Here is a 57,671-nt window from a genome sequence, read left to right as displayed (position 1 = left end):
GGCGCCGAGGGTGCGAGAGTCGCGGACAGCGCCGCTGCGGCGGTCGCGGCGAACACCCTGGTCGTCGTTTGTCTGCTGGACGACGCCTCGGTCGACGAAGTGCTGGCTGGCACCGACCTGGCCGACCGGGACCTGGTCAACCTGACCACCAGCACCCCTGCCCAGGCGCGCGCCCGAGCCGAGTGGGCCCGCGAGCGCGGCGCCCGCTACCTGGACGGCGGAATCATGGCGGTCCCTCCGATGATCGGCATCCCGGAAGCCGGCGGCTACGTCTTCTACAGCGGCTCGCAGGAGCTGTTCGAGCGCCACCAGGAGACCCTGGGCGTCCCGGCCGGCACCACCTACGTCGGGAAGGATCCAGGCTTCGCGGCCCTGCACGACGTGGCCCTGCTCAGCGCCATGTACGGGATGTTCGCCGGGGTCGCGCACGCCTTCGCCCTGATCCGCAAGGAGGACATCGACCCGGCGTCGCTCGCCCCGCTGCTCGCGGACTGGCTCATCGCCATGGCCCCGGCAGTGCACCAGACCGCCGAACAGCTGCGCAGCGGCGACTACACCAAGGGCGTGGTCTCCAACCTCGCCATGCAGGTGGCCGGCACGCCGACCTTCCTGAGCACTGCCGAGCAGCAGGGCGTCAGCCCGGAACTGCTCAGCCCCTACTTCGAGCTGATGCGTCGCCGCCTGGCCGAGGGCAGCGGCGAGGAGGACCTGACGGGCGTGATCGACCTGCTGCTGCATTGACCGACCGCTTGCCGCCCCAGCGGCGACCGTGCTGGGGCGTCAGGCAGTGCTGGGTGGCTGGATGGTGCCGCCAGCCCTGGCGTCGGCCTTGTTGATCGTTGCCATCGCTACGGTTGGCTCGTCCACCGGGGCCACCCGGACGCGGACCGGGCCGGATACGCCAGCGTGGCCGGTCCCGGGCGGAGCAGCCGGCCCAGGCCCGCCCGCGGTCCTCTCAGCTTTTGTCGGCTCGGCGGCGAGACGCTCGAGCGCGCGGGCAAGCTGTTGCCGGCCGTCGTCAAGCTGCCGGGCCACCGCCCGGATCTGCGCGATCATCGTCTCGCCGCCGGTCGGCATCACCTTCCGTGCCGCGTCGTCTCGCTCGACCCCAGCGCCGCGGCGGTCGTTGTGCATCGCCCGCCGCTCCTCCTGCGCAGCGTCACCGCCCGCCGCTCGTACGGAGTTGTCGTACTGCGCACGGGCGTACTCGGCGACCCGATGCGCGTACTCGTGGGCCTGAGCCATGATCTGCTCGGCCTCCCGTTGGGCCTCGGACAGCAGGTTGACCTCGTTGGCTCTGGGCAAGTCCGCGGCCGCGCCGGCGCTCGGGATCACCCCGTGGCGGTGCAGCTCAAGCTGGCCAGCGAGCCGCTCGTTCTCAGTCCGCAACCGTGCGATCTCGGTAGCAAGCAGGTCAAGCTCGTCGGCGGCCTGGATGCGGAAACGGTCGACCTCATCCGAGTCGTAGCCCCGACGGGCGAGCGACGGGGTGTTGAACTGCCAGCGCCTTACCCGGTCGGCGGTTGTCCGCACCGCCGGCGGAGCGGGGACCTGAGTTCCGTCGCCTGTTCTGATCGGGGTCTCGCTCATCGGTCACCTCCGGGACCCTCAACTTCTGCATGCCACTGCTGTCCGGGTGGCATGCCCGGGCGGCTACGGAACCTGGCCGCCCGGGCATGGCCGGGAGCGGGGCTACTTGCCGGTCAGGGCGACCAGCGCGCTGGCGGTGCGGAAGTACGGGTTGCGGCCGAGGTCGCCGATCGTGACAATGCCGAGCGACTCCTTGAGCAGCTTGGCACCACCGTCGCTGACCCCGGCAAGGGCGGACACCGGGGCGTCGACCAGCTCAGTGACGCTCTTGTCCTGGTAGGCCTTGTCGACCAGCTTGGTGAGGTCGGCGGTGACGGGCATGAGAACTCCTTCTCTACGCAGCCTGGCATTTCCGGCTACTCGGTCGAACCTGAATGAATTAGATCATCATTCGCACCGTGCGGTCCACAAGCGACTGTGCAGTCGTCGCTGCCGCCTTCCTCGTTTCCGAACGGATGGTCGATCTCGTCGGCGAGGTCGTCAGCGTCCGCATCGGATGGCATTGGCCGGAGAACATAGCAAAACGGCCTGAGAAGCGGCCCATCCGGCGACAACCGTCCCAGCCCACCCAGGTCCGACCAGTACTCGCAGGTCCAGGCACGGCACGCGGGGGACATCCATCGATCAACACAGGGACGCGCGACAGCCCTCAGGTCCGATTGCGTCCCGGTGACCCAGCCCAGTTCCCCGCCTCATCGTCCAGGCCGGGGCGGTCGTTGGCATTGCGACTGCATTGCCAACGAGGTACCGTGGTTTGCGATGCAGTCGTATTGCGAAGAAGGTGGGCCCCATGCGTGTGATCCCGCTGTCCGAGGCGTCCGCCGACATGATCGATCTGGTGGGCGGCAAGGCGGCCGGCCTGGGCGAGTTGATCCGCGGGGGCGAACGCGTGCCGCCGGGGTTCTGCGTCACCACCGAGGCGTACCAGTCGGGCGTCATCCCGCAGGCGGAGATCGTCGACGCGTACGCGCGGCTCGGTGCCGGCCCGGTGGCGGTGCGGTCCAGCGCGACGGCCGAGGACCTGCCGGACGCGAGCTTCGCCGGACAGCAGGACAGCGTCCTCAACGTCACCGGCACCGCTGAACTGATCGCTGCGATCGAGAAGTGCTGGGGCTCGCTGCACAACGCCCGCGCGGTCGCCTACCGCGACGCCCACCACATCGATCACGACGCGGTCCGGATGGCCGTCGTCGTACAACGGATGGTCGCCGCCGAGGTGTCGGGGGTGCTGTTCACGGCGAACCCACTGACCGGCTGCCGCACGGAGATGATGGCCGACGCCGCGCCGGGTCCCGGCACGGCGGTGGTGGACGGCCGAGCTGTCGTCGACCACTACCTCCTCAACGGGTCGGACCAGGATGGCACCGGTTGCCTGGCAAGGGCCCAACTGGCCGAGCTGCGGGCCGTCGGCGAGCGCCTCCAGCGGCACTTCGGCTGCCCGCAGGACGTGGAGTGGGCGATCGACGAGGACGCGAAGATGTGGCTGCTGCAGTCGCGGCCAATCACCACACTCTTCCCCCTCCCTCCGGACACCGACAAACCCCTTCCGCGCGTCTACCTGGAGTTCGGCCACGTCCAGGGCATGCTCCAGCCCGTCACGCCGATGGGCATGTCCACGCTGAAGTCGCTGGTCGCGGCGATGCTCGCCGCGCTCGGCATCAGGGCCGAGATCGTCGACATCGGTGGGCGGCTCTACGGCGACCTGACCGACCTGGCGCGCAGCAGATCCGCCCGCAAACGGCTGGTCAAGCTCATGGCGGTCGACTTCGGACCGCGCGCCCAGGCGGTCATGCAGCAGGTCCTGGCGGACCCGCGGTTCGCTCCGGGCAAGGACCGCCCGGAGCGCCGACACGAGTCGAACCGGGCGTCCCGGTGGACGGCCGTGCGGCTGGCGGTCGGGGTCGTGCGGGCGCTGGCCCGACCCGACGCGGCGCGGACGCGGATGTTCGACGCCATCGAGCAGCTGAAACTCCGGTCCGCTGCGCCCGACGGCCTGCGTGCCGCCGCAGAACGGCTGCGCTTCGTGCAGGCCCAGGAGGCGGCGAGCAGCCCAGCTGACATCGTCTCCCCCATCGTCGCCGGCATGCTCGCGGCCGCGCTGCCGGCTCACCTGCTCAAGGGCGTCGTTCGCGAGGACGAGATCCACGCCGTACTGGCTGGGATGCCCTACAACGTCACCATCGAAATGGATCTCGCGCTGTGGCGGCTCACCCAGCGCGCCGGCGACCACCGACAGTTGCTGCTGCACACGCCGCCCGACGAGTTGGCCGCGCGGTACCGGCAGGGGACGCTCCCGGACATCGGACTGGCGGCGTTCCTGGACACCTACGGCCACCGCGGCGTCGCCGAGGTCGACCTCGGAGTGCCGCGCTGGAGCGAAGACCCGGCGCCGATCTTCACCATGATCGCCAACTACCTACGGGTCACCGATCCGGAGCAGGCACCCGACCGGCGCTTCGCACGTGCGGCCGCCACGGCGGAAGCCACCCTCCACGAGCTCGGCGCCCGGGCCCGCCGCCGCAGGCCGGTGCGGGGGCGTCTCGCCGGGTTCCTGCTGCGCCGTGCCCGCGCGTTGGCCGGACTGCGGGAGGCGGGCAAGTTCGCCGGCCTGTACCGGCTGCAGGAGATGCGGCGGCAACTGCTCTCCGTGGGCGTTGACCTGACCGGCAGCGGCCTGCTCGATCAGCCCGGCGACATCATGTTCCTGACCCTCGACGAGGTGCACGACGCCGTGCACCAGAACGTCGACCACCGGCAGACGGTCGCCTCCCGCAGAGCGGTCCACCGGCGGGAGTCGCGCCGCCGGGCCGTACCGGTGGCGCTGCTGTCGGACGGCACCGACCTGGAGGCGATTCTGCCGGCGCCGGCCACCGCGGATGGCGCGCTGACGGGCGTAGGGGCGGCAGCGGGCCGGGCGACCGGCCCCGCCCGGGTCGTCCACGACCCGGGCACCGCCCACATCGAACCCGGTGATGTCCTGGTCACCGCGACCACGGACCCGGGATGGACCCCACTGTTCCTCACCGCCGGAGCGCTGGTCACCGAAACCGGTGCGGTCATGGCCCACGGCCCCACCGTGGCCCGGGAGTACGGCATCCCCGCCGTCATCTGCGTCCCGGACGCGACCCGGAAAATCTCCACGGGTCAGATCATCACCGTGGACGCCGCAGCCGGAACGGTGACGATCCACTGACCGATGCCGGTGAAGAATCCCCCGACCAGGCCGAATTCCGAGTCGTTGGCGAGTCCGAGCGCGTTGCCCCGAAGCACGACCAGGGCAACGGGCCCCGCGGCCAGCCCAGCCCGCGGGGCCCGTTGTCACGTGGTCAGTTCCACAGCTGGAAAAGGTCGCTGCCGGAGCAGGCCCACTGGAAGATGTTCCCGTTCTGGCCGACGGTCGATGCGTCGGCGTCCAGGCAGGTCCCGGTGCCGACGTTGTGCAGTCCGGCGTTGGCGTCGCCGTTCGTGTTGAGCTGCCCGCTGCCCGAGAACCACCACCGCTGGTAGGGATCGCCGGTGGTGTTGCAGGCCCACTGGGTGATCGCCCCGCCGTTGCGGATGTCGGACGAGATGGCGTCCAGACAGGTGCCGGTACCGACGTTCTGGAGCACCGGGTTGTAGTTGTTCGCGCCGACCACCACCCGCCACTGCTGGTAGCTGTCGCTGCTGTTGCAGGGCCACTGGGCGATCCGCCCGCCGTTGCGGACGTCGGACGAGATGGCGTCCAGGCAGGTACCAGCGCCCCGGCTCTTCAGCTGGAACGAAAACCCGGTGATGGCGTCGCGCGCAGTGTTCAGGTAGTTCCGCCATGCCCCGTTGTTGTAGGTCGACCACGGGGTCCAGTTGCTGCCGTGGTTGGAGATGTTCCACGCCGCGTTGGCGTTGCACTGGACCTGGTAGGCGCAGGCGTCACTGACCTCGGGGTGCCAATAGTTGTTGATCTGCCACAGGCCCCGGTCGATCGAGCCGGGGTTCTGGCCCGTCGCCGACGGGTTGCAGCTCGACTCGGCCATGGCGACCGCCACAGCGACCACGATCTGCCGGACGTTGCCCGCAGACGTGCTGACGTTCGCGGTGTACGAGAAGCCGGCCTTGGCGGCCACCTTGGCACAGACCGTGGCGGCGGCAGACGCCGCCGCGGCCATCGTGCCCGTGGGCACACCGACCCCCGCGTTCAGCGATGCCGGCACCCGTCCGGCGGTGCCGTCGGCCGAGGCCGAGGCCGGGGCCGCACCTGGCGGAACCATCAACACAGCGGCCAGCGCCACGGCCAACAGTCGCACCGGTCGAATCCGGCCGGCGCCCCGCCGCCACGGGAATCTTCTGCTTACGGGATCGGATCGCACGCATGCCTCCCAAGGGCGACGGCTTATCCACCAGGGACCTGCACTGCCCGCTTCGCACTCCTGAACCGAGCAACCACCCCGACCATGATAAATCTGAATGTCTCGATGAAGCTAGGGGATGACGGGGTAAGTCCAGGGGTTACGCGACGTGGCGTAGCGGATAGCTAACCGACGAGTAGCCGGGTGACCACCGGCGACGCACGCGGCGAGCGGCGCCACGGACGGATCGCTGGAGACGTCCGAGAGGGTGGCGACGCGGAACCCGACCGCCGGCACTTCCGACGCGGGCTCCGACTCGTGCAGCATCCGCAGCGCGGCGGCAGCCCGCTCCGGCCGCACCATGCGCAGGAGCAGCGTACTGGGCGTGGGGACCCGTACCGTGCCGTGTCGGCACCGTGGCATCCGCGACTTGGACGCGGCTAGGAGGACAACCGACCGCGCCCGTGCGGCGGTGCCCCACCGGACGGCGAACGGGCGGAACAGCCGACGCCCTGCCGGGCCCGAGGTGAGACGCAGCTGACACGCCGACGCGACATCTGGTGTTGCCCACGCACCCGCACGGCCATATATGGTGTCTGGCGCAGCTGGTTCGGCCGTCTCTTGCGGGACGGTCGAGGCAAGAGGGAACCCGGTGGGAATCCGGGACTGCCCCGCAGCGGTGAGTGGGAACGACCGCCGTCATCAGCACTGGGCCACCGATGGCCTGGGAAGCGACGGCCAGTAGGCGACCGGTTCCGCCGGTTGTGCCCACGAGTCCGAAGACCTGCCAGCGCGTCGCACGCCCCGACCCGGTGTGTGACGGTCCGAGGCCGCGCGGGACGGCCGACGCCCACGGGACACCGCCGATGCCGGCGCCTGTCCGTCGGTGTCTGCACCCCGCGCGCCGAGGCCCATCCGGTCTCAAGCTCGCGAGGAGTGAGTAGTGACAGCCACCAAGGTCCACCCGACCACCGACGGGCTACCAGGCGATATCGCCCTGCCCGGGCAGCGGCGCGTGCAGATGCACGTCCGCAAGCGCAACGGTGACCTCGAACCCGTCGATGTCAACCGGATCGTCCGGGCAGTCGAACGGTGGAGCGCCGACCTCACCGACATCGACCCGCTGCGGGTGGCGACCCGCACCATCAGCGGCTTGTACGACGGGGCGAGCACGGACGAGTTGGACCGGCTGTCGATCCAGACCGCGGCCGAGCTGATCGGCGAGGAGCCGCAGTACTCACGGCTCGCCGCCCGTCTGCTGGCCGGATACGTCGACAAGGAGGTACGCGGGCAGGACATCGGCTCGTTCAGCCAGGCGATCCGGCGCGGCCACGCCGAAGGGCTGATCGGTGACCACACCGCCGCCTTCGTCGCCGCCCACGCCCGCATGCTCGACGAGGCGGTCGACCCGGCGGGTGACCTGCGGTTCGAGTATTTCGGGCTGCGCACCGTCTACGACCGGTACCTGCTGCGGCACCCGACCAGCCGGCTGGTGCTGGAGACGCCGCAGTCCTGGCTGCTGCGGGTGGCGTGCGGCCTGTCGCACACGCCGGACGAGGCGATCGCCTTCTACCGGCTGATGTCCAGCCTGGCGTACCTGCCCAGTTCGCCGACGCTGTTCAACTCCGGCACCCGGCACACCCAGATGTCGTCCTGCTACCTGGTGGACTCGCCCCGCGACGAGCTGGACTCCATCTACCAGCGGTACGCGCAGGTGGCCAACCTGTCCAAGTTCGCCGGCGGCATCGGCATCGCGTTCTCCCGGGTCCGCTCCCGCGGGGCGCTGATCCGGGGCACGAACGGACGGTCCAACGGCATCGTGCCGTGGCTGCGGACCCTGGACGCCAGCGTCGCCGCGGTGAACCAGGGCGGCCGGCGCAAGGGCGCCGCCTGCGTCTATCTGGAGCCGTGGCACCCGGACATCGAGGAGTTTCTGCAGCTGCGGGACAACACCGGCGAGGACGCCCGGCGTACGCACAACCTGAACCTGGCGAACTGGATCCCGGACGAGTTCATGCGCCGCGTAGAGGCGGACGGGATGTGGTCGCTGTTCGACCCGGACGAGGTGCCGGAGCTGCCGGATCTGTGGGGTGCGGAGTTCGACGCCGCGTACCGGGCGGCGGAGGCGCAGGGCCGCTGGGTGCGGCAGGTGCCGGCCCGGGAACTGTACGGGCGGATGATGCGCACCCTCGCGCAGACCGGCAACGGGTGGATGACGTTCAAGGACGCCGCCAACCGGCTCTGCAACCAGACCGCGGAGCCCGGCAACGTGGTGCACCTGTCGAACCTGTGCACCGAGATCATCGAGGTCTCCAGCGACGCCGAGACCGCGGTGTGCAACCTGGGCTCGGTGAATCTCGCCGCCCACCTCACCGGCGACAGCATCGACTGGGAACGGTTGCGCGCCACCGTCCGTACCGCAGTGACCTTCCTCGACCGGGTGATCGACATCAACTACTACCCCACCCCGCAGGCGGCGGCGAGCAACCCCCGCTGGCGGCCGGTCGGCCTCGGCATGATGGGCCTGCAGGACGTGTTCTTCGCGCTGCGGCTGCCGTTCGACTCCCCCGCCGCCCGGGAGCTGTCCACCCGGATCAGCGAAGAGCTCTACCTGACCGCCCTGGAGACCTCCGCCGCCCTCGCGGAACGGCACGGCCCGCACCCCGCCTTCGCGCAGACCCGGGCGGCACGCGGGCAGCTACAACCGGACCTGTGGGGCGTCACCGGCAGCCAGACCGCGCGCTGGGACACCCTGCGGGACCGGGTGGCCGCGCACGGGTTGCGCAACTCACTGCTGGTCGCGATCGCCCCGACCGCCACCATCGCCTCGATCGCCGGCTGCTACGAGTGCGTCGAGCCGCAGGTGTCCAACCTGTTCAAACGCGAGACCCTGTCCGGGGAGTTCCTTCAGGTCAACACCGCCCTGGTCGCCGAGCTCAAGGCTCGCGGGCTGTGGACCGAGCAGATCCGGACGGCGATCAAACGCGCCGACGGGTCCGTCCAGGATGTCGCGGAACTGCCGGCGGAGATGCGGGACCTGTTCCGCACCGCATGGGAGCTGCCGCAACGAGCGCTGATCGACCTGGCCGCCGCCCGCGCACCCTTCATCGACCAGTCCCAGTCGCTGAACCTGTTCCTGGCCACGCCGACCATCGGCAAACTCTCCTCGATGTACCTGTACGCCTGGAAGAGCGGGTTGAAGACGACCTACTACCTGCGGTCCCGACCGGCCACCCGCATCCAGCAGGCCACCGTGTCCGCCGTCGTTCCACCGGTGAGCCTCGATGCGGAGGTGCTGGCCTGCTCGCTGGAGAACCCCGAGGCGTGCGAGGCCTGCCAGTGACCACCCCGACCGACACCACCACGGAGACCACACCGATGCTGCTCGACCCCGGGATGGATCTGAACCTCCGCCCGATGCGCTACCCGCACTTCTTCGACCGCTTTCGCGACGCCATCCGCAACACCTGGACGGTCGAGGAGGTCGACCTGCACGCCGACCTGACCGACCTCGACCGGCTCTCCCCCGCCGAGCGGCACCTGGTCAGCCGGCTCGTCGCGTTCTTCGCCACCGGCGACACGATCGTCGCCAACAACCTCGTGCTGAACCTCTACCAGCACGTCAACAGCCCGGAAGGCCGCCTCTACCTGTCCCGGCAACTGTTCGAGGAGGCGGTGCACGTCCAGTTCTACCTCAACCTCCTCGACACCTACGTACCCGACGAGACCGAACGGGCCGCCGCGTTCGCCGCCATCGAGAACATCCCGTCGATCCGGCGCAAGGCCGAGTTCTGCTTCCGGTGGATCGATTCCCTGCAGGACCTGCGCGAGCTACGGAGCAAGCAGGACCGGAGGGCGTTCCTGCTCAACCTGATCTGCTTCGCCGCCTGCATCGAGGGCCTGTTCTTCTACGGCGCGTTCGCCTACGTCTACTTCCTGCGTTCCCGCGGCCTGCTGCACGGCCTCGCCTCCGGCACCAACTGGGTGTTCCGCGACGAGTCGATGCACATGGCGTTCGCCCTCGACGTGGTCGACACGGTCCGCCGAGAGGAGCCGGACCTGTTCGATGACGACCTCGCCGACCAGGTCCGGCAGATGCTCGCCGAGGCCGTCGACTGCGAAGCGCAGTTCGCCGAGGACCTGCTCGGCCAGGGCGTGCCCGGCCTGAACCTGGCAGACATGCGCCAGTACCTCCAGCACGTCGCTGACCGGCGGCTCACCCAGCTCGGCATCGCACCGGTGTACGGGTCGACCAACCCGTTCGCCTTCATGGAGCTGCAGGACGTTCAGGAGCTGTCCAACTTCTTCGAACGCCGGGTGTCGGCCTATCAGGTCGGAGTGAGCGGGGCGGTCACCTTCGACGACGACTTCTGAGCCGACACCCCGCCCCGGGGCGGCGGCACAGCCGCCCCGGGGGTGATGGTCAGAGACATCCGCTGACTCCCGCGCTTCGCGCGATGCCGGCCGAACTCCGGGCCCGATCAGTCCCGGCACAGCGGCACGTCGGGCTCCACGACGGTCCGGTTGACGATGTCCTTCTTGATGAAGTCGGCCTCCTGGGGAATGCCGACCCCCAACACCTGCTCGATCGCCTTGACCAGCGGCTCCGACAGGCTGATGCCCTCACCGGCCCGTACGGTCAGGACGAGTGTGGATCCTCGGCATTTCACCCCCGGCCCGACCGGCAGCGGCAAGCCGATCCGGCCGGCCGCCGATCCGTTGGTCACCCCGACCGACGCCACGATGCCGACGAACGGCCCGGCACCCGCAACCGGCAGGCCGAGCATGAACCCGAAACGGAACTCCGCGGCCACGACGATGCCCTCGACACCGATCGAAACGCCACGGATGGACTTCACGATGCTCTCCTGCACGGAGAAGGCCGGCGTCAGGACACTCGATTGGACGTAACCGATGGGTCCGTCGAGGCCCCACTTGCCGGTGGCCTTGATGTTGCCGTTCTTCGCCGAGAACCCGGTGCTGACGAGAAACTTGAACGTCTGCTTGAGGGTCGCCGGGAATCCGCCGATGATGATGGGCTGCTTCACCTCGATGGGCAGCTCGATCTTGACCTTCTTGTTGTCCGCCAACCCGCCTTCGGCGCCGGCGGCGATGGTGATGGCGAGCCCCTCGACTCCGTCGATCCGGAACTGCGGGTGGGGGATCACGCCGTTGGTCACCCGGATGTCCCCCCACGCCCGGAGGTTCCGAAGCAGCAGTTGGATGTCGAAGTCGACCTTGAGACGCTGCACGGCCGTCGAGTGCGAGGCGGTCAACCCCATCTTCGACTTGTCCTTGTACGCCTCGATGTCCCAGTCGCCGACCTTCTGGTTGATGCTCTTGGCCCCGCGCGCACCCGGCTCAGGCGCCGGGGCGAAGACGATCGGCGGCACGGCGAGCCGGACGTCGCCCGCGCCGATCGCGTTCACTCCCAGCCCGGTCGCCTGCCCGGCGTCCGGAACGACCGCCCCGGCCGGACCCCCGTCGACGACCTCGCCGAGCAGGTCAGGCAGCGGGCCGAAGGTCTGCGCCTCAGCGTCGAGCGGTTGGTCGAACGTGAAGTGGCCGTCCCGCACCACATCGGTCAGCCGCACCGGGGCCAGGGTGACGGCCTTGTCGCCGCCGGACCGCTCGACCTTCACCACCCGGCCGACCGCCTCGCTCGTGGCGAACATGATCTTACCGAGCGCCACGTCCTTGGCACCCCGGGCGCTGCCGTCGATCACGTAGGTGAACCCGTCCCTGCTCACCGACCGGATGACCCTGCTGCCGCCCTCGACGAGCACCACATCGGGCTGGTAGACCACGGACCTGTCCGGCTTCGGGCCGTACCCGTACCGGTCGTCGGTCGGATCGGATCCGCCGAGGCCGACCCTTCCGCAACCGGCGGTCAGCAGGATGACGACCAGCCCGGCCGCCATCCGTGCACGCCTACGCATGTTCGCTCCCGCCCCGCTCACAGCCGACCGGCCACCACCTGGATCAGGTCCTTCAACGGCTTGTGGTTCTCCTTCGGGTCGTTGAGCAGCACCAGGCGGATCCCGACCCACGTGCCCGTCTTCTGGACGAAGACCTCATTCGTCTGCGTGTCCAGGTACGCCTCGTCACCGACACCGGACAGCGTCTCCAGTTCGTGACCCAGCTGGCGCTCGATGTCGAGCATCTTCTTCGCGCCGTCGCCCACGTAGACCTCGACCTGGCCGGTCGGGCCGGTGGTCGGTGCCGTCCAGGTGCAGCTCTGTTGGCCGGCCCGGTGCGGGTCGAGCTTGAGCCGGGCCAGCGCGGCCGCCTCCTGATCGGTCACCAGGTCGCACGCCGTCGGTTCGGGCTTGTCGGCCGGGGCGGACGACGCGGCGTCTCCCCCGGGAGCCGTGGCAGTGGTCGCTGACGGTTGACCCTCGGCGCTCGCCGCCCGCGGCTCCTCCGATCGTCCGCACCCGGTCGCCGTGAGCAGCAGCACGGTGGCCGGCGCCACGAGCAGCCACCAGCTGGCACCCGCCCGCGTGGTCATGACACGCCCACCTGTTCCAGCGACTTCTCGAGCCCCGGGCAGTGCTTCGTCGTGTACTCCGACACCGGCGGCAGCGCCGTCTTGACCTTCGCCATGGTCGGGTTGAGCCGCGCGTAGGCCGCGGGGTCTTGGGCCATGCTCTTGCCCGTGGTGTCGATGACCGCGTCGTAAAATTCGCTGAGCGCCGCGACCTGGGTCTTGATCTCGGCCGGCGCCGCTGCCTTCAGATCCTTCACCCGGGCGTGCGCGTTGGCCACATCGGCCTTCCTGTCGGCCGCGCCCTGCGCGAACAGCGGATCGATCGAGGCGGTGAAGGCCTTCACCGCCTCGCACCAGCGGTCGCCGCCACCCGGCTTGCCCTGGCCTGTCGCGTCCCCGCCACCGGGCTGGGCGGTCGCCTTCCCGCCGTCGGCCGCAGCGGTCGCACCTGCGCTGCCAGCCGGGCCGGCATCGCCCGCCGCCGGTGCCGCGTCGTCGGGCCCGCAGCCCGCCAACAGGAGCCCGACCGCCAGCGCGGCAACACTCCCCCGAATTCGTGTCATCGATCCCCCTCTGACGAGAGCGAGCTGACCGCCTCGCATAGGTCCAACCTCGCTGGACGACCCGCGGCACATGCCGGCGGCGTCCACTTGATCAGTCTGATCGGCCGGCTTCGGGAGTCGTTCAGGAATTGTTCAGGCGGACGGGCGCACCCGCTCGGGGAGCGGAAAGGCGGTCGGCTCGACGTCCATCTCACGCATCCGCGCGACGTACTCCCGATAGCGGCGGCTCGCCTCGCCGTGCCGCCCGGCGGCCGACAACGCGCCGATCAGCCCCAGGTGCGCCGGCTCGTCGTAGCCGTCCTCGACGGTGAGCCGCAGGTACCAGCCGATCGCCGCCTCCGTGCGGCCCAATTGCAGGCACCGCCTCGCCAGCCGGTGGATCACTTCGCGATGCAGGTCGGCTAGGACGGCACGGGGACGCTGTACCCAGTCTCCAACGACCTCGCCGTCGTCGCAGAGATCGCCGGTGTACCGGGCCACCACCGCCTCGAGGCGGCTCAGCAGCCGGACATCGCCATCGGTGCCCGCGGCCTCTGCCGGATCTGGGCCGCCGCTCGGCCGGGCCTTCGTCGTGCTCGCGCCGTCCGACGCGATGGCCGCGCGGGCCGCTTCATAGAAGCGCAGCGCGTCCACCGCGACGTGCGCCGGGTTGATCCGGACGGTGGCAGGGTCGGTGGCGAGGTAGCGGTCAGCCGGATGCTGCCGGTCCGGATCGAGTACGCCCCGGACGGTCGAGATCAGGACGGACAGGCGGCGCAGCGCCACGTCCGTCCGGGCCTCCGGCCACAGCGCGGTGGCCAGGGCCTCGCGGGCGACCGGCCTCCCGAGCTGCCCGATCACCATCTTGAGCAGGTCCCGCGCCTTGCGGGACTGCCAGCTAGCCGCCGGCACGGGCACCCCGGCCAGCCGTACGGTGAACTGGCCCAGGGTTTGCACCTCGACCGCGGGGACGGGCGCCGGGCCGATCGACGCCAACGGGCCGGCGACCTGCCAGGCGCCGTCCTGCACGCCGAGCTGCTTCAGCCGCTCGTATGCCACCTCCTCCGCCAACTGGTCGCCGGAGAGACGTGCCTGCAGTAGGGCGTTGGTGGCGAGGGCGAACTCGTTGCCGAGTTCGGCCCAGATGGTCGCTGCCTCGACCAGGCTGGCGAGGAAGCGGCGGACCCGCCGGGCGGACGCCGCCTCGGGGCTGGCCCGGTGGGAGGCGAGCGCGGCGAGCTCCATGGCCTCGGCCAGGCCGGCGGCGTCACGACGGCGGCCGGCCTCTGATCGAACCTGTTCGCCGTAACGTAGTGCGGCCTGCGGATCACCGGAGCAGAGAGCGACCCAGCCCGCGGCCAGTTCGGCGACGGTGGGCCCGGCGGCGCTGGGCATGGCCAGGGCCCGCCCGGCGTACTGCTCGGCCGCCACCGGATCGTCCGCGTAGCTGATCCGCGCGAGCCCCGCGCACGCCTCGACCAACACCTGGGCGTTGCCGTCCGGCTCTCCCATCGCCAGCGCCGCCTGGTAGGCGACCATCGCCTGGCGGGCAGCGCCACGGACCCGGTGCACCCGAGCGGCCAGCGCCAACCCGAAGGCCGCCAGCGGCGACCCGGCCTGCTGCCACCGGGCCACGGCCTCGTCCGCGTCGCTACGCGCCCGGCGCAACTCGCCCAGCCCCAACCAGGCCTCCGCCCGGTTGTGCAACGCCAATGCGAGCAGCGTCTGGTGCCCGAGCAGCTCGCCGAGCCGGACCGCCTCCCGGAGTTCTTCGACGGCCGACCGGTAGCGTCCCTCCTCCACCAGGCGTGAACCGACATTGCACCGGATCCGGAGTTGCTGGCCGAAGTCGCCGGCCCGCTCGGCCGCCGCGAGCGCCCGGGCGTACGCGTACTCGTTGTCGGCCCGGTTGCCGTCGCTGAACGCGACCAGCGCCTGCGCCACGTACGCCGCCGCAACCGCCGAGTCGTCCCCGCTCTGCTCCGCGACGCGGACGGCCTCCTCGGCGAGTTGCCCGGTCTGCGCCTGGTCGCCCCTCGCCCAGCGGGTCGCGGCCAGGCCGGCGAGCACCTGGGCGCGGTCCGCCAGCGCGGACGGCCCATGGTCGGCAGCGTCCAGTGCCGCGCGTTGGTAGCAGGCTTCGGCCGCGTCGAACCGCCCCCGATGGTGCAGCAGCACACCGAGGCGCCAAGCCAGCGCCGCCGGCAACGGCGAGTCCGCCGGCACGGCCGCGAGATGGCGCAGGGCCTCGTCGTAACGCCCGTCGTGTACGGCCGCCTCGACCAGACCGAGAACTTCAAGCCGGTCAGGACCACCCGGGTCGGTGGTCTTGGCGCCAACGCCTTTCATCGGAGTCACCTGTCACTGGTCCTCGTCATCCGATCCGGGGGTGACGGCACCGTCAACTGCCGAACGTACCCCGCATCGTCAAGCGTTCTCGCTGCCTGGTGATACCTCACGACAAGCACACCGAGACCAGTGAGGCCGACAAGGCCGGCGAGGACCAGCCCGACGACAATGCGAAAGCGCATCATTTCTCCTTGGACCCGGGGGGATATGGCGGATTTCCGCAGCCTAGGCCGCTCCGCCCGGTTCGCGGATCAGTGCTGCCTCGAATCTGGGGTGTCGCCTCGCCGATGGTGATGTGCGGGCCTCCCTCCCGCCGCTCGGGCCGGCCGGCCGATCCCGGTCGGCATGGTCGCCGCCGCCAAGTCGGATGTCCGGCGGCTTCGTCAGGCCCACGTCGGGCCGCCGCCACCCGGCGTAAGGTTTGCCCTAGGCACCGCCCCGGGGAAGCCACCCGGCACCCGTTGGTGGCGGTGATGAGAAGAAGTCGTCCTGTCGGTCCTCGGACTCGCTCGCGCGTCCTGGCCGCGCATGACCGCGGGGGCGCTCGTGGAGCGGCTACGCCGGGGCTTACGTCCGGTCACCGAGAAGACCAACGTCACTACCGCCGAACTGTTCTTCGACGTGGTGTTCGTCTTCGCGTTCATCCAGGTCACCACGTTGATGACTGCGGAGCACAATGCGCTCGGTGTCGCCCACGGGCTGCTGGTGCTCACCTTGCTGTGGTGGTCGTGGTCGCTGTTCGCCTGGCTGGGCAACCGGGTAAGGGCCAACTACGGTCTGTCGCGGCTGGTGATCCTCACCGCCACGCCGGTCCTGTTCCTGCTGGCCGTCACCATCCGGGAGGTGTTCGACGACCTGCCAGGCGGAGTCGACAGCGGGCTGCTGTTCGTCACCCTTTTCGCCCTGGTACGCGTGTTCTACCTGGCCCTGCGGCTGTACGCCACGCCGGGACTGCGCGTGCGCGACGTTTCCGCGCTCACCATACCGTTGAGCGTCGCCACCGGCCTGTTGCTGACCGCAGTGCTGCTGCCCACGTCCGGCCTGCCTGCCGAGCGGGTCAGGCTCGGCCAGGTGGTGCTCTGGGGGATCGCCGTGGCCGTCGACTACGGCTTCGGCATGGCGCTACCGATTCCAGCGCGGGCCATCTTTTCCGCCCGGCACTGGGCGGAACGGCACAATCTGATCATCATCGTGGCGCTCGGCGAGGTCCTGGTCGCCATCGGCATCGCTGGCACCGACCTGCCCAACACACCGGGACTGCTCATCGCCTCCGCGTTCGCGGTCCTCGTCGCCGGCGCGCTGGAGTGGATCTATTTCGACCTCTCCACGCTGACCGGGGAACACGCCATACGCGGGGCCCAACCGGCCCGCCGGGTGGCCCTCGCCCGGGACGGCTACACCTATCTGCACCTACCGATGATCGCCGGCATCATGCTGCTCTCCGTCGGCCTCAAGCACACCCCGTCACTGGTCGGAGAGATCAACGCCTACCACCGTGGTGATCCGCTCGACACACTCGGCCGCTACGCCCTCTACGGCGGGTCGCGCTGTTCCTGGCGGCCCACGCGGCATTCCAGTGGCGGCTGAGCCGCAGAGCCCGCGCCCCGGTCTGGCCCCGGCTCGCCGCAGCAGTCGCGCTCCTCTCGCTGCTGCCCATCACCGCCCGAATCTCCGCCCTCCAGGCGCTGGGGTGGCTGGCCGTGACCTGCCTGGTCACCGCCGTGGCGGAGGTCGTGGTCAGCCGGCCGCTACGGCGCCAACTGCGACAGGCACTCTCCGCGGAAGCGGAGACTGGCTCCCCCGAAAACCGCGAGGCCGACCCGGCGGGACGGGCTTCTCATAGTCGCGCCACCACCTGAGTACGGGTTCGTCACCCCATGGCACGCATCCTGACCACCGGGTGGTGGTGGGGCGGGCCTCCGCAGGCCAACTGATCCTCGCGTCACCTGGGATGGGCGGCGGGGCTTCGGTACCCGCCGCAGGCAGCCGGGGCGGTGGCGGAGGTGCCGCGTTCATTGACCGGATGGACGGTGATGCCCCGCCTGGGTGGCCTTGTCGTGCGCATCCCTCCGGGTGTACGACGTCCAACCGTCGGTGTGGCGGGGTTGTGTCCGGCGACGATGAGCGGTGTGGGACTGCGGGAAGGCGGTGGAGAGGGTCAGGACCTGTTGCAGCGCCGCGAGGACGTGCGGCAGGCCAACTTTCTGGAGCTGTTCGTCGACCTGGTGTTGGTGTTCGCCCTGGCCGGGGTGGTCAACCGGGTCGCGCGGGACCTGGTCAGCCCTGACATTGTCGCCCGGTGGCGGGCGATGGCCTACCTGCTCGTGCTGTCGCTGCCGCTGATCTGGTTGTGGATCACGACCGCGCACATCACCAGCTGGTTCGACCCTCGTCGCCGCAAGATCCAGTGGATCGTCCTGGCCAGCGCCTTCGGACTGCTGGTCATGTCGTCGTCGCTGCCGTCCGCGTTCGTCGGCCGCGGGTTGGCGTTCGTGCTGCCGTACGTGATCCTGCAGCTGGGCCGGCCACTCATCCTGATGCCCGCGCTGCGCGGGCACCCCTTGCAACAGCTCTACCGCCGGTCGCTGCCATGGCACGCGGTCTCGGCGGGGATCTTCTTCGCCGGCGCCGCCGTCAGCGGCGCCGCCCGCGCCGCCCTGTGGGGGGCCGCCGTGACGGTGGACATCGTCGCCGCGCAGCTGCGCTGGCCGGCACCGGGAACGCCCGAACCGCCGGTCAGTGCGTGGGCCACGGACAGCAAGCACCACCTGCCCGAGCGCTACCAGCAGCTCCTGATGATCGCCCTCGGAGAAACCGTGCTCGCGGTCGGCACCACATTCACCAGCGAGCCGATCAGCCTGGCCACCTCGGCGCTGCTGGTGGTGGCGTTCCTGTCAGTAGTGCTGCTGTGGCGCATCTATTTCTACCGCTCCGGGCAGATCCTCGCCGACGCCCTCGCCGCCGCAGGGGACAGGGACGCCGCCGGCCGCGCCACCGGCACTGCCCACGTCCTCATGGTGCTGGGCATCGTCGCCACCGCCGTCGGCTTCGAGGCCATGCTGAAACATCCGGGAGGCACGCCTGAGCCCGCGTGGCTCATCGCCAGCCTCGGCGGCCCGGCACTGTTCCTCTACGGCCGTATCCGTCTGGAACGCATCGTGTACAACCGGCTCTCCATCCGCCGCGTCGTCGCCGTCGCCGCACTGGCAGTCGCCGCCATCCCCCTGTACTTCGCTCCGCCGCTAGCCTCTCCGGTCGTTGCCGGACTCATACTGCTCGCCGTCGCCCTCGCCGACGCCCGTCACGCCGCCGGCCGTCCCCCCGAAGCCCCCTCCCCGGCACACTAGGCCGGCCGCAAGCGAGACGCTGCCATTGACGTCGCCGGTATGGTCCGGTGGCGGCGGGTAGATCATCGACGTTGAGCAGGGGTGACCGGTGTTCCTCTGGGTGCATTACACCGACATGGTGATCGCGCTGCTGGCTGTGCCCATCGCCGTGGCCGCAGGCTGGGTCGTGATGCGTCCCCCGGCCTCGGCAGGCACCAAGGGTTCGCGGATGCGGCGGCTGCTGTTTGGGCTGCTGCTCGGCGGGGCTGCGCTGCGGGTGGTTGCGGCTCTGCTCCTGCTGCCGAACGGGTGGGACTTCGCGGGGCCGAGGTTGGTCTTCGTCGCCCCGACGCTGGCGGTGGTCGCGACGGTTCACGCGGTGTGGGTACGCCCGATGCCGGGGTCGCCCGGTGGCGAGCGGCGGGCAGCCAGGTGGCCCGGCGACTACTGGGCGGCGGCGGTCGCGGTAGGTGCGGTGCTGGTGGCCAGCGCGGCGCAGTTGGCCGGCACGGGCGCCGCTGCGCTGACCGGTGTCGGTGTCCTCGGCGCTGCCGCGGTGTGGCGGCGGACCCGATGGAGCGGGCGGTCGGCCGGCCGGTGGTGGCGTACGGCGGCGAAGGGCGCGCTCGGCGCCGCGGTGGCCGCCGCGGTGCTCGCGGCGCTGTCCACGGCCAGCCAGCTGCCGGCGAGCAGCAGCATGACCGGCGGCCCCGCCGACATCGGCGGCGGCAGCATGGCCGGTCATCGCCACCACGGTGGTGCCAGTGTGACCACGTTGACCGGCACCGACACGGACGGCGTGCCGGCACGCCGGTTCACCTTGACCGCGCAGCCCGCCAGGATCCGACTGGATTCGGGCCAGCAGGTGGAGGCATGGACGTTCAACGGCGTCACGCCCGGCCCGCAGCTGCGGGTCCGGCAGGGGGACCTGGTGGAGGTGACGCTGGTCAACCGGCTGCCCGGCGTGGGCGTGACCCTGCACTGGCACGGCGTGGACGTGCCCAACGCGATGGACGGCGTGGCGGGGGTGACCCAGGACGCGGTCCCGCCAGGCGGCCGGTTCGTGTACCGGTTCCGGGCCAAGCAGGTCGGCACCTACTGGTACCACTCCCACGAGATGTCCTCCGTCCAGGTCCGTCGGGGCCTGTTCGGGGCGCTCGTGGTCCTGCCCGCGAACGCGCCCGAACAGAGCGGTGACGTCGACGAGACAGTGCTGCGGCACACCTGGGTCGACGAGGACGGCGTCGCGACCCTCGGCGTGACCACCGGCGTGCAGCGGCGACAGACGCCGGCCGGCCGGCAGGTGCGGCTCCGGCTGGTCAACACCGACGGCAACCCTGCCACCTTCACCCTGACCGGCGCCCCGGTACGGGTCGTCGCGATCGACGGCACCGACGTGCACGAACCGGGTCTGCTCAAGGGCGTACGGATCCTGGTCGGCGGTGGGGCCCGCTACGACCTGACGTTCACGATGCCCGACCAGCCGGTTGTCCTCCGCGCAGACGGCCCGGCGATCGTCTACAGCCCCGACGGGAACGCAGGCCCCGACCATGCGGGTCCGGCACCGGCGCTGCTGGACCCCGCCCGCTACGGCACGCCCGCCGCCACCCCGTTCGGAGCGGCCAGCCACGTCGACCGACGCTTCACGCTACGCGTCGACGAGCGGCTCGGCTTCTACGACGGCCGCCCGGCGGTGCGGTACACGTTCAACAACCGGTCGTTCCCGGACGTGCCGATGCTCATGGTCTCCCCCGGTGACCTGGTCGAGGTCACCTACGTCAACCGCAGCGGCCAGCACCATCCGATGCACCTGCACGGGCACCACATGCTGGTGCTGAACCGGGACGGCAGGCCCACGAGCGGGAGCCCGTGGTGGGCCGACACCCTCGACGTCGGGCCAGGCGAGACCTACCGGGTGGCGTTCCGGGCGGACAACCCCGGGATCTGGATGGACCACTGCCACAACCTCGAACACGCCGCCAACGGCATGATCCTGCACCTGGGCTACTCGGGCATCACCACGCCCTTCCAGACCGGGCACGGCACCGCCAACCACCCGGAATAGGCCTGCTGGGAGGCCTGACCCGGGTGCGGACGTGCTCACCGCGCGGCTGTCACGACCATCGTGCTCACCGTCGCCGGCCGCTCGGTATGCGGGCGCGCCGATCACCCTGGGTCATCGGCGGAATGTCACTTCCCGCACCAAGCTCCAGACGCGGTTCACGCTGCAGACTGGCGACGATCACCCCATAGGGTTTCCCAAAAGATCTACCAGAGTGGATCAATGGGAGGACCACGTGATCGACGGAAGTCAACGACGACGAATCCGGCGCCTCGCGGCCCTGGGAGTCGGCGTACTCCTGGCCAGCCTGCTCACGCCCACCCACACCGCCCAGGCGCAACCGGACCCGGCGCCCGCGGTCGGCAAGGCGTCCTTCAGCAAGCCCGCCGCCTTCGACGTAACCGCGCCGCTGCGCGACGTCGCCCGCACCGCCCGACGCTCGGTGGCGCCCACGCCGCCGCAGCTGCCCGAGGAACGCGGCCCGCGACTGAGCGACCGCGGCCACACCCCCGACCAGGCGGTCCAGGCCAAGAAGCCGACCCGCACGATCGGCGGCACCACCGCGAACTTCGAGGGCCTCAGCAACCAGGACAACTTCAACGTGCTGGGCGGCCGGGTCAACCCGCCCGACCCGATCGGCGATGTCGGCCCGAACCACTACGTCGAGATGGTCAACCTGGTCTTCGGGGTCTACTCCAAGACGGGCCGGCTGCTGCTCGGTCCCCTCGCGCTCGGGGACCTGTGGGCCGGCTTCGCAGTCGACGAGTGCACCGAACACTCCGGCGACCCGGTCGTGCTCTACGACCAGCGGGCCGACCGCTGGATCCTCACCCAGTTCACCACCCGCGGCTCGGACTACCCGAACGAGCCGGCCAACCTCTTCTACAACTGCGTCGCCATCTCCACCACCGGCGACCCGACCGGCTCCTACTACCGGTACGCCTTCAACACCGGCTACAACTTCCCGGACTACCCGAAGTACGGGATCTGGGGTGACACCTACCTGATCACCACCCGCGAGTTCGGCACCGTCGACCCGTCCGTCTACGGCATCGGCGTCTACGGACTCGAACGGGACCGGATGATCGCCGGCGACCCGGACGCCCGGGCGGTGAGCTACCTGCTCCAGGAGGGCCGGGTTCCGTTGAACCTCATCGGCGACGGCCTGCTCCCCGCCGACGCGGACGGACCCAAGCCGCCCCCGGCCGGCTCACCCGCACCGATCGTCGGCACCCAGGACGACGGCGCGGGATACGGCGCCACCTTCGACGCCGTCAACGTCTGGGAGTTCAGCGTCACCTGGAACGCGGCCCCCACCGCCTCGATCGGGCTCAAGACCCAGCTGCCGACCGCCGGGTTCGACTCGGTCTTCCCCTGCCAGCCGACCGCCCGCGACTGCCTGCCCCAACCCGGCATCACCAACCGCGACCAGTACCTCGACGTGCTCTCGTACCGGCAACGGCCCACCTGGCGGCTGGCCTACCGAACGTTCGGCTCGTACGAGTCCATGGTCACCAACCAGTCGGTGGAGGCGCTGCCCGGGCAGGCCGGCGTCCGCTGGTGGGAGCTGCGCCGTGACAAGCGCGGCAACTACACCATTCACCAGGAAGGCACCTTCGCCCCCAACGACACCGTCAACCGCTGGATGGGCAGCATCGCGCAGGACCGCAAGGGCAACATCGCCCTCGGCTACAGCGTGGTCAACGGCACCGACGTCTACCCCGGAATCCGCTACACCGGCCGCCTCGCCGGTGACCGGCGCGGCGAGCTCACCCTGGGCGAGGCCACCGTCGTCAACGGTACGGCCGCGCAGACCAGCCTCAACTCACGCTGGGGCGACTACAGCTCGATGAACGTCGACCCGGTCGACGACTGCACCTTCTGGTACGTGAACGAGTACTACACCCAGGCCGGGGCCGCCCAGGCGCCCAACGGCAACGGCTGGCAGACCCGCATCGCCAGCTTCCGCCTACCCGGCTGCTGACCGGCACCATCGGGCGGGCGGCCATGGCGGCCGCCCGCCCGATGCCTCTTCCCTCACCAGCGACGCGTCATCCCCGTCCTGGCCGGTCCCGGGCTCGGCTTCATGCGCGGCCTGACGGTCGGTGCGGCGGTGCCGGTCAAGGCGGCCGGCGGAAAGAACCTGGAGGTGCTTTCCCCCACTATCTGCCGCCGGGCGGTCAACTCGGGGACCGCGCCGCCTAGCCGCCCGTCACAGCTCGATCGGGACGCGCAGGTCGTGGCCGTCCGGGTCGAGGGTGTAGTGCTGCACCACCCGGGCTCGGTACAGCCGGTACGCCGCCGGGGCCACGACGTCCGCCCGCTCCAGCACAGACACCCCGCGGGCCGCGGCCGGCCCGTTGTAGACGTCGATGCCCGCGTCCAGGTCCGGGCCGGTGAGCTCCTCGCCGATCGCCGTCAGGTAGACCGCCCGGCCCTGGTACACCGCCACCCGCGAATCGAAGATCACGATGCTCAGGTCGGGTCGCGACGCCAGGTTGCGCGAGTGCCGCGTGTCGACCTTCGAGGCCCAGTAGAACGCCCGGTAGTCCGCCGTCACGAAGTAGACGGGTGACACCCACGGCGCGCCGGTCTCGTCCACGGTGCCGAGCGTCAGGTAGAAGTTCGCGTCGATGACCGCCCTCGCCACGGCGGAAAGCTGCTCGCCGTTCACGCGACCACCTGCAGCTCGCGCGGTTCGGCCGTCGCGCGCTGCCGCTCCAGCCGGATCGACCAGCGGCTGGTGAGCAGCAGCCCGGCGCCGGCCGCGAGGAACAGCCCGCCGAGCAGCAACCAGCCGGGCGCGCCCCACCCGGCGAGCAGCGCGGTGAGCAGGCCAGGGGCGAGCATCATCGCGGCCCCCTCGCCCACGCCGAACATGCCCTGGTATTCACCGTGCGCCTCCTCCCGGGTCATCCCCACCGACAGACCGTACCCGCTGCCGACGAAGAAGAGCTCGCCCACGGTGTGCACCGCGGCGGCGGCGAAGAGCAGCGCGATCACCACGGTCCCGGCGCCGCCGTCGGTCGTCGCGAAGAGCAGACAGGACACGGCGAGCGCCCCGCCAGCCATGATGGACAGTCGACCAGCGCTGCGCACGGTCGCGGCCGCCCGGGTGAAACGGTTGAGCAGCAGCACGATGACCACGCCGTTGAAGGCCAGCAGCACGCCCATCGTCCAAGGTGGGGCCTGCGTGTGCGTGGTGAGCCAGACCGGCAGGCCGGAGTCGAGCAGGCCCCAGTTCAGCGCGAGCACCCCATTGAGCACGGTGAGCACGAGGAACGGCCGGTCGCGCAGCACCAGCACCTTGCGCTTGACCTTGCGCTCGCGCAACGACTCCACGTGCGGCACCCGGGACATCAGCAGGGCGAACGCCAGGTTGGCCGAGCCGCAGAACAGCACCAGGGCGACGTATCCGGCCCGGCTGTCGAAGACCAGTACGACGATGCCCACCAGCGAGCCCGCGACCGCGCCGACCTCCTTCATGACGTGGCAGTTGGAGATCGCCTTCAGCCGGTCGGCGCCGCTGGTCAAGCCGGACAGCACCGCGATCCGGATGCCCGGCGCGGCCCGCTCGACCGTCACCACCACGGTCGTCACCAGCATGGCCGACCAGAAGTCGCCGACCAGGGCCAGCGACATGGTGGCGAGACCCTGCACCGCCGCCACGACGATCAACACCTCGCGTGGACCCAGGCGGTCGGCGAGGTAGCCGAACGGCATTCCGGCGACCATGCCGACCACACCCGCCGCGGTGATGCCGAAGCCGAACTCGGCCGGTGACAGCCCGACCGAGCGCAGGAAGAACAACGCCCAGCAGGCGTACCAGGCGCCCCGGCCGACCGCGAGCACCAGGGTCGCGACGTAGATCGGACCGACCGGCGCCTGCCAGAACACGCGCCTGGTCCATCCGGGCCGCCACCGGACGCCCTGCTCCTCGATCGCCGCCACGCAACCCCCTCCGCCGTTGCCCGCCCAGCATCGCGTCGCCCGACAGCCCGGTCATCTCCGATATTGCGCTTTTGTTCCACTGGGCTGCGGGGCGAGGGCAGTGGGCACGATGGAAGAAGACAGACCCGAACGGCGGACGCGAGGCTCAGCCGGTAGCCGAAAGCCGGGGGGAAGGAAACGCTGTGCACGAGCGGGGATCCTCAAACGTGGGCTGGCCGGACGGCGGGGGACGCCCGATACACCACGCGGTCACGCACTGGGCCCGGCGTACACCGGAGGCGCCCGCCGTCACCTGCGCCGACGGCACGTTGTCCTACCGTGAGCTGGACGAGCGGGCCAACCGGCTCGCCCACCACCTGCGCCAGCTCGGCGTGGACCGGGACGTGGTCGTCGCGATCCATCTGGACCGCGGTCTGGACCACTATGTGGCGCTGCTCGGCGTCTTCAAGGCCGGCGGCGCCGCGCTGCCGCTGGACACCGGCTATCCCGCCGCCCGCCTGCGGTACATGCTGGACGACAGCGGTGCCCACGTGCTGATCACCGGGCAGGACCCGCCCGCCGACGGCAAGGGCACCGTGGTCAATCCGAACACCGACGCGACTTTGATCGCCGCGAACCCCGCCACGGCACCGGCCTGCCGCACCCGGGCCGCCGATCTCGCCTACCTGATGTACACCTCGGCGTCGACCGGGGCGCCCAAGGGCGTGCAGCTGGAGCACGGCGGGATCACCGACCTGTGCCGCTGGCACGTCGCGGCCCTCGGGCTGACCGGGGCCGACCGCGGCTCGCTCGCCGCTCCGCTGAGCTTCGACGCGTCGATCCTCGACCTGTGGCCGGTGCTCAGCGTGGGCGGGCACGCCGTCGCGGTGTCCGACGAGGACCGGGGCGACCCCGAGCGGCTGGTCCGGGCGCTGCGGGACAACGAGATCACGGTGTGCTTCCTGACCACCGCCCTCGCCGAGATCCTGCTCGCCCAGCCCGAGCTGGAGACGCTGTCGCTGCGCTACCTGGTGACCGGCGGCGAGGCGCTGCGGCGCCGCCCCCGGCCCGGGCTGCCCTTCCGCCTGGTCAACATCTACGGCCCCACCGAGACCACGGTGTACGTGACCTCGGCCGTCGTGGCCGACTCGGCCACCGAGGACGGGCCGATCCCGATCGGCCGCCCGCTCGGCGCGGTGGACGTGCGCCTGCTGGACCCGCACGGCAAGCCGGTGCCGCCGGGCGAGGCCGGCGAGATCGTGGTCGCCGGCACCGGCGTCTCCCGAGGCTACCTACGGCGGCCGGAGCTGACCGCCCAGCGCTTCGGCGTGGACGGGGCGGTGCGCACCTACCGCACCGGCGATCTCGCGCGCCGCAACGCCGACGGCCAGCTCGAGTTCCTCGGCCGCATCGACCGGCAGGTGAAGATTCGCGGGCACCGCATCGAACCCGACGAGATCGAGCGGGTCCTGCTGCGGCATCCGGACGTGCGGCAGGTGGCGGTGGCCGCCGTCCGGCCGTCCGGCCAGGCCACGCAGCTGGTCGCCTACGTCGAGCCGGTCGGCCGGCACACCGGGACGGGCTGGTCGGCGCCGCCGGAGTCCGCCGGAAACGCCGCCACCACGGTGGCCACGGTGCGGGCGCTGGCACCCCGCGCACTGCTCGAGATCGGACCGGGCGTGACCGGGCTCGACCGGGTGTGCGGCTCGCACGTCCGGCTGGACTCCCTGGTTGCGGGCGGCCGTGCGGACTTCGACGTCGTGCTCGTCGACGCCCACGGCGTGCGGCTGCGTTCGGTCGAGGACCTGCTCGCCACGATCGCCGCGGCGATGCGGCAGACCGTCGCCGGCGGCACCGTGCTGGTCAGCGGCGTGCGGTCGCTCCCGCTGCTGCCGGCCGCCGCCGGCGCGGCCGAGCTGGCGGCGGCTCCGGACGCGACGACCGGGGACGAGCTGCGCTGGCGGGCGTACGGCCGGCTGCGGGCCGACGCGGCGCCGGCGCTCCACCCCGCGGTCTTCGCGGACCTGGAAGGAGGGTCCGTGGACATCGTGCCGCGGTACGACCGGGACGATCCCGGCCGGTTCGACGTGCTGATCCGGGTCGGCGAGGTGGCGCCGGCGCCGGGGTTCGACTGGCTGGACTGGGGCGGCGACGTCGACCTGGCCGGCATCCGGGACCTGCTGCGGTCCGGCGCGCGGCGCGTGGTCGGCGTCCGGTCGATTCCGTACGCGCAGCTGTCGGCGCGGTTCGCCGCCTGGCAGGACATGGTGGGCCCGGCGACCGCCGGCGAGCTGCGCGACCGGGCCCGGCCCGCCGGCGCGCCGTCGCTGATCGACCTCCGCGCGCTCACCGTCGGCCTGCCCTACCGGGTGCGGCTCAGCTGGGCCGCCGGCCGGCCGGACGGCGCGCTGGACGCGGTGTGGCTGCACGACTCCGTGCCCGAACCCGTCCGCCTGCCCTGGCCGGGCCCGGACACCGTGCCGGCCGTGCCGGCGAACCACGCACCGGACGAGCAGGGCGACGAGGAGCTGCGGCGGGCGCTGCGGGAGGCGCTGGCCACCCGGTTCGTCCCGCACGAGATGCCGGACCTGTTCGTCCTGCTGGATCGGCTGCCGCTGACCCCGGTGGGCAAGGTGGACCGCAACGCGCTGCCGCCACCGCACTGGCTGGGCGGTGAGCGGCAGGCCGCCGCCGGGCCACGGACCCCCGCCGAGGAGGCGGTGACCGGCCTCGCGGAGGAGGTGCTCGGCCGGGCGGGCGTCGGCCGCGACGACGACCTGCGCTCCCTCGGCGCCCACTCGCTCACCTTCGCCCAGCTCTCCACCCGGATCATGCGGCGGTTCGGGGTCCGCGTCCCGGTACGCCGGCTGCTCGAGGAGCCCACCGTCGCGGCGATCGCCGGCCGGCTGGAGAACTCCTGCCCGGCCACCCTCGACCGGCAGGAGGTCAGCTGATGGATGCCCCGCTGTCGTTCGCCCAGCAGCGGCTGTGGTTCCTCGACCAGCTGCACCCGGGCGCCACCGGCTACAACATCCCGTCCGCGCACCGTATCCGCGGTCCGCTCGCGCCCGAGCTGCTCGCCCGGGCCCTGACCGAGGTGACCCGCCGGCACGAGGTGGTCCGGGCCGCGGTCGGCGACGGGCCCGCCGGGCAGCCGGTGCACCGGATCCAGCCGCCGGAACCGGTCGAGCTGCCGGTCACGCCCGTCGACGGCGGGTCGACGCCGGAGCGACTGACCCGCGCGGCGGAGCTCGCCCGGGACCACGTGCTGCGGCCGTTCGACCTGCGCCGCGGCCCGCTGCTGCGGGCCGAGCTGTTCCGAATCGGCGACGACGACCACGTGCTGCTGGTCTGCCTGCACCATCTGGTGGCCGACCAGTGGACGCTCTCGCTGCTGCTGCGCGAGGTGTCCGAGCTGTATGAGGCGTTCCTGCTGGACTGCGGCTCGCCGCTGCCCGAGCCACCCCTGCAGTACACCGACTTCGCGCGGTGGCAGCGCGAGACGATCGACGAGGATGTGCTGGACGGGCAGCTGCGGTACTGGCGGGACCGGCTGTCCGGGTGCGAGCCGCTCGGCCTGCTCACCGACCGCCCCCGGCCCCCGGTGCAGCGCTGGGACGGCGCCCGCGTACGGCGCCGGATCCCCGCCCCGGTGCTCACCGCCGTCCGCGAGCTGGCCGCCCGACACGACGTCACGCTGTTCGCGGCCGTGGCCGCCGGGCTGGCGGCGTTGCTGGCGCGGCACACCGGGCAGACCGACATCATGGTCGGCGCGGCCTTCGCGCACCGCGACCGCCCCGAGTTCGAGGACCTGCTCGGGTTCTTCGTCAACACGGTCGTGCTGCGCACCGACCTCACCGGCGACCCGACCTTCGGCGAGCTGCTCGCCCAGGTGCGGGAAACCGCCCTACAGGCCCAGGAGAACCAGGACCTGCCGTTCGAGCGGCTCGCCGACCTGCCCGGGCCGGACCGCGACCTGAGCCGGCCACCGCTGGTCAACGTCGTGCTGTCGTTCCTGAACACGCCCGCCGACCCGCTGCGCATCCCCGGCTCGGCGGTCACCGAGTTCGTCTTCGACCCCGGCGTCGTCAAGTTCGAGCTCGACGTCATGGCGTTCGAGGCGGACGGCGAGCTCGTGGTGGACGTCGACTACCGCCGCGATCTGTTCGACCGGTCCACCGTGGAACGGCTGCTGGCGCACCTCGAACGGATCCTGGCCGGCGCGGCCGAGGACCCGGGCCGACCGGTCTCCGCGCTGCCGGCGCTCACCTCCGCCGAGGAGGCCCGGCTGCTGGCCTGGGGCAACGCCACCACGCCGCCGCCCACCCCGGCGAAGACGGTGCCCGAGCTGTTCGCCGAGCAGGTCGCGCTCCGGCCGGACGCACCGGCCGTACGGTGCGGTGCGGAGGTGCTCACCTACGCCGAACTGGACGCGCGGGCCGAGCGGATCGCGGCCGCGCTGGCCGGGCTCGACGCCCCGGCCTGCGTCGGTGTCTGCCTGGACCGGTCGGTCGACCAGGTGGCGGCGCTGCTGGGCATCCTGAAGACGGGCGGCTACTACCTGCCGCTGGACCCCGGCTACCCGGCGGAGTGGCTCGGCAACCTGCTCGGCGACGCCGGCGCCGCCGCGGTGGTGACCGGCACCGCGTACGCGGACCGGACCGCCGGCTGGACCGGGCCGACGGTGCTGGTGGACGACCTGCCCGCGGCCACCGGCCGGACGCCGGAGGCGGCACCCGGGCCGGAGGACCTCGCGTACGTCATGTACACCTCCGGCTCGACCGGCCGGCCCAAGGGCGTCCGGGTGCCGCACCGCGGCGTGGTACGGCTGGTGCACGAGACCGACTACGTCGACATCGGACCGGGCGACCGGGTCGCGCACAGCAGCAGCATCTCGTTCGACGCCGCCACCTTCGAGATCTGGGGCGCGCTGCTCACCGGCGCCGAGTTGGCCATCCTGCCCAAGGAGACGGTGGTGGAGCCGGCGGCGCTGACGGCCGCGCTGCGCGAGCACGGCATCACCGTGCTCTGGATGACCTCGTCGCTGTTCAATCACACCGTCGGCGAGGTGCCGGACGCGGTGGCCGGCATCGGTACCGTCATCGTCGGCGGCGAGGCGCTCGACCCCGCGGTGATCCGCACCGTGCTGCGCCCGGGGAACGCGCCCCGGCGGCTGCTCAACGGCTACGGCCCGACCGAGAACACCACCTTCAGCACCACCCACCTGATCACCGTGGTACCGGACGACGCCATCTCGGTGCCGATCGGTACGCCGATCCGCGGCACCCGCTGCTACGTCACCGACCCCCAACTGCGGCTGGTGCCGGCCGGCGTACCGGGCGAACTCTGCGTCGCGGGCCTCGGCCTGGCGCACGGCTACCTGGGCGCACCGGAGCTGACCGCGGAACGGTTCGTGCCCGACCCGTACGGCGCGGCCGGTGACCTGCTGTACCGCACCGGCGACCGGGTCCGCTGGCTGCCCGACGGCACGCTGGAGTTCCTCGGCCGCAGCGACGACCAGGTCAAGATCCGCGGCTACCGGATCGAGCCGGGCGAGATCGAGGCGCGGCTGACCGGCTGCCCCGGCGTACGCGCCGCCCTCGTAATGGTGCGCCGCGCCGACGACGGCCCGCGCCTGGTCGCCTACGTGGTTCCGGACACCGGCGTCGAGCTGTCCGTGCCGGAGCTGCAGAACCGGCTGGCCGGAGCGCTGCCCGGATACCTGGTGCCGAGCGACTTCGTGCTGCTCGACCAGTTCCCGCTCAACGCCAGCGGCAAGGTGGACCGGGCCCGGCTGCCCGAGCCCGAACGGGCCGATCACGGCACCGAGGTGGCGCCGCGCACCGAACTCGAGGCGACCGTCTGCCGCGTCTGGGCCGAGCAGCTCGGCGCCGGCGACATCGGCGTCACCGGCAACTTCTTCCATCTGGGCGGCGACTCGCTGCTCGCCACGCGCGTGGTCGGCAGGCTGCGCCGCGAGCTCGGCATCCGGCTGAGTGTGCGGACGCTGTTCGACCACCCCACGGCCGAAGCCTTCGCCGCAGCCGTGGACGACCTCCGGGGGTCCCGGGTATGAGCACGACGACTGCCGGCGTGCCGGCGACGAGCGTCCAGGAGCGCATGTGGTTCGCCGAGCGGCTGGAGCCGGGCGACGGGCTCTACAACGTGCCGTACGCGTGGCGGGTGCAGGGCAGCCTGTCGGCCGAGGCGCTGGAACGGGCCGTGGCGGTACTGATCGAACGGCACGAGATCCTGCGCACCACGTTCGCCGAGCGGGACGGCCGGCTCCACCAGGAGATCGGTGACCCGTGGACGCCGGTCCTCGACCGGATCGACCTGCGGGGCGCGGCGGAGGGCGGCCTCGCGGCGTGGCTGCGCGACTCGGCGCGCCGCCCGTTCGATCTGGACGGCGGCCGGCTGCTCCGCATCGGGCTCGCCGAGCTGGACGAGCGGCGGCAGGTCTTCTTCCTCTGCGCCCACCACCTGGTGTGGGACGCCACCTCGACCCAGCTGTTCCTGCGCGAGCTGCGGGACTGCTATGACGCGGCCGCCGCCGAGCTGGACGCGGGCACCGCAGCGGACGCGGTGGACGCCTGGCTCGAGGAGGCCCGCCCGCTGCCCACGCTCTTCCTCGGCCAGGCGGCCCGCACCCCGGACGACACCGCGCTGGTCTTCGACGGCACCGCCCTCAGCTACGCCGAAGTCAGCCGTCGCGCGCACGCCGTGGCCGGCTACCTCGCCGGCCGGGGCCTCGGCCGGGGCGACCTCGTCGGGGTGTACGTCGACCGGTCGGCCGATCTGGTGCCGGCGCTGCTCGGTGTGCTGCTCTGCGGCGCGGCGTACGTGCCACTCGACCCAATCTACCCGGCGGAGCGGATCGCCGGGATGCTGGACGACTCCCGGGCCGGCCTGCTCATCGCCGACCGGCCGCCGGGCGCGGAGATCGCGGCGACCGGCGTCGAGACGGTCCTGCTGGACGAGCTCCTCGCTGCCGCGCCGATCACCGCCCCGGCCGCGGTGACCGGGGACGACATCGCGTACGTCATCTACACCTCGGGCTCGACCGGAAAGCCCAAGGGCGTCCGGGTCACCCACCGCGGCCTGGCGAACCTGCTGCGGTCCATGGCGATCCGGCCGGGCTTCGGCGATCAGGACACGATGCTGGCCCTCACCACGGTCTGCTTCGACATCGCCGCCCTCGAGCTGTTCCTCCCGCTGATCACCGGCGGCACGGTCGAGGTCGCCTCCACCGAGGTCGCCCGCGACGGCGACCTGCTCGTCCGGCACCTGGCCCGGTCCCGGCCCACCCACCTGCAGGCGACCCCGGCCACCTGGCGGATGCTGCTGGCCGCCGGATGGGCGGGCGACGCGGACCTGACCGTGTTCTGCGGCGGCGAGGCCCTGCCCCGCCCGCTCGCCGACGAGCTGTACCGCCGCTCGCGGGCGGTGTGGAACCTCTACGGCCCCACCGAGACGACCATCTGGTCGACCGCGAGCCTGGTGCCGGCCACCGGCCCGGTCACGCTCGGCCAGGCGGTCACCAACACCAGCCTGCACGTGCTCGACGACAGCATGCGGCCGGTGCCGGCCGGCGAGCCCGGCGAACTGTGGATCGGCGGCGACGGCGTCGCGGCCGGCTACCTGCGCCGCCCGGAGCTGACCGCCGAGCGGTTCCGCACCGATCCCACCGACCCGGCCGGCGGCACGATCTACCGCACCGGTGATCTCGTCCGCGCCCTGCCGGACGGGCAGCTCGAATACCTCAACCGGGTGGACAACCAGATCAAGCTGCACGGGTTCCGGCTGGAGCCGGGCGAGATCGAGTCGATGCTCCGGGAACGCCCGGACGTCGCGGACGCGGTGGTGCTGCTCGACGGCGTCGACACGCTGGCCGGCTACCTGGTCTGCGACGGGGGGCCGCCGGCGGCCGCGGACCTGCGCGCCTTCCTCGGCACGCGGCTGCCCGGGTACATGGTGCCGTCGGTCTTCCGGATCGTGGACCGCTTCCCGCTGACCGGCAACGGCAAGGTGGACCGGAACGCGCTGCGGGCCCAGGGCGGCGAGTTGCCGTCCGCGCCGCGCGCGGAGCCGTCGACACCGACCGGGCGGCTGCTCGCCGAGGTCTTCGCCGAGGTGCTGGACTGCCCGCCGCCCGGCGCCGACGACTCGTTCTTCGAACTGGGTGGGCACTCCCTGCTGGTGCCCCGGCTCACCGGGGCGATCGCCGCCCGTACCGGGATCCGGATCTCCGTCCGCGACCTGTACCGGCTGCCCAAGCTGGACGACCTCGCCGCCCACCTGGACTCGCTGGCCGGTGCACAACCCGACGAGCATCCGACAGCGGCTCCGGCGGGCACGCCCGCGACCAGCATGCAGGAGCAGATGTGGCTGGCCGAGCAGATGGACACCACCGGCCCGGCCTACAACGTCCCGCTCGCCTGGCGGATCACCGGCGACCTGGACCCGGCCGCGCTGCGGACCGCGCTCGGCGCGCTGGTCGAGCGGCACGAGATCCTGCGCACCGCGTTCCACCACCGCGACGGGCGGCTCTACCAGGTGGTCACCGAACCGTGGACGCCCGAGCTGACCACCAGCGCGGAGGATCTCGCCGGCCGGATCGACCGGGAGGCGACGACCGCCTTCGACCTCGGGTCCGGCCGGCTGCTGCGCGCCCACCTGCTCGCCACCGCGCCCGGCGAGCACGTCCTGCTGCTCTGCTTCCACCACATCGCCTTCGACGCGCAGTCGGTACCGGTGCTCGAGCGGGACCTCGGCCACTTCTACGCGCGCGCCCTCGGCCTGCCCACCGGCGAGCTGCCGCCGCCGGTCCAGTTCGCCCGGGCCGAGTGGGACGAGGACCCGGACGGCATCGGGTACTGGGTGGACCAGCTCACCGGCGCGCCCGAGACGCTCGACCTCGGCGCACCGCCCCGGCGCCCCGAACCGCACGGCGCCGTGCCGGTCCCGTTCGACCCGGACTTCGCCCGGCGCACCGCCGCCCTGTGCGACGAGTACCGGGTCTCCTGGTACATGGTGGCCGTGGCGGCGGTCTCCGCCTGGCTGCACCGCACCCACGGCGGCGGCGACGTCACCTTCGGGCTGCCGATGGCCAACCGGGAGGGCGACGAGCTGGCCGACGTGCTCGGGCCCTGCCTGAACACCGTGGTGCTGCGCTCGCGGGCCAAGGCCGGAACCACCTTCGCCGACCTGCTCGGCGAGGTTCGGGACAGCATGCTGGACGCCTTCGAGTACCAGGCGGTGCCGCTACCGGCGGTGCTGTCCCGGCTCGTCCCGCGGCGCCGGCCGGGCCGTACGCCGTACCTGGACGTCATGCTCAACCTGGTCTCGGTGCCGCGCACCGGGCAGCCGCTGGGCCCGGCGACGATGACCGCGCTGCCGTTCGACCGCTGGCAGCACGAGACGAAGTTCGGTCTCACGGTCACCTTCGTGGCGGACGGCGGCAAGCTGAGCGCGGTGCTGTCGTACCGTGGCGACCGGCACACCGCGGCCCGCGCCCGACGGCTGGCCGACCGGCTCGGCCGGGTCCTCGATCAGCTCACCGGCCTGGTCGGGTCGCCGCTCGCCGAGCTGCTGCCGGCCGGGAGGCCGCAGTTCCGCGACTTCGCGGCGGCGCAGGCCGAGGAGCGGGAGAGCGCCGGCGGCCGGGACGGCCTCGAACAGTGGACGCGGCGGCTGTCCGGCGCGCCGGCCTTCCCCGCCCTGACCCCGCCGCTGCGCACCGCGGCACCCGGCTCGGTGCCGATCCCGCTGGCCGCCGAGACGCTGGAGCGGCTGCGTCGGGTCCGCTCCGCGCACGGCCTCTCCTGGTTCATGGTGGCCGCCACCGGGGTCGCCGCGCTGCTGCACCGGTGGACCGGGCAGGAGGACGTCACCTTCGGCTGCCCGGTGGCGAACCGCGACGAGTTCCCCGACCTGCTCGGGCCGTGCCTCAACACCGTCGTGCTGCGGTCCGAGTGCGACGCGGACACCACCGTGCTGGACCTGACGCTCGCCATGCGGGAAACCGTGCTGGGCGCGTTCGACCTGGAACGGGTGCCGTTCGAGGACGTGGTGAGCCGGCTGCGGCCACCACGGCGGCCCGGCTGGACCCCGTACGTGGACGTGACGCTCGCCGCGACCGCCGCCGGACCGGCCGGCGCGTCGCTCGGCGGGGCCCTGCTCACCCCGATCGAGCTGGACCACGCGGGCGCCGGGTACGCCGCCAAGTTCGGCCTCACCGTCGGTTTCGAGGAGATTGACGGCCGGCTGCGCGGCACCATCCTGTACCGCGGCGACCGGGTGACCGGCGGCGAGGCCGAGCGGATGGCCGCCTGGCTGGGCCGGTTCGTCGAGTCCTTCGCCGAGGTCGCGGACCAGCCGGTAGGCACGCTCCACCTGCTCGGCACCCCCGAGCTGACGGAGATCGCCGGTTTCGAGCGGACCGCCCCGGCCGGCGAGGCGACCACCGTGCCGGCGCTGTTCGCCGAGCGGTGTGCCGCCCAGCCGGAGGCGCCGGCGATCCGGTCCGGCCGCGGCGTGCTGAGCTACGCCGAGCTGGACCGGCGGGCGGACGCGCTGGCGGCGGCGCTGCGGCCGCTGGCCACCGGCGCGCGCCCGGTGGTCGCGCTGGTCCTGCCCCGCGGCGAGGACCTCGTGGTGGCCATGCTGGCCGCGTGGAAGGCCGGCTTCAGCTACTGCCCGATCGACCCGGTCTACCCGGAGGCGCGGATCCGGTTCATCGTCGCGGACGTCGGCGCGTGCGCGGTGGTCACCGACGCCCCGGCCGCGATCGCCGGTGCCGTGCCACCGGGCGCCCGGGTCGTCGACGTGGCCGAGGCGGCCGAGGACCCCGGCGGCGGGCCCGCGGCGCTGCCCGATCCCGGTGCCACCGCGTACGTGCTCTACACCTCGGGCACCACGGGCGAGCCGAAGGGCGTCGCGTACCGCCACGGCAGCCTCGCGCACGTGACCCGGTGGCACGTCGACACCTTCGGCGTCGGGCCGGGCGACCGGGTCAGCCAGATCCACAGCGTGGCGTTCGACATGACGGAGTACGAGGTCTGGCCCGCGCTCTGCGGCGGCGCGGAACTGCTGCCGTACGAGCGCCCGGTCGTGGTGCCGGAACTGGCGTCCTGGCTGGACGAGCAGGGCGTGACGATGTTCTTCACGCCGACCCCGCTGGCCGAGGCACTGTGGACGGCGGGCACCGCCCCGGCGTCGCTGCGCTGGCTGTTCTTCGCGGGCTCGCCGCTGGCCTCGGTGCCGCCGGACACGCCGTACGGGATCTGCGACGCCTACGGGCCGACCGAGACCTACATCACCACCACCCACGTGTTCGACGCGGCCACCGCGACCGTGCTGAACTGCGTGGGCCGGCCGGTCGACGGCGTACACGTCTACGTGCTGGACGCGGCGGGTCAGCGCTGCCCGGTCGGCATGCCGGGCGAGCTGTTCGTCGGCGGCGCGACGGTGGCGCAGGGTTACTGGGGCCGCGACGACCTGACCCGCGACCGGTTCACCGCCCGGACCCCGGACGGCGAGCCGGGCTGGACCTACCGCACCGGCGACCGGGCCCGCTGGCTCCCGGACGGCACGCTCGAATACCTGGGCCGGCTGGACCGGCAGCTCAAGATCCGCGGCTACCGGATCGAACCAGCCGAGATCGAGGCGCAGCTGCTACAGGATCCGCTGATCCACCGGGCCGTCGTACGCGGTTTCCCGGGCGAAGCCGCGCCGCTGGTCGCCTACCTGGTGGCACCGGCCGGTGCGACCCCGGACACGGCCACCGTGCTGGCCCGGCTGAGATCCCGGCTGCCGGAGTTCATGATCCCCAACGCCGTGGTGTGGCTGCCGGCGCTGCCGCTGAACCACCGCGGCAAGCTCGACGCGGACGCGCTGCCCAAGCCGCGCCGCGAGGACCGGGTCGGCGAGACCGCGTGGACCGCGCCGGAGTCCGAGACCGAACGGCGGATCGCCGCGGTGTGGTCGGCGGTGCTCGGCCTGGAGCAGGTCGGCGCGCACGACAACTTCTTCGACCTCGGCGGCAACTCCCTGCTGCTCGGCACCCTGCACACCCGGCTCGAACGCGAACTGGCGCTGACCCTGCCCATCCGGCGCCTGTTCGAACACCCGACCGTGCACGCGCTGGCCCGGTCGCTGGCCGCCGGCGCGGACCAGCCCTCGACCACGGCGGACGTCCGCGGCCGCGCCGAACGCGCCCAGCGCGCCCGCCGGGCCCGGCCCGCCCGCGCGACGAGGAATGGAGAGGACGCATGAGCGAGAGCAACGCGATCGCGATCGTCGGGCTGGCCTGCCGTCTCCCCGGGGCCGAGAACGTCGGGCAGTACTGGCGGAACCTGCGCGACGGGGTCGAGGGCATCAGCCGGTTCGAGCTCGCCGAACTCCTCGCCGCGGGGGTGGACCCGGCGCTGGCCCGGCACCCCCGGTACGTGCCCGCGCGCGGCGTGCTGACGGGCGGCGAGTGCTTCGACCGCCGGTTCTTCGGATACAGCCCGGCCGAGGCGGCGGCCATGGACCCGCAGCAGCGGGTGTTCCTGGAGTCGGCGTCGGTGGCGCTGGACGACGCGGGCATCGATCCCGAACGGTTCGGCGGCTGGATCGGCGTCTACGCGGGCTGCGACATGATGAACCCGGCGCTGCAGGGCTCCGGCGGGGACGGCCTGTCCCGGATGATCGGCTACGACAAGGACTACCTCGCCACCCGGGTCGCGTACAAACTGGGCCTGCGGGGCCCGGCGATGACCGTGCAGACCGCCTGCTCCACCTCGCTGGTGGCGGTGCACCAGGCGGCGCAGAGCCTGCTGAACTTCGAGTGCGACGCCGCCCTCGCCGGTGGCGCCTCGCTCTGGCTGCCGCAGGTCACCGGCTATCTGTACGAGGAGGGTTACATCGAGTCGGCGGATGGCCACTGCCGCCCGTTCGACGCCGCGGCCAGCGGCACGGTGGGCAGCAGCGGGGTCGCCGTGGTGGTGCTGCGGCGGCTCGAGGACGCGCTCAACGACCGCGACCGGATCGTCGCGGTGATCCGTGGTTCGGCGCTGAACAACGACGGCGGCGCGAAGATCGGCTACAGCGCGCCGTCGTTTGCCGGACAGCGCGACGTGATCCAGTTCGCCCAGGCGCAGGCCGGGGTCGAGGCCGGCGACATCGCGTACGTGGAGGCGCACGGCACGGCGACGCGGGTGGGCGACCCGATCGAGGTGGCGGCGCTCACCGCGGCGTTCCGGGAGTCCACCGACCGGGTCGGGTTCTGCCGGCTCGGCGCGGTGAAGAGCAACATCGGCCACACCGGCGCCGCAGCCGGCGCGGCCGGACTGATCAAGACCGCGCTCATGCTGAGGCACCGGGAGGTCGTGCCCACGCTGCACTTCCGGGAGCCGAACCCGGGCCTGGAGCTGGACACCTCCCCGTTCCGGATCGCCGCCGAGCTCGCCCCGCTGCCCGCCGAGGGCCCGGTCCTGGCCGGGGTGAGCGCCTTCGGGGTGGGCGGCACCAACGCGCACGTCGTGCTGGAGTCGCCGCCTTCCCGCCAGGCCACGCCGGCCGGGTCGAAGCCCCGGGTGTTCTGCCTGTCCGGGTCGACCCCGGCGGCCGTCCGCACGATGCGGGCCGACCTCGCCGGGCACCTGGAGTCCACCGACGACGCGCTGGACGACGTCGCGTTCACCCTGGCCGCGGGGCGGCGACGCTTCCCGCACCGCAGCGCCGTGGTGGTCACCGACCGGGCCCAGGCGGCCGAGGCGCTGCGCTCCGGACCGCCGCCCCCCCGCGCGACCGACGAGCGGGACACCGCATTCCTGTTCCCCGGCACCAGCGTGCTGCGCTCCGGCTTCGGCGCCGCCGCACACCGCCGGCTGCCGGTCTTCCGCGAGACGTTCGACGCGCTCGCGACCGAGTGCCGCCAGCGGTACGACATCGACCTCTGCACGGTGCTACGCCCGGACGCCGGCCTGGACTGGCTGCGCAGCCTGCGGAACGAGCAGCTCGCCCTGTTCGCCATCGGGTTCTCCTTCGCCCGACAACTGCAGGCGTACGGCATCGAGCCGAAGGCCATGCTCGGCCACAGCGCCGGCGAGGTCGTCGCCGCGGCCGTCGCCGGGCTGTGGACCCCCTCGGACGCGCTGCGGCTCGTGCACGAGCGCGGCAGCATCCTCAGCGACGTCGAGCCGGGCCGGATGCTGGCCGTGTCCGCGTCCCCGGACGAGGTGCGCGAGCTGCTGGCCGCCCGGCCGGGCCTGACCGTGGCGATCGAGGCGCCGCGGTACTCGGTGCTGGCCGGCCCGACCGAGCTGATCGACCGGCTGACGGCCGACGGGGTTGGCGACCGGGTGCTGGACCTCGGCGGCGCCTACCACACGGAGGCGATCCGGCCGGCCGCCGAGCGGCTCGGCCGGATCTTCGAGGAGATCCCGAACACGACGCCCGCCCTGCCGTACCTGTCCAACCTCACCGGCGGCTGGGCCGACCCGGCGGCGACCGCCCGCGGCGACTACTGGGCCGACCACGCGACGAGCACGGTACGGCTGTCCGGCTGCGTGGACACCCTGCTGGACAGCTCGTGCCGGGTCTTCGTCGAGCTGGGACCCGGCCAGACCATGACCCGGATGCTGCTCGGGCACCCGGCCTGGACCGCCGGGCACCTGGCCGTGCCGGTGAGCGGGCGGGCCGAGGACGACGAGGAGGAGAGCCTGCTCGCCGCGCTCGGCAAGCTGTGGGAGCGCGGCTTCGCGATCCCGATCGAAGATCTGCTGGACGAGCCGGGCCGGTGCGCGCTGCCGCCACACCCGTTCGAGCGGATCGACTGCGAGAGCGCCCGACCCCGGGCGGCGGGCGCGCCGGGTGCCGCGCAGCAGCACGACATGATCGTGACGGTCGGCCAGGTGCGGGCGCCGGAGCTCGTCGCCGCCATGGCCGCGGACCCGGCCGCGATCCGGCCGGCCGCGCTGACCGACGCGCTGGCCACGGCCGAGGGCGCGGTCGCGCCCGCCGTGGCGGTGGCGGTCGAGGACGACCCCGAGGTCCTGGACGGACTGCCGCGGCTCGCCGAGCAGGCCGCCCCCGCCGGGGTGCGGCTGCTGCTGCTCGGCAGCGGCCTGGTCGGCGAGGGCCCGGTGCCGGACCTGGTGGAGCGCCTGCGCCGGGCGGCGCCGATCACGGTGTTCGACCTCGACCACGGCGACGCACCGGTGCGCGCGCCGGCCGCCCTCGGCGGGGTGCACGCGTGGCGCGGCGGCCGCTGGTGGCACCTCGACGAGGAGCCGCGCACCAACGACCCGGTCCCGCCGCCCGCAGCCGACGCGCCTGAGGAGGACGACGACCTCGCGGACGGGCCGCGCGACGCGACCGAGGAGGCGGTCGCCGCAGTGTGGCGGGAGTTGCTCGGACTGACCGGCATCGGGATCCACGACAACTTCTTCGAGCTGGGCGGGCACTCGCTGCTCGCCACCCAGCTGGCATCCCGGCTGCGGGTGCGGTTCGAGACGGAGATCCCGCTCGAGGCGGTGCTGGACAACCCGACGGTGGCCGGGCTCGCCCGCGTGGTCGGCGGATCCGGCACCGTCCGGCGGCAGGCGATCGTCCCCCGGCCGGAGTCGGACGAGCCGCTGCCGGCCGCGTTCATGCAGCGGCGCCTGTGGTTCCTCGAGCAGTCCGGGGCCGACCTCGCGTACGCCATCCCGCTCGTCCTGGACCTGGCCGGCGCGCTCGCGGTCGAGACGCTGCGCGACGCGATCTCCGAGGTGGTCCGGCGGCACCAGGTGCTCCGGACAGTGCTGCCCGAGCGCGACGGCGAACCCGTCCAGGTGGTGCTCCCGCCCGCGCCGGTGGACCTGCCGCTGATCGACATCACCGGCGCCGACGAGGCGGAGCAGGACCGGCGGCTGGCCGACGACCTGCGCCGGCCCTTCGACCTCGCGACCGGCCCGCTGCTGCGCGCGACCGTCTTCCGGACCGGCGAGAACCGGCACGTCCTCGCGATCTGCGTGCACCACATCGTCATCGACGGCTGGTCGCTGGACATTCTCTGCGACGAGATCGGCCAGCTGTACAACGCCTTCCTGGCCGGCCGGGAGTCACCGCTGGCGGAACTGCCCGTCCAGTACGGCGACTACACCCTCTGGCAGCGCGACCGCCTCGCCACCATCCTCGACGCCGACCTGGCGTACTGGACCGACCGCCTCGCGGACGTGCCGGCGGGTCTCGAGCTGCCCACCGACCGGCCGCGGCCCCGGGTGCAGACCAACCACGGCGCGATCGCGGACCGGTGGCTCTCCGCCGGCCTGCGGGCCGACCTGGAACGGCTCGGCCGCAAGCACGACGCCACGCTCTACATGACCCTGCTCGGCGGCTTCCAGGCACTGGTGCACCGCTACACCGGCGCCACCGACATCTGCGTCGGCACGCCGGTCGCCGGACGCACCGAGGTCGAGCTGGAGCGGATGATCGGCTTCTTCGTCAACACGCTGGTGCTGCGCACCGAGGTCGACCGCCGGCTGTCCTTCGCCGGCCTGCTGGCGCGGGTCCGCCAGACCGCGATGGGTGCGTTCGCGCATCAGGAGGTGCCGTTCGAGCGGCTGGTCGAGGAGCTGAACCCGCCCCGCGACCCCAGCCGCAACCCGCTCTTCCAGGTGATGTTCAACCTGCTGAACCTCAACGACAACCCGCTCGGCCTGACCGGGATCGAGGTGCGCGACCGGCCGAACCCCGGCCTCGGCAGCGCTCAGGTCGATCTGTCGTTGGACATCTACCAGCGTGGCGACGGCCTGCTGTGCCGGCTGGAGTACAACAGCGACCTGTTCGACGCCGCCACCGCCGACCGGCTGCTGCGCCACTTCGAGACGTTGCTGACCGGGCTGGCCGGCGACCCGGACGCCGAGCTGGGCAGCTGCGAGCTGCTCGACGACGCGGAGCGGCGGCAGGTCCTCGACGAGTGGAACGAAACCGGCCGCGCGATCGAGCCGGTGACCGTGCCGGAGCTGTTCGAGCGGACCGCCCGCCGTACGCCGGACCAGCTCGCCGTGGTGGGCCGGGACGGCCGGCTCACCCACGTCGAACTCCACGCCCGCGCGAACCGGCTGGCCCGCTACCTGATCGCGGCCGGGGTCGGCCCGGAGGACCGGGTCGCGCTGATCCTGCCGCGCACCACCGACGTGGTGGTGGCGATCCTCGGCGTGCTCAAGGCCGGTGCGGCCTACCTACCGATCGACCCGGCCATGCCCCGCGACCGGGCCGCCGCGATGATCGAGGACGCGGCGCCCGCCCTGGTGCTCACCGAGCTCGACGAGGAACTGCTGGCCGGCTTCGCCGAGAATGACCTCGACCCCGACGAGCGGGTCCGGCCGCTGCACCCGCGGCACCCGGCCTACCTGATCTACACCTCCGGTTCCACCGGCCGGCCCAAGGCGGTCGTCGTGGAGCACCGGAGCCTGGTGAACCTCTACCATGAGCACCGGTCCACGCTGTTCGCGCCGATGGCCGCGCGGCACCCGGTCCAGGTGGCGATCACCGCCTCGTTCTCCTTCGACACCTCCTGGGAGGAGCTGCTCTGGCTGGCCGACGGGCACACGCTGCACGTCATCGGCGAGGAGCTGCGCGCCGACGCCGAGGCGCTCGTCGGATACGTGGGGAAGCACGGTATCGACTTCCTCGACGTGACCCCCTCGTACGCGGCGCCGCTGCTGGCCGCCGGGCTGCTCGAGGACGACGGCCGGCACACCCCGGCGATGGTGTCGATCGGCGGCGAGGCCATCGACGCCGCGCTGTGGGAGGAGATCGGCGCCGCGCCGCGGACCGCCGCCTACAACTACTACGGACCCACCGAGTGCACGGTGGACACCCTCGGCAGCCCGATCACGGCCGGCCGGCCGGTGTCGCTCGGCCGCCCGCTGGCCAACACCCGGGCGTACGTGCTGAGCCCGGACCTGCAGCCGGTGCCGCCCGGGGTGACCGGTGAGCTGTACCTGGCCGGCGCCGGGCTGGCCCGCGGCTACTTCGGCCGCCCCGGCCTCACCGCGACCCGGTTCGTCGCCGACCCGTTCGGCGCGCCCGGTACCCGGATGTACCGCACCGGCGACTTGGTCCGCTGGCAGGCCGGCGGCACCCTGGAGTACCTCGGCCGGACCGACGACCAGATCAAGATCCGCGGATTCCGGATCGAGCCGGGCGAGATCGAGGCGGTGCTCGCCGGTCACCCGGCGGTGACCCAGGCGGTCGTGGTGGCCCGGGCGGACCGGCCGGGCGACCCGCGACTGGTCGCGTACGTGGTGCCGGCCGAGGACGGCACACCCGACCCGGCCGAGCTGCGCGCCTTCGCCGCCCGGTCGCTGCCGGACTACATGGTGCCCGCCGTCGTGGTGCCGCTCGACCGGATCCCGCTGAACACCAACGGCAAGGTCGACAAGAAGAAGCTGCCCGCGCCGGCCTTCGTCGCGGCGGCCTCCCGAGCGCCGCGCACCCCGGCGGAGCGGGCCCTGGCCGGCCTGTTCGCCGACCTGCTCGGGGTGCCGACGGTCGGCATCGACGACGACTTCTTCGCCCTCGGCGGGCACTCGCTGCTGGCCACCCGGCTGATCACCCGGATCCGCTCGGCCTTCGGCGCGGACCTGCCGGTACGGGCGCTGTTCGAGACGCCGACCGTGGCCGGGCTCGCCGACCAGCTCGCTGCGGCGGGCCGCGGCGGGGAGCTGCCGGAACTGCGCGTCCGCGTACGGCCGGAGGTCCTGCCGTTGTCCTTCGCCCAGCAGCGGCTGTGGTTCCTGGACCGGCTGACCGGCTCGGACTCGACCTACAACCTGCCGTTCGCGCTGCGGCTGACCGGCACGCTGGACACCGGTGCGCTCCGGCAGGCCCTCGCGGACGTCACCGGCCGGCACGAGGCGCTGCGCACCGTGCTGCCCGAGGTGGACGGCGAACCGCGCCAGGTCGTCCTCGACGCCGCCACGGCGCGGCCCGAGCTGATCGTCACCGAGGTCGCGGCCGGGGAGCTGGAAAAGGCGGTCAGCACCGCCTGCGGTAGCGGCTTCGACCTGAGCGGGGCCCTGCCGCTGCGGGCGCACCTGTTCCGGCTCGCCGCCGACGAACACGTGCTGCTGCTGGTGCTGCACCACATCGCGAGCGACGGCTGGTCCCTCGCGCCGCTGGCCCGGGACCTCGGCACCGCCTACCGCGCCCGGCTGGCCGGCGCGGCCCCGGACTGGGAGCCGCTGGCCGTCCAGTACGCGGACTACACGCTCTGGCAACGGGAGGCGCTCGGCGACGAGGCCGACCCGGAGAGCACCCTGGCCCGGCAGGTCGCGTTCTGGAGGGACGCGCTCGACGGCATCCCGGAGCTGCTCGACCTCCCGACGGACCGGCCCCGCGGCGCCACCGCCGAAGGACGGGGCGGGGTGGTCGACTTCCGGATCCCCGCCGACGTGCACCGGAGGCTGGCGGGACTCGCCCAGGAGCAGGGCTGCACGCTGTTCATGGCGCTCCAGGCCGGGCTGGCCACGCTGCTGACCCGCTGCGGCGCCGGCACGGACCTACCGATCGGCTCGGTCGTGGCCGGCCGCCACGACGAGGCCCTCGACGACCTGGTCGGGTTCTTCGTCAACACGATCGTGCTGCGCACCGACACCTCCGGCGATCCCACGTTCCGGCGCCTGCTGGCCCGGGTGAAGGACCGCGACCTGGCCGCGTTGGCCCATCAGGACCTGCCGTTCGAACGCCTCGTCGAGATCCTCAACCCGCCCCGGTCGCTGGCCGGCCATCCGCTCTTCCAGGTGGCGCTGGTTCTGCAGAACACCGTCGAACCCGAGCTCGACCTGCCGGGCCTGCGCGCCGCGCCGGAGCCGGTCGGCGACGTGGGCGCGAAGTTCGACCTCACCGTCAACCTGAGCGAGGACGGCGACGGCATCGAGGGCGCCCTGGTCTACCGGGTGGACCTGTTCGACGCGTCCACCGCGGCGGCGCTGGCCGACCGGTTCATCCGGGTGCTGACCGCGGCCGCCGCCGACCCGGACACGCCGATCAGCACGTACGAGCTGCTCTCGGCCGCCGAGCGGCGCACGGTGCTGCCGGCCGGGACCGGTACGCCGGTGGAGCCGCGCACGTTCCCCGCGATGTTCGAGGCGGCGGCCGCCGCGCACCCGGACGCCGTCGCGGTGTCCGACGACGAGGTCACCTGGACGTACGCCGAGCTGAACGCGCGGGCCGACGAGCTGGCCCGGACGTTCGCCGCGCGCGGCGTCGGCCCGGAGGACGTGGTCGCACTGGCCCTGCCGCGCTCGGCCGGCCTGATCGCCGCGATCCTCGCCGTGCAGAAGGCCGGCGCGGCCTACCTGCCGGTGGATCCGGAGTACCCCGGCGAGCGGATCGCCTACCTGCTGGCGGACGCCCGACCGGTCCTGCTGGTCAGCACCGGGCCGATCGCACCGGCGCTGCCCGCGCACGACTGCCCGGTCATCCTGCTCGACGCCGCCCCACCGGCCGCTCCGCCGGACACCGCCGTGCGCCGGCCGGACCCGCGCAACCCGGCCTACCTGATCTACACGTCCGGCTCGACCGGCCGGCCGAAGGGCGTGGTGGTCTCGCACTCCGGCCTGGCCGCGCTCGCCGCGCACCAGGCGGAGCGGATCGGGGCCGGGCCCGGCGACGCGGTCCTGCAGTTCGCCTCGCCGAGCTTCGACGCGTCGGTGTGGGACGTGTGCCTGGCGCTGCTGACCGGGGCCCGGCTGGTGCTGGCGCCGCCGGAGCAGCTGCTGCCCGGTCCCGCGCTGGTCGAGCTGGTGGCCCGGCGCGGCATCACCCACCTGAACCTGCCGCCGTCATCGCTGGCCGCGCTGGATCCGGGCGACCTCCCGCCAACGGTCACCGTGCTGGTCGGCGGCGAGGCCTGCTCGGCGGACCTGGCGGCCCGGTGGTCGTCCGGGCGCACGTTCGTCAACGGCTACGGCCCCACGGAGGCGACCGTCGTCGCCACGGTCAGCGACCCGCTGACCGGGACCGGCATCCCGCCCATCGGGCGGGCGGTCCGGGACATGCGCCTGTACGTGCTGGACGCCGCGCTGCGGCCGGTGCCACCCGGCGTCCCCGGCGAGCTGTACCTCGCGGGTCCCGGTCTCGCCCGGGGCTACCTGCGCCGGCCGGGCGTCACCGCGGAGCGGTTCGTGGCGAACCCGCTCGGCGGTCCCGGCGACCGGATGTACCGCACCGGCGACCTGGTGCGCTGGCGGAACGGGAACCTGGAGTTCCTGGGCCGGGCGGACGGCCAGGTGAAGCTGCGCGGCTTCCGGATCGAACTCGGCGAGATCGAGGCCGTACTGACCGAACATCCCCAGGTGGCGCAGGCCGTGGCCGTGGTGCGCGAGGACCGGCCGGGCGACCCGCGCCTCGTCGCGTACCTGATCCCGGAGTCCGAGGCGCCGGAGCCGGCCGAGCTGCGGGACTGGTTGCGCGACCGCGTGCCGGCCCACCTGGTCCCGTCGGCCTTCGTAACCCTGGACGCCTTCCCGGTCACCCCGAGCCGCAAGATCGACCGGAAGGCGCTACCGGCCCCGGAGGCCACGACGACCGACCGCGCCCCGCGGACCGCCCGCGAGGTGGCCCTGTGCGGCCTGTTCGCCGAGACGCTCGGGCTCGAGCGCGTCGGGGTCAGCGACGGCTTCTTCGAACTCGGCGGCCACTCGCTGCTGGCGGTCAAGCTGATGGGCCGCATCCGCTCGGCGCTGGGCGTGGACCTGGGCATGCGTACGCTCTTCGCCGCGCCGACTCCCGAGGCGCTGGCGCAGCGGCTCGACCAGGCCGCCCCGCCGGACGCCGCGGTCGACGTGCTGCTGCCCATCCGGGCCACCGGCACCGCGCCGGCGCTGTTCTGCGTGCACCCGGTCTCCGGGCTCAGCTGGTGCTACGCGGGCCTGCTGCCCTATCTGCCGGACCGGCCCGTGTACGGCCTGCAGGCTCGGCGCAGCTCACCGCCGGAGGATCTGGACGCGCTGGTCGACGACTACCTGGCCGAACTCCGGGCGATCCAGCCCACCGGCCCGTACCACCTGCTGGGCTGGTCGGCGGGCGGAACCATCGCGCACGCGCTCGCCTGCCGGTTGCAGCGCGACGGCGATCAGGTCCGGTTCCTCGCCCTACTGGACTCCGTCCCGCGGGCCGGCAGGGTGGACCGCGCGGCGATCACGCTGGCCATCGGCGACGACGTGGGCGCCACCGGCGAGGACCTGAACACGCTCGTGGAAAGCGGCCTGCACACCCAGCGGGTCCTCGAGCGGACCCCGCCCGGGCGGTTCCGCGGGAACGTCGTCTACCTCACCGCGGTCCGCGACGGCGACCCGGCGGCGGCCGCCTGGCACGAGCACGTCGACGGCAACGTCGACGAGTACCCGATCGACTGCCACCACACCACGATGATGCGCCAGGGTCCGCTCACCGAGATCGGCCCGGTCATCGCCGCCGAGCTGAAACGCGCCCGCTGATCCCCGAGGAGCGATGATGACGACGAACCCGTTCGAGAACGACGACAGCGAATACCTGGTGCTGGTCAACGACGAGGCGCAGTACTCGCTCTGGCCGGCCGCCGCGGAGGTGCCCGCCGGCTGGCGCTGCGTGCACCCGGCGGACAGCCGGCAGAACAGTCTCGACTTCGTCGAACGGACCTGGACCGACATGCGGCCCGCCAGCCTCGCCCGGGCCATGGACTCCGCCGGCGGCTGACCGGCTCAGGTGTTGCGGGAGCGCAGCATCCGGCGCAGCTCGTCGGCGCGCTCCCGCACCGTCTTGCGCACGACCGGCGCGGCCGCCTCGGCGGCCGCCTCGGCCCGGTCGGGGAAATCGGCGCCGATGCCGAACACCGGGAACATCCGCTGGGAGTACGCCATCGCCGGGATCATCCCGGCGCGGTCCAGTTCGGGCAGGACCTTCAGGTACCGGTCGGCGTACTCGGCGAGCAATGCGTCCTGCCCGGGACGCCAGAACGCCGTGGTGACCGCGGTGAGCGAGCCGATCGGCACCGTCCGCTCGACCGCCATGGCCTGCCAGACGGCGGCCTTCCCGTCGGCGTCGGGCGCCGCCGCGCGCACCGCCAGCGCCTGGTACCGGGCGTCCGGGTCGGGATCGCGGGCGAGCAGCTCGCGTGCCGCGTCCCCGGTCGCGCCGCCGAGCTCGGCGGTGCGGATGAGGGCACGCCAGTGCAGGTGGACGTCGCCGCCGGCCAGCTCCCGCAGCCGGGCCACCTCGTCGAGGTCGCGGGCGGCCCGGGCCAGCCCGCGCAGCGCCACCTGCCGGCGGCCGGGCTGCTCGGCGAGGGCCCGGCACGCCTCGGCCACCGCGGCCAGCAGCGCGTCGCGCCGGTCGTCGCCCGCCCACAGCTCGGCGGCGTTGCCGGCCAGCCGGAGGTACGGCTCGATCACCGCGTCGGACGTCTCGACCGCGAGCACGGCGGTGAGGCAGCGCACCGTTTGCTCCGGGGTCGCCTCGCCGGTGGTCAGCATGTCCCACACGGTGGCGACGACGACGCCCCGGGACACCGCGGTGGGCAGCTCGCCGGCGGCCGCCACCAGGGCCTCCGCCCCGCCCGCCGGCCGGGTCCTGGCGAAGGTCAGGTCCTCGTCGTTGACCAGATAGAAGTCGGCTCCGGTCGGCAGGTCGACCGGGGTCCGCGGACCCTGCACGTCGACCTCGGCCAACGCGGTGCGCACCAGTCCGGCCGCGCCGCGCCTGTAGGCGCCCACCGCCAGGACCTGCGGTCGCGGCGGCCCGTCCGGCCCGCGTCCGGCCAGCACCAGCCCGGCGCCGTCGGGCTCCAGTGTCAGCCGGTCGGTGCCGGCCCTGTCCAGCCAGCCGGCCCGCCACCGGTCCAGGTCCCGGCCGGAGGCCGCGGCGAGGGCGTCGATCAGGTCCTGCAGCGTGGTGTTGCCCCAGGCGTGCCGGGCGAAGTACGCCTTCATGCCGGTGACGAAGTTCTCCTCACCGACATATGTCACCAGCTGCCGGAGCACCGCGGCACCCTTGGGGTAGGTGATGGCGTCGAAGATCGAGGCGGCCTCGGCGACGTCCGGCACCGGCAGGCGGATCGGGTGCGACGTCGGCCCCTGATCCGCCAGGTATGCCGACAGCTTGTCCCCGGCGAGCAGGCCCGCCCACGCGTCGGGGTAGCGGGTGGCGCGCGACGCCGCCCAGTAGCACGCGAACTCGGCGAACGCCTCGTTCAGCCAGAGGTCGTCCCACCAGCGCATGGTCACGATGTTGCCGAACCACATGTGCGCCATCTCGTGCAGCAGGACGGTGGCCAGCACCTCACGCTCGGCCGGGGTGGGCGCGGCGCGCCGCAGCGCCGCGTCGGACCAGGTGACACACCCGTAGTTCTCCATCGCGCCGCCGAACTCGGGCATGAACACCTGGTCGTACTTGCGCTGCGGGAACGGCATGCCGAAGACGTCGCCGAAGAAGGCCAGGCCCTGCGCGGTCACGGTGAAGATCTCGTCGGCGTCGCGCTCGAGGACCGCAGCCAGCGAACGGCGGGCGAAGACGCCGAGGTCGTGACCGCCGGCTTCGCGGCGGATCTCGTGCAGCGGGCCCGCGTTGACCACCGTGTTGTACGGCGACAGTGGTGGCGTGGCGGGGAAGGTCCAGCGCCGCACGCCGTCCAGGGTCTCCACCTTGGGATCGCCGCTGTTGCTGGTGACGACCCAGGCGGCGGGCGCGGTGACGGTGAACGTGTGCGGGGCCTTCAGGTCGGGCTGGTCGAAGCAGGCCCAGACCCGGTGCGCCACGTCGGGCTCGAAGGTCGTCCACACGTACACCTCGCCGTCAGCCGGATCGACGACCTTGTGCACCCCGGCGCCGTCGGTCGTGTCGGCCTGCACCGTCTCCACCCGCAGGGTGTTCTCCGCGGCGAGGGCGGGCAGCGGGATCCGGCCGTCGGCCGCCGGCGGCAGTGGTTCGCCGTTCAGCGTGCCGGCCAGCACCCGGGCGGCGCAGTCGACGAACGTCTCCGCACCCGGCTCGACGCAGGTGAACGCCACGGTGGACACGCACCGCACCGCCGGCCCGGTGGGCAGGTCGGTGAAGTCGACGGTTATCTCATAGTGCCGCACCGACAGCAGGGCGGCACGGTGCTCGGCCTCCGCCTGGGTCAGGCTGCGCGTGCTCATCGGTCCTCCTCGGAGGTCGATCGGCGCGGCCGCCGCCGTGGCGGAACACCTCGCGGTCGTCGCGCAGGCACGGCTCTGGACCGCATGGACCCTCTTACGACCACCCGTGCTCGGTAGTGAATTCCGGCGCAGGCAGCGCCGCACGGTCGAGCTCGCCGTCCGCCGTCAACGGAAACTGATCGACGACGACGACGGCGGGAACCATGGATCCGGGTACTCGCTCGGCGACGAACCGGCGCACGTCGTCGGCCAACACCGACGCATGCGGATAGTTCGCATATCGGGCCGCCCGCTCCACCGGCCCCCGCGCCTCGTACACGTCCGTCAACACCTCGCGGTCGCCCGCCTGCGACGCCTGGGCGAGGGCTTCGGGACCGAGGAAGACCGCGTCCAGGCAGTCCGGCTGCGCCGACCAGGTCACCACGGCTTTCCAGCCCAGGCGCTCCGCGAGAAGGTGCAGGTCTTCCGGAAGCCACCCCGCCTCCGCCTGCGCGCCACCGTCCGGCGCGGCCACGGTCGAGGCCGGTTGTCCGCGCCGGATGCGTTGTACCGCAGCGATTTCATTGACCAGCCCGCCGTGCGGGATTCGCGTGACGCGCAGGCTCCCGCCGGGCTGCTCACCCATGATCCGTTCAAGGTGGTCGCCGAAGTCTCCGATGTCGCGGCACGCCAGGTCGGCGAACGCGACCCGAGGTACGTCGGCGAGCGAGTGCACCCGGGTCGGGCCCTTGTGCAACACCACGTCGTAGCGGTATCGGGTCAACTCGTTGACCGCGGCGCCACGCTTGAGCTGGATATCGACCCCCGCGACATCGGCCAACTCCCGTGCCGTCGCCACGAAGTACTCCGGGGCGAGCAGCAACTCGTCCTCCGCCGCCACCGCCCGGCGGGCCCGTTCGTGGATCGTCGCCGGCTCCGCGGACGGGTCCCGCGCGAGTTGCACCGCGGTGAAGAACTCCTCGAGCAGACTCAGGTTCCGAATGTCGCCCAGGAACAACGAGCCACCCGGCGCGAGCACTCTCAGCGCCTGCTCGATCACCCGACGCAGATACCCGTGCCCGGGGAAGTGCATCGCCACCGAGTTGATGACCACCGTGTCGAAGTACCCTTCGGGCAGCCTGTCGGTCTCGATGGCTTCGGCGACCCGCAGGTGCACCCGGTCGGCCCAGGGCACACCTGCGGCCTTCAGGCGGGCCCGCAGCTTCGCGATGGTCACCGGGGAGAAGTCCGTGGCGCGGTACTCCACGCAGTCCGCGGCCAGGTGCGACATCAGCAGCCCCGAACCGACCCCGATCTCGAGCAACCTGGCGGGTTTCAGGCCTCGGATCCGGTCCACCGTGGCCGCCCGCCACAGCATCATTTCCTCGACGGGAATCGCCCCACCGGTGTAGCTGCTGTTCCAGCCGCTGAAATCCGAACCGAGCCGACCCAGCTGGGGGTCATCGACGGAAATCACCTCGGAGTACAGGTCGTCGTACACCCGGCGCCACTGCGCCACGAAGTCACCCGCGCTGGCATTCGCGGAGGGTCCGGAATCGCTGTGCGGCACAGTGTCTTCGGGGATGACAAAGGTCACCAGGCGGCGATCTCCGGGGCCGTCCTCGCGGGCGACCACCACCGCACGGTGTACCTGTGGATGCGCGTTGACGACGGCTTCGATCTCGTCGACCTGACCGGCGAACAACTGCGGAACAGATTTACCTGTCATCTCTCCACCAATCCATACGGCTCCATCAGCAGCTGCTCCTTCGGCGAATTGGCAGCTGGTCCTACCTAGGCGACCGCGTGCTTGGCCAGGGCCTGCAGGTCCACCTTCGCGTTGCTGGTCAGCGGGAACGCATCGGTGAACGACCACAGCTCCGGTACCGCCCAGGACGGCAGCGCGTCTGCGATCCAGGCCCGCAGCTCCGCCACGGACGGGGCCGGGTCGGCGACGATGACGCCGGCAAGCAGCCGCCGGTCAGCGCCGGGATCACCGTCGCCGGCCACGACCGCGTCCCGTACCTGCGGATGCTCGCGCAGCCGCCGCGCCACCGCGTCCGGCTCGACCCGGAACCCGCGTACCTTCATCTGGTGGTCGCGCCGGCCGATGAAGACCAGGCGCCCGCGCCCGTCCCAGCGCACCAGGTCCCCGGTGCGGTACAAGCGCTCGCCGGTGTCCGGCGCCCGCCCCCCGAATGCTCGGGCGGTCTCCTCGGGTGCGCCCACGTAACCGTCGGCGAGGCCGGCACCGCCGACGCACAGCTCACCGACCGCCCCCGGCGGCACCGGATGGCCGTCCTCGTCGAGCACGAACACCCGGGTACCCGGGACCGGCCGGCCGATCGGCAGCGGGTCGCTCACCTCGGCCGGCGAGTCGAGGTGGTGGACCGTGGTGAACGTGGTGCACTCGGTCGGTCCGTACCCGTTGGTGACCCGTAGCCCCGGGTACCGCTCGAGCAGCCGCCGTACCTGCTCCGGCGGGACCACGTCGCCGCCGGTGAGCACCTGCCGTACGGGCGCGAACGCCTCGGGCCGGTGGTCGACCACAAGCCGGAACAGTCCGGCGGTCAGCCACAGCACGCTCACCCGACGTTCGACGAGGAACCGGGCCAGCTCGGTCGGCGCGACCGGCCCGTCGGGGAAGACCTGAAGGCTGGCGCCGGACAGCAGGGGCGCGAACAGCTCCAGCGTGGAGGCGTCGAACGCCAGCGGCGCGAGGCGCAGGTACCGCTCGTCCGGGCCGAGCCGGACGTACCCGACGTCGCGGACCAGGCGCACGACCGCGCGGTGCGGCACCGGTACCCCCTTGGGCCGACCGGTTGAGCCGGACGTGAAGGCGAGGTACGCGGTCCGGGCCGGGTCGGCCGGTGCCGGTTCGGGTCCGGGTACCAGCGGGTCGGTCGGCGCCCATGGTGGGACCGCCGGGCAGGAGGCCAACTCGGCCAGCTCGGGCGAGCCGATGACCGCGCGTGGCGAGACCTGGCGCAGGATCTCGGCGAGCCATTCCCGCGGTGCGTCGGAGTCGATCCCCACGTACGCCGCGCCCCGGTGCAGAACGGCGAGCACGGCCACGACCTCGGCGACGCCGCGCGGCACGGCGAGGACGACCCGGTCACCCGGGCAGACATCGGCCAGTGCGGACGCGTGCGTACGTGCGGCGGCAAGCAGCTCGTCGAACGTCAGCGTCTCGACCGCGACCGCGTCCGGGTGCCGCGCGGCCGTCTCCTCGAACAACTGCCACAGCCCGGCCGCACAGTCGGTGGCCGGCCCGTCGGACAAGGCGGCCAGCCGCTCCCGCTGCCGCGCCGAGATCGCCCGTACCGACGACAGCGGCGCGTCCACGTCCGCGACCAACTCTTCCAGCGCCGCCGTGAACCCTTCGACCAGATCGACCGCCTCGCCGGGGCGGAACACCGCCGGCTGGTACTCCAGCTGCAGCACCGGGCGCTCGCCCCAACTGGTCAAGAACATTGTGGTCTCCATGTGCGAGGCGCCGCAGTACCCCTCGTGCAGGGTCAGGTCCAGCCCGCCCTCCCGCACCCGCCCACCCAGCAGCTCGTCGTGCGCCTCGAACACGGCCTGGATGACCGGCATCCGATCGGTGACTTCGTCCTGGCCGAGCGCCGGGATGATGTGTTCCAGCGGCAGCTCGGCCCGCTCGGCGGCGGCCGCCCAGCCGGCGGCGCAGGCCCGCAGATGCTCGGCGACGGTACGTGTGTCGTCGAGCCGGCATCGCACCGGCACGATGCGCACGCACAGCCCGAGGACGTCGTGCAGCTCGGCGACCTGCCGACCGGACATGCCGACCCCGACAGCGAGGTCCCGGAGCCCGGCACGCCGCCCCACCGCCGTCGCCCAAGCGGTGAAGAGTACGACGGTGTGGGTCACCCCGAGCTGCCGCGCCGTCTTCATGACCCGGTCCCGCAGCTCGGCGCTGAGCCCGAACGGCAGGTGTGCCCCGCTGACGTCCGGGGTCTCCGGCCGGGCCCGGTCGACGGGCAGCAGGACGGTTCCGGGCAGGTCGGCGAGGTCGGCGACCGCGAGCTGGGTCAGCTCGGCGAGCCGGCCGCTCTCGGTCAGCTCCTGGTACCGGGACACGATCAGCTCCGGCGACGGGCCCGGCTCGGCGGTGCCGGCGGTGTACGCGCGGGCGAACGCGCGCCAGAACTGGGCCAGCGCCCACCCGTCCAGGAGCGCGTGATGCACCAGGATCGACAGCAGGTCCGGCCCACCGTCGACCTGGCTGTGCACGAACAGCACAGGCGGCTCGGTGAACGGCGCGAGCAGGTCGGGGCTGGCCGCGAGCTGGGCGTGCACGATCGTCACCGGATCCACGCCAGGCGGCGGGGCCAGCCGCTGTTCGATCAGCCGTGGCTGCCAGGTGGCCAGCACCCGCCTGGCATAGCCGGTATCGGTGCGGGTGAAAGCGGTACGCAGCGCCTCGTGGCTTCTGGTCAGCTCGGCCAACGTCGCCCGCAGCCGGTAAGGTTCGAACGGCGTGGCGCTCTCGGCGGTGAACAGCACCCGGACACCACGACCGCCGTGCTGGCCCTCGGCCATCAGCATGCCATCCTGGCTGGGCAGCAACGGCCGGTACACCGAGGTCGTCGGCGCACTGGCCGGCACCGGCCGGTATTCGCCTGCGTGAGCCATGGCCTGCGCGAGGGGCACCGACCCGCGCAGGGCACGCAGCGGCGGCGAGATTCCGAGGCGGCGCTCAACCCTGGCCGCGAAGTCGGCCGCGCGCAACGAGGTACCACCCAGATCGATGAAGGACGCCGTGTCCGCCCGGTCCTGGACCGTCTCGACCGGGCACCCGATTACCTCCGCCGCCAGTGCGGTCCATTCTTCGCGCATAGCGCCATCGGGGCCGGTCACCGCGCGGTTGAGCTCGTCCGTCGTCATCCCGTCTCCTACTGGTTTCGCCATCTCGAGTCGGCACTGGGCGCTACATCTGGATTCATGCTCGTCGTCGCCATCGACGGGTCGCATCTTCACGCTTGCTATCGCCGCCGCCTGCCCGCCGGCGCGCAAGGTTCCGGGGCGTTCGCGGCGCGACACTCAGTGAATCGCGTTCCAGAACCCGCATCGGTGGGCCCGACGGAAGTCCGTCGAGGTGATGCCTGCTGTGCCGGCGACCAGCGACAGTAGGCGCCCGTCGCCCCGGTATGCGGACCAGTGGGGTAGCCCCGTTCTGTTGGGGTTACCGGTGGCGGCGAAGTTGGACCAGTAGGCGATCATCGCGCGGGACAGCCGCTGTTGCTGCCGGTTGAGGACTGGGGAGCCGCCGGGTCCGTTGTACGCCCCGTCGAACAGGTACGGCAGTTCGGCCCCGTGGCCGACACCCATCGCGAAGCCGCCAACAATCTGGCCCGGGTCCTCGGCGAACTCGTAGGCGTAGACCGGGGCCCGCCTCGACGCCGCCTGGTCGGCGGATAGCACCGTGCAACCCCCGAACTTGTGTCCCCAGTCGGTGAGCACGGTGGCTAGCGCGACGCCGGGGCTGGGGTAGGCGCTGGCCGGGTACCGGGCCAGCACTCCCGCTGCGTCGGCACCGAACACCTGGGCGAGGACGCCCGGGTACTGGTCGGCAGTCAGCGGGTGGCCTTGGAAGTCGTAGTTGACCCCGACGAAGGGGCGCATCTCGTCCCGCGTGCTGCCCTGAATCAGTGGTACGCGGGCGGCCAGGCCTCGTCGCATCGCCTCCAGCGGCTGGTAGGGCAGCATGGGGGTGCCGGCCACGGGCAGCCAGGGCAGATCGGCGATGCGGGCGGTGGCGGTGAAGACTCGGTCGCCGCCGATACCGACCAGCCGGCTGGCCGCAACGCCGCGCAGGCAGGCCGGTACGTCGTTCGCCGCTGAACACCCGAGGTCGCGGGCCAGCTGGGTACCTCGGGTCTGGGCCACCGGCCGGGTCACCATCGAATTGCCGCACGGGCCGCTCTGCACGATCGCCTTTTGGAACAGGCCGGCTGCCGGCGGTGATGCCAGCTGTGTGCAGGTGCTGTACGCGCCGGCCGACTGGCCGGCGAGGGTGATGTTGTGAGCGTCGCCGCCGAACCGGGCGATGTTGCGTCCCACCCAGCGCAGTGCTGCCTGCTGGTCGGCAATGCCGAAGTTGCCGGCGGCCGGTTCGGTCGAGGCGAGCGCCGGGTGGTCGAGGAAGCCGAGCGCGCCGAGGCGATAGTTGACGGTCACCACCACCACGCGCCCGGATACCGCGAGTCGGGTCGGGTCGTAGTCGCTGCCGGACCCGGACACGAAGCCCCCGCCGGGTAGCCACACCATGACGGGTAGGTGCCGAGCATTCCTACCAGCCGGCGTGGTGATGTTCAGGTACAGGCAGTCCTCGCTGCCGACCACCGTGGATCCGGCCGGCCCGCCCATCTGTAGACACGGACTAGCGGGCCGGGTCGCGTCACGCACCGTCTGCCACGGGTGTGGCGGCAGCGGGGCGCGCCAGCGCCGGTCACCGACCGGAGGTGCCGCGTAGGGAACGCCGGAGAACGTCCGGTGGTCGGTGGCGACCGTACCCCGTAGGGCGCCGGAGTCGGTGACGACGACGGCCTGATCCGACGACGGTTCGGCGCTGGCCGCGCCGGTCTGGGCCGTGAATGCGGTGACCACCGCGGCTAGCGTGGCGCCGATACGAACTGCTGATCTCATGGCCTCGACGCTATGAGCCATCCGTTGGTGCCTCATCCGCGCCACGGCGACACCTGGCCTACGTCGGCGAACGCAGCAGACCTGGAGCCGCGGTACGCGCCACGGCGTATCTGCCAGAACGCATCATGGCGGACGTCGCCGGAAGCAGAGCCACGAGGAGATTCCGTCATGCCCGATCGTCCATTTCGGTTCGGCGTCGTCGCCGGGTTCGCGCCCACGCACCGTGAATGCGATGTTCCTCGAACAGCTCGCGCCGGTAGTGGAACGCCCGCCAACGCCGGCCGGGTGCTCGGCAACCGCCGCGGGCATTGCCGCCAAGGCGGTGTGGGCGACGCCCCCGCCTCAACGTCCAAGCTCGTAACGCGATTCCTCCCGGCCCGGAAGGGACCGGGATCCCTCGCTAGGCCACGTTGAGGGCGGCCGCCCCGCTGATGGGCTGTGGCGCGCCGAGGGCCGCCGCCAGCATGCGGCCTACTCGCCCGGTCTGATTGGCCGATGCGACTGCGAAGACGAACCGGTCCGGCCGCAGCACGACCGCCCCAGCGCGATGCCGGCGCAGCCAGGCGCTGATGATGCCGTCTACATCGATGAGATCCACTTGCGATGCCCGGCCGTACTGGCGGACTGGTGGCAGATCTTCCGGCGTGGTGCCGGCGGGATGTACGACGACGAAACGCACCGGCAACCCCCGCCACTCCCCTGGCCTGAACACCGCACCGTTCGCGAGTCCGAGCACGGCGAACCCGGCGCCGAGCGCTTCGTCAAGGAGGTGCGGCGTGGGTGAGGCCCCAGTGGAAATCCGCGGCTGGGGAAACATCGTCCCCACTCCGCCGGTACGTCGACCGTCCGCCATCAGCCCACTTGGGTGAGCCGGCACCGGCTTGAACTCGAAGTGTCGGACGAACCTGCGTACCCGGGGGACGGTCTGGACAGCCTGCAGTGATTTGTCGCGCAACCACGCCGCCGACCGGCTCCGCGCCAGGAAGACCCGCCCCAGGCGTACGCTCGTCCGCGCCATCGCCGCGGCGTGTGGGCGCCGCTCGACCTCGTATGTCTCCAGCAGCGTTGGGTCAGCGTCACCGGCGAGGACCATGGCGAGCTTCCAGGCAAGGTTCGCCGCGTCTCGCAGTCCGCTACAGAGTCCTTGTCCCAGAAACGGAGGCATCTGATGGGCGGCGTCGCCGAGCAGGAAGACCCGGCCGGCGCGCCACTGCCGGGCGACGAGGTCGTGGAAGGTATAGACCACCGCGCGGGT

Annotated in this window: 27 protein-coding genes and 1 riboswitch (2 of these 28 running past the window's edge); of the genes, 13 read left to right on the top strand and 14 right to left on the bottom strand. The window is 72.4% G+C overall.

Going from position 1 to position 57,671, the window contains the following annotated elements:
* On the top strand, positions 1 to 741 hold the 3' portion of the coding sequence (locus ACFYM6_RS23320; protein ID WP_387278633.1) for an NAD(P)-dependent oxidoreductase. It extends 141 nt beyond the left edge of the window; only the last 741 of its 882 coding nucleotides appear in the window; its start codon lies beyond the left edge, outside the window; the stop codon is at positions 739 to 741.
* A 39-nt stretch (positions 742 to 780) separates the two neighbouring features.
* On the opposite strand, the gene ACFYM6_RS23315 is transcribed toward ACFYM6_RS23320, so the two are convergent.
* Positions 781 to 1,590, bottom strand: a complete 810-nt coding sequence (locus tag ACFYM6_RS23315; RefSeq protein WP_387278631.1) for a DivIVA domain-containing protein — start codon at positions 1,588 to 1,590, stop codon at positions 781 to 783.
* Positions 1,591 to 1,692: 102 nt separating this feature from the next.
* A complete protein-coding gene (locus ACFYM6_RS23310) occupies positions 1,693 to 1,911 on the bottom strand; it encodes a hypothetical protein (protein ID WP_387278629.1) in 219 nt (72 codons plus the stop codon).
* A 469-nt stretch (positions 1,912 to 2,380) separates the two neighbouring features.
* Here ACFYM6_RS23310 and ACFYM6_RS23305 point away from each other — a divergent pair, with 469 nt between their 5' ends.
* Entirely contained in the window at positions 2,381 to 4,783 is a 2,403-nt protein-coding gene (locus tag ACFYM6_RS23305) for a PEP/pyruvate-binding domain-containing protein (protein ID WP_387278627.1), read from the top strand.
* A 133-nt stretch (positions 4,784 to 4,916) separates the two neighbouring features.
* On the opposite strand, the gene ACFYM6_RS23300 is transcribed toward ACFYM6_RS23305, so the two are convergent.
* A complete protein-coding gene (locus tag ACFYM6_RS23300; RefSeq protein WP_387278625.1) occupies positions 4,917 to 5,873 on the bottom strand; it encodes an RICIN domain-containing protein in 957 nt (318 codons plus the stop codon).
* Between the two features lie 631 nt (positions 5,874 to 6,504).
* Positions 6,505 to 6,722, top strand: a riboswitch (cobalamin riboswitch).
* Positions 6,723 to 6,858: 136 nt separating this feature from the next.
* Here ACFYM6_RS23300 and ACFYM6_RS23295 point away from each other — a divergent pair.
* Together ACFYM6_RS23295 and ACFYM6_RS23290 are read left to right on the top strand one after the other, a co-directional pair.
* The gene (locus ACFYM6_RS23295; RefSeq protein WP_387278623.1) at positions 6,859 to 9,258 is read left to right on the top strand and encodes a ribonucleoside-diphosphate reductase subunit alpha; all 2,400 of its coding nucleotides are present in this window, start codon (positions 6,859 to 6,861) and stop codon (positions 9,256 to 9,258) included.
* A gap of 35 nt (positions 9,259 to 9,293) precedes the next feature.
* Positions 9,294 to 10,289, top strand: coding sequence for a ribonucleotide-diphosphate reductase subunit beta (locus tag ACFYM6_RS23290; protein ID WP_387278678.1), 996 nt, complete (start codon positions 9,294 to 9,296; stop codon positions 10,287 to 10,289).
* 107 nt (positions 10,290 to 10,396) lie between these two features.
* On the opposite strand, the gene ACFYM6_RS23285 is transcribed toward ACFYM6_RS23290, so the two are convergent.
* The 4 genes from ACFYM6_RS23285 to ACFYM6_RS23270 form a co-directional block, all read right to left on the bottom strand.
* A complete protein-coding gene (locus ACFYM6_RS23285) occupies positions 10,397 to 11,854 on the bottom strand; it encodes a hypothetical protein (protein WP_387278621.1) in 1,458 nt (485 codons plus the stop codon).
* 17 nt (positions 11,855 to 11,871) lie between these two features.
* Positions 11,872 to 12,426, bottom strand: coding sequence for a hypothetical protein (locus ACFYM6_RS23280; RefSeq protein WP_387278619.1), 555 nt, complete (start codon positions 12,424 to 12,426; stop codon positions 11,872 to 11,874).
* Positions 12,423 to 12,968 (bottom strand): hypothetical protein, encoded by a 546-nt coding sequence (locus tag ACFYM6_RS23275; protein WP_387278617.1) that lies wholly within the window; start codon positions 12,966 to 12,968, stop codon positions 12,423 to 12,425. The genes ACFYM6_RS23280 and ACFYM6_RS23275 overlap by 4 nt, the downstream gene beginning before the upstream one ends.
* Before the next feature lie 132 nt (positions 12,969 to 13,100).
* On the bottom strand, positions 13,101 to 15,296 hold the full coding sequence (locus tag ACFYM6_RS23270) for a BTAD domain-containing putative transcriptional regulator (RefSeq protein WP_387278615.1): 2,196 nt from the start codon (positions 15,294 to 15,296) through the stop codon (positions 13,101 to 13,103).
* Positions 15,297 to 15,824: 528 nt separating this feature from the next.
* On the opposite strand from ACFYM6_RS23270, the gene ACFYM6_RS23265 reads away from it, so the two are divergent.
* The 4 genes from ACFYM6_RS23265 (at position 15,825) to ACFYM6_RS23250 (ending at position 22,668) form a co-directional block, all read left to right on the top strand.
* Positions 15,825 to 16,883, top strand: a complete 1,059-nt coding sequence (locus tag ACFYM6_RS23265; RefSeq protein ID WP_387278613.1) for a low temperature requirement protein A — start codon at positions 15,825 to 15,827, stop codon at positions 16,881 to 16,883.
* Positions 16,884 to 17,425: 542 nt separating this feature from the next.
* Complete coding sequence (locus tag ACFYM6_RS23260; protein WP_387278611.1) at positions 17,426 to 18,643, top strand: low temperature requirement protein A; 1,218 nt, start codon at positions 17,426 to 17,428, stop codon at positions 18,641 to 18,643.
* 88 nt (positions 18,644 to 18,731) lie between these two features.
* Entirely contained in the window at positions 18,732 to 20,687 is a 1,956-nt protein-coding gene (locus ACFYM6_RS23255; RefSeq protein ID WP_387278609.1) for a multicopper oxidase family protein, read from the top strand.
* A gap of 232 nt (positions 20,688 to 20,919) precedes the next feature.
* Positions 20,920 to 22,668 carry a hypothetical protein gene (locus ACFYM6_RS23250; protein ID WP_387278607.1) on the top strand — a complete coding sequence of 583 codons (1,749 nt, stop codon included), beginning with the start codon at positions 20,920 to 20,922 and terminating at the stop codon, positions 22,666 to 22,668.
* Positions 22,669 to 22,896: 228 nt separating this feature from the next.
* Here the strand turns inward: ACFYM6_RS23250 and ACFYM6_RS23245 are convergent, their stop codons facing one another.
* Both ACFYM6_RS23245 and ACFYM6_RS23240 read right to left on the bottom strand, forming a co-directional pair.
* Positions 22,897 to 23,358, bottom strand: a complete 462-nt coding sequence (locus tag ACFYM6_RS23245; RefSeq protein WP_387278605.1) for a pyridoxamine 5'-phosphate oxidase family protein — start codon at positions 23,356 to 23,358, stop codon at positions 22,897 to 22,899.
* Positions 23,355 to 24,635, bottom strand: coding sequence for an MFS transporter (locus tag ACFYM6_RS23240; RefSeq protein ID WP_387278603.1), 1,281 nt, complete (start codon positions 24,633 to 24,635; stop codon positions 23,355 to 23,357). Before ACFYM6_RS23240 ends, ACFYM6_RS23245 begins: the two co-directional genes overlap by 4 nt.
* Before the next feature lie 182 nt (positions 24,636 to 24,817).
* Here ACFYM6_RS23240 and ACFYM6_RS23235 point away from each other — a divergent pair, with 182 nt between their 5' ends.
* From ACFYM6_RS23235 to ACFYM6_RS23215, 5 genes are read left to right on the top strand one after another with little or no spacing between them, the layout of a single operon-like run.
* A complete protein-coding gene (locus tag ACFYM6_RS23235) occupies positions 24,818 to 27,568 on the top strand; it encodes an amino acid adenylation domain-containing protein (RefSeq protein WP_387278602.1) in 2,751 nt (916 codons plus the stop codon).
* Positions 27,568 to 30,690 carry an amino acid adenylation domain-containing protein gene (locus ACFYM6_RS23230; protein WP_387278600.1) on the top strand — a complete coding sequence of 1,041 codons (3,123 nt, stop codon included), beginning with the start codon at positions 27,568 to 27,570 and terminating at the stop codon, positions 30,688 to 30,690. The genes ACFYM6_RS23235 and ACFYM6_RS23230 overlap by 1 nt, the downstream gene beginning before the upstream one ends.
* Positions 30,687 to 36,890, top strand: a complete 6,204-nt coding sequence (locus ACFYM6_RS23225) for an amino acid adenylation domain-containing protein (protein ID WP_387278598.1) — start codon at positions 30,687 to 30,689, stop codon at positions 36,888 to 36,890. Before ACFYM6_RS23230 ends, ACFYM6_RS23225 begins: the two co-directional genes overlap by 4 nt.
* Positions 36,887 to 47,092, top strand: coding sequence for an amino acid adenylation domain-containing protein (locus ACFYM6_RS23220; RefSeq protein WP_387278596.1), 10,206 nt, complete (start codon positions 36,887 to 36,889; stop codon positions 47,090 to 47,092). The genes ACFYM6_RS23225 and ACFYM6_RS23220 overlap by 4 nt, the downstream gene beginning before the upstream one ends.
* Positions 47,093 to 47,108: 16 nt before the next feature.
* Complete coding sequence (locus ACFYM6_RS23215; RefSeq protein WP_387278594.1) at positions 47,109 to 47,330, top strand: MbtH family protein; 222 nt, start codon at positions 47,109 to 47,111, stop codon at positions 47,328 to 47,330.
* A 5-nt stretch (positions 47,331 to 47,335) separates the two neighbouring features.
* Here the strand turns inward: ACFYM6_RS23215 and pepN are convergent, their stop codons facing one another.
* The 5 genes from pepN to ACFYM6_RS23190 all read right to left on the bottom strand — a co-directional run.
* Positions 47,336 to 49,768, bottom strand: coding sequence for an aminopeptidase N (gene pepN / locus ACFYM6_RS23210; protein WP_387278592.1), 2,433 nt, complete (start codon positions 49,766 to 49,768; stop codon positions 47,336 to 47,338).
* 94 nt (positions 49,769 to 49,862) lie between these two features.
* Positions 49,863 to 51,452, bottom strand: a complete 1,590-nt coding sequence (locus ACFYM6_RS23205) for a methyltransferase (protein WP_387278591.1) — start codon at positions 51,450 to 51,452, stop codon at positions 49,863 to 49,865.
* An 89-nt stretch (positions 51,453 to 51,541) separates the two neighbouring features.
* The gene (locus ACFYM6_RS23200; RefSeq protein ID WP_387278589.1) at positions 51,542 to 54,655 is read right to left on the bottom strand and encodes an amino acid adenylation domain-containing protein; all 3,114 of its coding nucleotides are present in this window, start codon (positions 54,653 to 54,655) and stop codon (positions 51,542 to 51,544) included.
* 156 nt (positions 54,656 to 54,811) lie between these two features.
* Positions 54,812 to 56,416, bottom strand: coding sequence for a carboxylesterase/lipase family protein (locus ACFYM6_RS23195; protein WP_387278587.1), 1,605 nt, complete (start codon positions 56,414 to 56,416; stop codon positions 54,812 to 54,814).
* Positions 56,417 to 56,816: 400 nt separating this feature from the next.
* On the bottom strand, positions 56,817 to 57,671 hold the 3' portion of the coding sequence (locus ACFYM6_RS23190) for a bifunctional 3-(3-hydroxy-phenyl)propionate/3-hydroxycinnamic acid hydroxylase (RefSeq protein WP_387278585.1). The gene runs 801 nt beyond the window's last position; 855 of the gene's 1,656 nt are visible here — the last part of the coding sequence; the start codon falls outside the window, past its right edge — the gene reads right to left on this strand; the stop codon is at positions 56,817 to 56,819.

Origin of the sequence: Micromonospora sp. NPDC006431 (genome assembly GCF_042870725.1) — a bacterium.
Taxonomy (GTDB): Bacteria; Actinomycetota; Actinomycetes; order Mycobacteriales; family Micromonosporaceae; genus Micromonospora.
Note: the sequence above shows the minus strand (reverse complement) of the source record. Positions and strands in the feature narration are given on the sequence as shown.

What these genes read in the sequence shown, in the direction of transcription:
- ACFYM6_RS23315 (WP_387278631.1), bottom strand. Translation starts at nt 1,590, where the DNA reads ATGAGCGAGACCCCGATCAGAACAGGCGACGGAACTCAGGTCCCCGCT.
- ACFYM6_RS23310 (WP_387278629.1), bottom strand. Translation starts at nt 1,911, where the DNA reads ATGCCCGTCACCGCCGACCTCACCAAGCTGGTCGACAAGGCCTACCAG.
- ACFYM6_RS23305 (WP_387278627.1), top strand. Translation starts at nt 2,381, where the DNA reads ATGCGTGTGATCCCGCTGTCCGAGGCGTCCGCCGACATGATCGATCTG.
- ACFYM6_RS23290 (WP_387278678.1), top strand. Translation starts at nt 9,294, where the DNA reads ATGCTGCTCGACCCCGGGATGGATCTGAACCTCCGCCCGATGCGCTAC.
- ACFYM6_RS23285 (WP_387278621.1), bottom strand. Translation starts at nt 11,854, where the DNA reads ATGCGTAGGCGTGCACGGATGGCGGCCGGGCTGGTCGTCATCCTGCTG.
- ACFYM6_RS23280 (WP_387278619.1), bottom strand. Translation starts at nt 12,426, where the DNA reads ATGACCACGCGGGCGGGTGCCAGCTGGTGGCTGCTCGTGGCGCCGGCC.
- ACFYM6_RS23275 (WP_387278617.1), bottom strand. Translation starts at nt 12,968, where the DNA reads ATGACACGAATTCGGGGGAGTGTTGCCGCGCTGGCGGTCGGGCTCCTG.
- ACFYM6_RS23270 (WP_387278615.1), bottom strand. Translation starts at nt 15,296, where the DNA reads ATGAAAGGCGTTGGCGCCAAGACCACCGACCCGGGTGGTCCTGACCGG.
- ACFYM6_RS23265 (WP_387278613.1), top strand. Translation starts at nt 15,825, where the DNA reads ATGACCGCGGGGGCGCTCGTGGAGCGGCTACGCCGGGGCTTACGTCCG.
- ACFYM6_RS23230 (WP_387278600.1), top strand. Translation starts at nt 27,568, where the DNA reads ATGGATGCCCCGCTGTCGTTCGCCCAGCAGCGGCTGTGGTTCCTCGAC.
- ACFYM6_RS23225 (WP_387278598.1), top strand. Translation starts at nt 30,687, where the DNA reads ATGAGCACGACGACTGCCGGCGTGCCGGCGACGAGCGTCCAGGAGCGC.
- ACFYM6_RS23220 (WP_387278596.1), top strand. Translation starts at nt 36,887, where the DNA reads ATGAGCGAGAGCAACGCGATCGCGATCGTCGGGCTGGCCTGCCGTCTC.
- ACFYM6_RS23215 (WP_387278594.1), top strand. Translation starts at nt 47,109, where the DNA reads ATGACGACGAACCCGTTCGAGAACGACGACAGCGAATACCTGGTGCTG.
- pepN (WP_387278592.1), bottom strand. Translation starts at nt 49,768, where the DNA reads ATGAGCACGCGCAGCCTGACCCAGGCGGAGGCCGAGCACCGTGCCGCC.
- ACFYM6_RS23200 (WP_387278589.1), bottom strand. Translation starts at nt 54,655, where the DNA reads ATGACGACGGACGAGCTCAACCGCGCGGTGACCGGCCCCGATGGCGCT.
- ACFYM6_RS23195 (WP_387278587.1), bottom strand. Translation starts at nt 56,416, where the DNA reads ATGAGATCAGCAGTTCGTATCGGCGCCACGCTAGCCGCGGTGGTCACC.